General features: G+C 72.9%; 52 protein-coding genes and 1 tRNA gene (2 of these 53 only partly in view). 41 read left to right on the forward strand and 12 right to left on the reverse strand.

Annotated elements, in window-relative coordinates; translation table 11 throughout:
- The 10 genes from FZC61_RS03900 to FZC61_RS03940 all read left to right on the forward strand — a co-directional run.
- On the forward strand, positions 1-599 hold the 3' portion of the coding sequence (locus tag FZC61_RS03900; RefSeq protein WP_148612755.1) for a CDP-alcohol phosphatidyltransferase family protein. The gene continues 25 nt to the left of window position 1, outside the view; only the last 599 of its 624 coding nucleotides appear in the window; the start codon falls outside the window, past its left edge; it ends in the stop codon at positions 597-599.
- 6 nt (positions 600-605) lie between these two features.
- Complete coding sequence (locus FZC61_RS03905) at positions 606-1,070, forward strand: VTT domain-containing protein (protein ID WP_148612757.1); 465 nt, start codon at positions 606-608, stop codon at positions 1,068-1,070.
- A 51-nt stretch (positions 1,071-1,121) separates the two neighbouring features.
- A complete protein-coding gene (locus FZC61_RS22940) occupies positions 1,122-1,289 on the forward strand; it encodes a hypothetical protein (RefSeq protein ID WP_170285969.1) in 168 nt (55 codons plus the stop codon).
- A gap of 52 nt (positions 1,290-1,341) precedes the next feature.
- On the forward strand, positions 1,342-1,953 hold the full coding sequence (gene nadD, locus FZC61_RS03910; protein ID WP_148612759.1) for a nicotinate-nucleotide adenylyltransferase: 612 nt from the start codon (positions 1,342-1,344) through the stop codon (positions 1,951-1,953).
- Positions 1,954-1,962: 9 nt separating this feature from the next.
- Positions 1,963-2,340: a ribosome silencing factor gene (gene rsfS, locus FZC61_RS03915; RefSeq protein ID WP_148612760.1), complete on the forward strand. Its 378-nt coding sequence runs from the start codon at positions 1,963-1,965 to the stop codon at positions 2,338-2,340.
- Positions 2,337-2,954 (forward strand): histidine phosphatase family protein, encoded by a 618-nt coding sequence (locus FZC61_RS03920; RefSeq protein ID WP_170285970.1) that lies wholly within the window; start codon positions 2,337-2,339, stop codon positions 2,952-2,954. The genes rsfS and FZC61_RS03920 overlap by 4 nt, the downstream gene beginning before the upstream one ends.
- Positions 2,955-3,018: 64 nt before the next feature.
- A tRNA-Ala gene (locus FZC61_RS03925) sits at positions 3,019-3,091 on the forward strand.
- Between the two features lie 602 nt (positions 3,092-3,693).
- On the forward strand, positions 3,694-4,560 hold the full coding sequence (locus FZC61_RS03930) for a hypothetical protein (RefSeq protein WP_148612765.1): 867 nt from the start codon (positions 3,694-3,696) through the stop codon (positions 4,558-4,560).
- 44 nt (positions 4,561-4,604) lie between these two features.
- A complete protein-coding gene (locus FZC61_RS03935; RefSeq protein WP_148612767.1) occupies positions 4,605-5,276 on the forward strand; it encodes a hypothetical protein in 672 nt (223 codons plus the stop codon).
- A 1,223-nt stretch (positions 5,277-6,499) separates the two neighbouring features.
- Positions 6,500-7,894, forward strand: coding sequence for an IS1380 family transposase (locus FZC61_RS03940; protein WP_148612769.1), 1,395 nt, complete (start codon positions 6,500-6,502; stop codon positions 7,892-7,894).
- 249 nt (positions 7,895-8,143) lie between these two features.
- Here the strand turns inward: FZC61_RS03940 and FZC61_RS03945 are convergent, their stop codons facing one another.
- Positions 8,144-8,476, reverse strand: coding sequence for an antibiotic biosynthesis monooxygenase family protein (locus FZC61_RS03945; RefSeq protein WP_148612771.1), 333 nt, complete (start codon positions 8,474-8,476; stop codon positions 8,144-8,146).
- A 36-nt stretch (positions 8,477-8,512) separates the two neighbouring features.
- On the opposite strand from FZC61_RS03945, the gene FZC61_RS03950 reads away from it, so the two are divergent.
- Both FZC61_RS03950 and FZC61_RS03955 read left to right on the forward strand, forming a co-directional pair.
- The gene (locus FZC61_RS03950; protein WP_148612773.1) at positions 8,513-10,177 is read left to right on the forward strand and encodes a bifunctional 3'-5' exonuclease/DNA polymerase; all 1,665 of its coding nucleotides are present in this window, start codon (positions 8,513-8,515) and stop codon (positions 10,175-10,177) included.
- Positions 10,178-10,195: 18 nt separating this feature from the next.
- Positions 10,196-13,177, forward strand: coding sequence for a galactose oxidase family protein (locus tag FZC61_RS03955; RefSeq protein WP_211357079.1), 2,982 nt, complete (start codon positions 10,196-10,198; stop codon positions 13,175-13,177).
- Between the two features lie 18 nt (positions 13,178-13,195).
- On the opposite strand, the gene FZC61_RS03960 is transcribed toward FZC61_RS03955, so the two are convergent.
- Positions 13,196-14,695 (reverse strand): flavin-containing monooxygenase, encoded by a 1,500-nt coding sequence (locus FZC61_RS03960; RefSeq protein WP_148612775.1) that lies wholly within the window; start codon positions 14,693-14,695, stop codon positions 13,196-13,198.
- Positions 14,696-14,765: 70 nt separating this feature from the next.
- Here FZC61_RS03960 and FZC61_RS03965 point away from each other — a divergent pair, with 70 nt between their 5' ends.
- The 3 genes from FZC61_RS03965 (at position 14,766) to FZC61_RS03975 (ending at position 17,894) form a co-directional block, all read left to right on the forward strand.
- A complete protein-coding gene (locus FZC61_RS03965) occupies positions 14,766-15,713 on the forward strand; it encodes an AraC family transcriptional regulator ligand-binding domain-containing protein (RefSeq protein WP_148612777.1) in 948 nt (315 codons plus the stop codon).
- A 151-nt stretch (positions 15,714-15,864) separates the two neighbouring features.
- Entirely contained in the window at positions 15,865-17,364 is a 1,500-nt protein-coding gene (locus FZC61_RS03970) for an alkaline phosphatase (protein ID WP_148612779.1), read from the forward strand.
- On the forward strand, positions 17,361-17,894 hold the full coding sequence (locus tag FZC61_RS03975) for a hypothetical protein (protein ID WP_148612781.1): 534 nt from the start codon (positions 17,361-17,363) through the stop codon (positions 17,892-17,894). Before FZC61_RS03970 ends, FZC61_RS03975 begins: the two co-directional genes overlap by 4 nt.
- A gap of 70 nt (positions 17,895-17,964) precedes the next feature.
- Here FZC61_RS03975 and FZC61_RS03980 read toward each other — a convergent pair whose 3' ends face one another.
- Positions 17,965-18,738, reverse strand: a complete 774-nt coding sequence (locus FZC61_RS03980) for an SDR family NAD(P)-dependent oxidoreductase (protein WP_148612783.1) — start codon at positions 18,736-18,738, stop codon at positions 17,965-17,967.
- Between the two features lie 14 nt (positions 18,739-18,752).
- Here FZC61_RS03980 and FZC61_RS03985 point away from each other — a divergent pair, with 14 nt between their 5' ends.
- The 11 genes from FZC61_RS03985 to holA all read left to right on the forward strand — a co-directional run bounded on the left by FZC61_RS03985 (position 18,753) and on the right by holA (position 34,058).
- Positions 18,753-19,661 carry an alpha/beta hydrolase gene (locus FZC61_RS03985; protein ID WP_148612785.1) on the forward strand — a complete coding sequence of 303 codons (909 nt, stop codon included), beginning with the start codon at positions 18,753-18,755 and terminating at the stop codon, positions 19,659-19,661.
- A 2-nt stretch (positions 19,662-19,663) separates the two neighbouring features.
- Complete coding sequence (locus tag FZC61_RS03990; RefSeq protein WP_148612787.1) at positions 19,664-20,308, forward strand: TetR/AcrR family transcriptional regulator; 645 nt, start codon at positions 19,664-19,666, stop codon at positions 20,306-20,308.
- Positions 20,309-20,460: 152 nt separating this feature from the next.
- Positions 20,461-22,959 (forward strand): leucine--tRNA ligase, encoded by a 2,499-nt coding sequence (gene leuS / locus FZC61_RS03995; protein WP_148612789.1) that lies wholly within the window; start codon positions 20,461-20,463, stop codon positions 22,957-22,959.
- Positions 22,952-23,281, forward strand: a complete 330-nt coding sequence (locus tag FZC61_RS04000) for a hypothetical protein (protein WP_148612791.1) — start codon at positions 22,952-22,954, stop codon at positions 23,279-23,281. The genes leuS and FZC61_RS04000 overlap by 8 nt, the downstream gene beginning before the upstream one ends.
- A 10-nt stretch (positions 23,282-23,291) precedes the next feature.
- Positions 23,292-24,182 (forward strand): DegV family protein, encoded by an 891-nt coding sequence (locus tag FZC61_RS04005; protein ID WP_148612793.1) that lies wholly within the window; start codon positions 23,292-23,294, stop codon positions 24,180-24,182.
- Between the two features lie 69 nt (positions 24,183-24,251).
- Positions 24,252-24,623 (forward strand): globin family protein, encoded by a 372-nt coding sequence (locus FZC61_RS22945; protein WP_170285971.1) that lies wholly within the window; start codon positions 24,252-24,254, stop codon positions 24,621-24,623.
- A gap of 34 nt (positions 24,624-24,657) precedes the next feature.
- Positions 24,658-27,699 (forward strand): ATP-binding protein, encoded by a 3,042-nt coding sequence (locus FZC61_RS04010; protein ID WP_170285972.1) that lies wholly within the window; start codon positions 24,658-24,660, stop codon positions 27,697-27,699.
- Between the two features lie 81 nt (positions 27,700-27,780).
- Complete coding sequence (locus FZC61_RS04015; RefSeq protein WP_148612796.1) at positions 27,781-29,481, forward strand: hypothetical protein; 1,701 nt, start codon at positions 27,781-27,783, stop codon at positions 29,479-29,481.
- Between the two features lie 127 nt (positions 29,482-29,608).
- Positions 29,609-30,646 carry a ComEA family DNA-binding protein gene (locus FZC61_RS23355; protein WP_211357080.1) on the forward strand — a complete coding sequence of 346 codons (1,038 nt, stop codon included), beginning with the start codon at positions 29,609-29,611 and terminating at the stop codon, positions 30,644-30,646.
- A 10-nt stretch (positions 30,647-30,656) separates the two neighbouring features.
- A complete protein-coding gene (locus tag FZC61_RS04025; protein WP_246142511.1) occupies positions 30,657-33,020 on the forward strand; it encodes a ComEC/Rec2 family competence protein in 2,364 nt (787 codons plus the stop codon).
- Positions 33,021-33,089: 69 nt separating this feature from the next.
- Complete coding sequence (gene holA / locus FZC61_RS04030) at positions 33,090-34,058, forward strand: DNA polymerase III subunit delta (RefSeq protein WP_148612798.1); 969 nt, start codon at positions 33,090-33,092, stop codon at positions 34,056-34,058.
- Between the two features lie 71 nt (positions 34,059-34,129).
- Here holA and rpsT read toward each other — a convergent pair whose 3' ends face one another.
- The 3 genes from rpsT to FZC61_RS04045 all read right to left on the reverse strand — a co-directional run bounded on the left by rpsT (position 34,130) and on the right by FZC61_RS04045 (position 36,502).
- Entirely contained in the window at positions 34,130-34,390 is a 261-nt protein-coding gene (gene rpsT / locus FZC61_RS04035) for a 30S ribosomal protein S20 (protein WP_148612800.1), read from the reverse strand.
- Positions 34,391-34,507: 117 nt separating this feature from the next.
- On the reverse strand, positions 34,508-35,494 hold the full coding sequence (locus tag FZC61_RS04040) for a phosphotransferase family protein (RefSeq protein ID WP_148612802.1): 987 nt from the start codon (positions 35,492-35,494) through the stop codon (positions 34,508-34,510).
- Between the two features lie 18 nt (positions 35,495-35,512).
- Complete coding sequence (locus FZC61_RS04045; RefSeq protein WP_148612804.1) at positions 35,513-36,502, reverse strand: phosphotransferase family protein; 990 nt, start codon at positions 36,500-36,502, stop codon at positions 35,513-35,515.
- A 104-nt stretch (positions 36,503-36,606) separates the two neighbouring features.
- Between FZC61_RS04045 and lepA the strand changes: the two genes are divergently transcribed.
- The 4 genes from lepA to FZC61_RS04065 all read left to right on the forward strand — a co-directional run bounded on the left by lepA (position 36,607) and on the right by FZC61_RS04065 (position 41,905).
- Entirely contained in the window at positions 36,607-38,487 is a 1,881-nt protein-coding gene (gene lepA, locus FZC61_RS04050) for a translation elongation factor 4 (protein ID WP_148612806.1), read from the forward strand.
- 12 nt (positions 38,488-38,499) lie between these two features.
- Positions 38,500-39,384 carry an aminoglycoside phosphotransferase family protein gene (locus FZC61_RS04055; RefSeq protein WP_246142567.1) on the forward strand — a complete coding sequence of 295 codons (885 nt, stop codon included), beginning with the start codon at positions 38,500-38,502 and terminating at the stop codon, positions 39,382-39,384.
- A 23-nt stretch (positions 39,385-39,407) separates the two neighbouring features.
- Positions 39,408-39,995: an MOSC domain-containing protein gene (locus FZC61_RS04060; protein WP_211357083.1), complete on the forward strand. Its 588-nt coding sequence runs from the start codon at positions 39,408-39,410 to the stop codon at positions 39,993-39,995.
- Positions 39,996-40,081: 86 nt separating this feature from the next.
- Complete coding sequence (locus FZC61_RS04065; RefSeq protein ID WP_148612812.1) at positions 40,082-41,905, forward strand: AMP-dependent synthetase/ligase; 1,824 nt, start codon at positions 40,082-40,084, stop codon at positions 41,903-41,905.
- A gap of 152 nt (positions 41,906-42,057) precedes the next feature.
- On the opposite strand, the gene FZC61_RS04070 is transcribed toward FZC61_RS04065, so the two are convergent.
- Entirely contained in the window at positions 42,058-42,999 is a 942-nt protein-coding gene (locus tag FZC61_RS04070) for a PDDEXK family nuclease (protein ID WP_148612813.1), read from the reverse strand.
- 309 nt (positions 43,000-43,308) lie between these two features.
- Here FZC61_RS04070 and hemW point away from each other — a divergent pair, with 309 nt between their 5' ends.
- Positions 43,309-44,517: a radical SAM family heme chaperone HemW gene (gene hemW, locus FZC61_RS04075; protein WP_148612815.1), complete on the forward strand. Its 1,209-nt coding sequence runs from the start codon at positions 43,309-43,311 to the stop codon at positions 44,515-44,517.
- On the opposite strand, the gene FZC61_RS04080 is transcribed toward hemW, so the two are convergent.
- The 3 genes from FZC61_RS04080 to FZC61_RS04090 are packed head-to-tail and all read right to left on the reverse strand — an operon-like array spanning position 44,501 to position 46,486.
- Positions 44,501-45,334: a DUF3097 domain-containing protein gene (locus FZC61_RS04080; protein WP_148612817.1), complete on the reverse strand. Its 834-nt coding sequence runs from the start codon at positions 45,332-45,334 to the stop codon at positions 44,501-44,503. The genes hemW and FZC61_RS04080 overlap by 17 nt on opposite strands.
- Before the next feature lie 35 nt (positions 45,335-45,369).
- Entirely contained in the window at positions 45,370-45,573 is a 204-nt protein-coding gene (locus FZC61_RS04085) for a hypothetical protein (protein WP_148612819.1), read from the reverse strand.
- Positions 45,574-45,628: 55 nt separating this feature from the next.
- On the reverse strand, positions 45,629-46,486 hold the full coding sequence (locus tag FZC61_RS04090; RefSeq protein WP_148612821.1) for an MBL fold metallo-hydrolase: 858 nt from the start codon (positions 46,484-46,486) through the stop codon (positions 45,629-45,631).
- A 221-nt stretch (positions 46,487-46,707) separates the two neighbouring features.
- Here FZC61_RS04090 and hrcA point away from each other — a divergent pair, with 221 nt between their 5' ends.
- From hrcA to FZC61_RS04105, 3 genes are read left to right on the forward strand one after another with little or no spacing between them, the layout of a single operon-like run.
- Positions 46,708-47,742 (forward strand): heat-inducible transcriptional repressor HrcA, encoded by a 1,035-nt coding sequence (hrcA, locus tag FZC61_RS04095; RefSeq protein WP_148612823.1) that lies wholly within the window; start codon positions 46,708-46,710, stop codon positions 47,740-47,742.
- Between the two features lie 58 nt (positions 47,743-47,800).
- On the forward strand, positions 47,801-48,952 hold the full coding sequence (gene dnaJ, locus FZC61_RS04100; protein WP_148612825.1) for a molecular chaperone DnaJ: 1,152 nt from the start codon (positions 47,801-47,803) through the stop codon (positions 48,950-48,952).
- Between the two features lie 12 nt (positions 48,953-48,964).
- Complete coding sequence (locus FZC61_RS04105) at positions 48,965-49,705, forward strand: 16S rRNA (uracil(1498)-N(3))-methyltransferase (RefSeq protein WP_148612827.1); 741 nt, start codon at positions 48,965-48,967, stop codon at positions 49,703-49,705.
- Positions 49,706-49,712: 7 nt separating this feature from the next.
- Here FZC61_RS04105 and FZC61_RS04110 read toward each other — a convergent pair whose 3' ends face one another.
- The gene (locus tag FZC61_RS04110; protein WP_170285974.1) at positions 49,713-50,642 is read right to left on the reverse strand and encodes a Gmad2 immunoglobulin-like domain-containing protein; all 930 of its coding nucleotides are present in this window, start codon (positions 50,640-50,642) and stop codon (positions 49,713-49,715) included.
- Positions 50,643-50,775: 133 nt separating this feature from the next.
- Between FZC61_RS04110 and FZC61_RS04115 the strand changes: the two genes are divergently transcribed.
- Complete coding sequence (locus tag FZC61_RS04115; protein ID WP_148612830.1) at positions 50,776-51,117, forward strand: histidine triad nucleotide-binding protein; 342 nt, start codon at positions 50,776-50,778, stop codon at positions 51,115-51,117.
- A gap of 43 nt (positions 51,118-51,160) precedes the next feature.
- On the opposite strand, the gene FZC61_RS04120 is transcribed toward FZC61_RS04115, so the two are convergent.
- Positions 51,161-51,445 carry a hypothetical protein gene (locus FZC61_RS04120; protein ID WP_148612832.1) on the reverse strand — a complete coding sequence of 95 codons (285 nt, stop codon included), beginning with the start codon at positions 51,443-51,445 and terminating at the stop codon, positions 51,161-51,163.
- A gap of 173 nt (positions 51,446-51,618) precedes the next feature.
- Between FZC61_RS04120 and FZC61_RS04125 the strand changes: the two genes are divergently transcribed.
- From FZC61_RS04125 to FZC61_RS04150, 6 genes are all read left to right on the forward strand, one after another.
- A complete protein-coding gene (locus FZC61_RS04125; RefSeq protein WP_148612834.1) occupies positions 51,619-52,632 on the forward strand; it encodes a PhoH family protein in 1,014 nt (337 codons plus the stop codon).
- 7 nt (positions 52,633-52,639) lie between these two features.
- Complete coding sequence (gene ybeY, locus FZC61_RS04130) at positions 52,640-53,089, forward strand: rRNA maturation RNase YbeY (RefSeq protein WP_148612836.1); 450 nt, start codon at positions 52,640-52,642, stop codon at positions 53,087-53,089.
- A gap of 10 nt (positions 53,090-53,099) precedes the next feature.
- Positions 53,100-54,425, forward strand: coding sequence for a hemolysin family protein (locus FZC61_RS04135; protein WP_148612838.1), 1,326 nt, complete (start codon positions 53,100-53,102; stop codon positions 54,423-54,425).
- A gap of 44 nt (positions 54,426-54,469) precedes the next feature.
- Positions 54,470-56,173 carry a signal peptide peptidase SppA gene (gene sppA, locus FZC61_RS04140; protein WP_148612840.1) on the forward strand — a complete coding sequence of 568 codons (1,704 nt, stop codon included), beginning with the start codon at positions 54,470-54,472 and terminating at the stop codon, positions 56,171-56,173.
- Between the two features lie 4 nt (positions 56,174-56,177).
- Positions 56,178-56,546: a cytidine/deoxycytidylate deaminase family protein gene (locus FZC61_RS04145; RefSeq protein ID WP_148612842.1), complete on the forward strand. Its 369-nt coding sequence runs from the start codon at positions 56,178-56,180 to the stop codon at positions 56,544-56,546.
- A 117-nt stretch (positions 56,547-56,663) separates the two neighbouring features.
- Positions 56,664-57,313, forward strand: the beginning of a protein-coding gene (locus tag FZC61_RS04150) for an FAD-binding oxidoreductase (RefSeq protein WP_211357084.1). The gene runs 736 nt beyond the window's last position; the window shows 650 of its 1,386 coding nt (coding positions 1-650); its start codon is at positions 56,664-56,666; the stop codon falls past the right edge of the window.

Genomic DNA, 57,313 nt, shown 5'->3' on the forward strand with positions numbered 1-57,313 from the left:
ACGCCGACCCAGCCGTCGAGCGGTTCTGGACCGGGGCCACCGTGATCACCCTCGTGCGCACGGTGGCGTCCTTCGTGCTCTGCCTGGTCGGTCTGTGGCAGCAGGAGCTGGCGTGGCTCGTCGTCGGCCTCGGGGTCTACTGGCTCGGCGACATGGCCGACGGCGCCTACGCCCGGCTGCGCGACTGCGAGACCCGCATCGGCGGTGTCGTCGACATGCTGTGCGACCGCATCAACTGCGCGGCGTTCTACCTCTGCTTCGCCTCGCTGCAGCACGAGATGATCCTGCCGGTCGCGGTCTACCTCTTCGAGTTCATGGTCATCGACTTCTTCTTGTCGCTGGCATTCCTCGCCTGGCCCATCCGCAGCCCCAACTACTTCTACGAGATCGACCAGCGCATCTACACCTGGAACTGGTCCAAGCCCGCCAAGGCCGTCAACTCCTCGCTGTTCGCCGTGCTGCTGCTCGTGACCGGCTGGTGGTGGCTCGGTCTGGCGATCGCCACTGGACTGCTCGTCCTCAAGTGCGTCTCGCTGCGCTGGCTCCTCCAGCTCGGGCTGCCCGTGCCCGAGCGGATGACCCAGCCCGTGGTGGCCTAGCCCGCCGTGGTCCTGCTCTGGCTGAGCATGTTCGGTCTCAGCATCGCCTCGGCGCTGCTGCCGTTCCTGCCCATGGAGGCGATCATCGTGGGCGGGGCCGCGGCCCAGCCCGGCGTGCCCGCCGCGATCTCGCTCGGCATCGCCGCGGGCGCAGGGGCCACGATCGGCAAGCTCGTCTGGTACCACCTGGCCCTGCGGGGGGCGAACTCGGCGTGGGCGCAACGCAAGCTGAGCTCGCCCAAGGTCAAGGCCGGTTTCGAGCGCTGGACCGCGCGCATGGAGGGACGACCGGCGTACGCCGGGGGCGTGATGTTCATCGCCGCCTCGGCCGGTGTCCCGCCGCTGCTCGCGATGGCGGCCGTGGCCGGGGCGCTGCGGATGCCGTTGTGGGTGTTCGTGCCGACGGTGCTGGTCGGGCGCTCGCTGCGCTTCGGGCTGCTCTTCCTCGGCGCCGACCTGGCGCTGCACTGATGGGTGGGTCCCGTGGCGGTCGTCGGGCGCACGGGGCGATAGGCTGCGGTCATGTCGCTGAGCACCCTTCCGGCCCTGCTGTCGGCCGCCGCCGCCGAGTCCGAGCAGCTCTCCGACCCGGCCGTCCCAGCCTGGGCCATCGGCCTGCTGGCCTTCGGCATCCTGCTGTCGCTGCTGATCGGGCTGGTCGCGTTCGGCGGAGGACGCGAGCACTCCTGACGTGCGCCGGATGAGGGTGGCCGGATGAGGGTGGCCGCGTGAGGGTGGCCCGATGACCGAGCCGACCGGTCGGCGCCGCATCGGCGTCATGGGCGGCACGTTCGACCCCATCCACCACGGCCACCTGGTGGCGGCGTCCGAGGTGCAGTCGTGGTTCGACCTCGACGAGGTCGTCTTCGTGCCGACGGGTCGACCGTGGCAGAAGTCCGACCGCACCGTGTCGCCCGCCGAGCACCGCTACCTGATGACGGTCGTCGCGACCGCCGCCAACCCGCGGTTCCAGGTCTCGCGCGTCGACATCGACCGGCAGGGGCCGACGTACACGATCGACACCCTGCAGGACCTCGCCGAGCAGTACCCCGACGCCGACCTGTTCTTCATCACCGGCGCCGACGCCCTGTCGGAGATCTTCAGCTGGCGCGACGCCGGTCGGCTCTTCGAACTGGCCCACTTCGTCGGCTGCACCCGACCTGGGGCCGACCTGCCGTCGGCCACCGTCGAGGCCATCCCGCGCGACCGCGTCACCCTGCTCGAGGTGCCGGCCCTGGCCATCAGCTCGACCGACTGCCGCGAGCGGCAGCGCGCCGGCCGTCCCGTCTGGTACCTCGTGCCCGACGGTGTGGTCCAGTACATCCACAAGCACCACCTCTATTCGGAAGCCTGAGTCCCCTTCATGACAGCCACCGACCACGCCCTCGAGCTCGTCGTCGCCGCCGCCCGTGCGTGCAGCGACAAGCTTGCGCAGCAGATCATCGCCTTCGACGTCAGCGAGCAGCTCGCCATCACCGACGCGTTCGTGCTCGCCTCGGCGACCAACGACCGCCAGGTCAAGGCCATCGTCGACGAGGTCGAGGACAAGCTGCGCGAGATCGGCGCCAAGCCGATCCGCCGCGAGGGCGAGCGCGACGGCCGCTGGGTGCTCATCGACTACGGCGAGATCGTCGTGCACGTCCAGCACGAGGAGGAGCGGCAGTTCTACGCCCTCGAGCGGCTGTGGCGCGACTGCCCGATGATCAAGCTGCCCGCCGACGTGGTCTCCCACGAGCGGTGAGCGACGGCGTCCGCACGCTCGTCCTGCTTCGCCACGGCCGCACGCCGTGGAACCACGAGGGCCGCATCCAGGGCCACCAGGACGTCGGTCTCGACGACGAGGGCCAGGCCCAGGCCCGTCGTACGGCGCCCGCGATCGCGGCGCTCGAACCGACCCTGATCTGGTCCTCCGACCTCGAGCGCACCCGCCAGACGGTCGCGCCGATCGTCGAGGCGTGCCGGGTCGAGGCCGACTTCGACCCCCGGCTGCGTGAGTTCGGGTTCGGGCCCTACGAGGGCCTCAGCCACGCCGACCTCGAGGCGCGCGACCCCGCGAGCCACGCCGCCCTGCGCCGCGGCGACTACGAGTCCGTCACGCACGCCGAGGACACCGCCGCCGTGCGCGACCGGATGGTCGCGGTGCTCTCCGACCTCCTGTCCGCGCTCGAGCCCGGCCAGACCGGTCTCGCCGTCAGCCACGGCGCCGCCCTGCGCCTGGCCACCGGCGCCCTGCTCGGATGGCCCGAGCACCAGTTCCGCACGCTGCAGGGCCTGCACAACTGCGGCTGGGTCGTCCTGCGCCAGCACGCGCACGACGGCCTGCTGCGCCTCGAGGCCTACAACCGCACCGCCTGACCCGCCGTGAGGGGACCCGATTTCACATCGTCGGGAGAGGTTGGCTAAAGTACGACGAGTTCGCGGGGGTGTGGCGCAGCTGGTAGCGCACCTGCATGGCATGCAGGGGGTCAGGGGTTCGAGTCCCCTCACCTCCACCCGAACACGAGGCCCGGTCCGTCAGGACCGGGCCTTCGTCGTTGTCCACGGTGGCTGAGGTGCGAGCGCAGCGAGCCTCGAAGCCCAGGTGCGGTCGGCGTGTGGGGCGCAGCTGGTAGCGGCTGTGCTGGAGGGGCATGCAGGGGGTCAGGGGTTCGATTCCCCTCACCTCTGTCGTTCTCAGCACCGCGTTGGGCATGTCGGGTGGCCACGGCCGACCGGACGGCTGCGCTGATGGGCTCACGCTCCGGCTCCACATCGGTGACCGTCATGCCGTCCTCGTCCTTGGTGATGATCAACTGCGTGAACCCGGACCGGTCCATGGACCGTCGAAGTGCTGCAGCGGCACTGCTCGATGTCGCCCAGAGCCCCTCTGTCTCGGTCGGGAACGGGGCCTGTTGCCGCTCGCGTTGACACGTACGCACGTTGGTCCGAGCATCAACCGGACGAAGCGCGAATGCAACAACCGGATCCGGTCGAACGACGTCACAACAGCGCTGGGGCCAGGCAGCCGCTTAGAGCCATTGGCCTGGTCCATGGCGGTCCGATTGAAACTCTCGGGGCCGCAGCTATAGCTCACAGAGTCAGACTGTGACATCTCGTGTCCATCCGCTGCCATAATGCGAACGAACTGGTAGGTCTCGAAGTGAGAACAAGCTGGAAAGTCCTTGCGTCCGCAGTAGCGGTCGGTCTAGTCATTGCCCTTGGTGTCTCACTCGGGAAATTATCTGCCTCCCCGGCGGGTTCGCGTCAGCAACGCGCCCCGCTGCCCGCTGCTGCCGTACCGGAGGAGGCGACGCCGCCACAGCTGTTTGCCTCCGGTCCGCTGACAGTGCTAAACCCCTTCCTCGTGGATCGGACAGATAAGCGACTGGTCCTGGATTTCTCGCGGGACGCAGCAGCGGCGGAACGCGCGCTTGCCTCCATCGGGGATGCTCTTGACGGATACACGATAGCAATCGAAGGAATGTCCGTAGCTGGATCGGATGCTCGACGTGCTCGTGATAAGTCCGACGCGAGCAACTTGGCGGTCCCCGCAATGCCACTCCGGGACTGTGCCGCGAGGTTCTTCTCCATCACGGTCGTGGCGACGCCGTTCGCTGGCTGTGAACCGGTTGCTCCGTCCACAGATCCCCTACGCCTCGGTCGGATCACGGAGGCCGTCGAATACTCGTTGTCTGGACTGGTCGGCCAGCTGTTCACCGGTGTGAGGATCACTAATGACACCACGACGCCCGGCGGCGTCATCGTTACTGCTCCCAATGATCTGCTGACGGCGACGGTTGGGGCAATGCCGCCGTCCTTGGACATCGGGGAGCTTCTGTATCTGAACGCGTTTTCGGACCGTTCAGTCACTGCCGTGAGACTTGGGTCTGGCAGTGACTGTCTCAGGATGGCGTACGCAACCGGAGGTGATTCATGCCCAGGGGTTGTGACTCGAAGCGAATTTGCGGAGGTATGGAAGTGAACGTACGTCGGCTTGGACGGCTAGCATTGAGCTTCATGGTAGCGGTGTGTGCGCTCATCACATTGAGCGTCGCCCCAAGTCAAGCGGACGAGCAGTATGACCCGCCGAGCGGCACCTGGAACGGCAAGGTCGTATACATGTCTCGTGCGTGTCACGACCGCGGCAGTGGTGCGTGTATCACGAACTACGGGTGTGATGGGGCGGCGGGCCTGACCTATAGCGAGAACCTCGGCTCGAGGAACATCATTCGCAAGGCGACCTACGGCGGTGGCGGTCAGTTCAACCTTCTCGAGCGCGGTTATCGCGTTGTGATTGGCAACGGGTTACTGCAGGAGAACATCAACAATTCTAACGCTCGGAATATCGCAGTCCACATGCCAGTCCATAGCGATGCTCCGGGAGATGGCCAACTGCATTGTCCGGGTAACGATCCCAGCATTTTCGGGACGCTTGGCCTCTATCGATACACGGGACAGCGCAACTGCGCAAACATGATCGTTAGCCACCTTGGGCCGATGGGTCCCGGTCCCAACGACGTGATGCTCTCTAAGACGGATCTCGGCGAACTGAATTACGTAGACGCGGTAACCTGTTATGTCGAAGCGGAGGCCCACACTTGGGCTCGTGGCGTCAACTGGCTCCGTGAAGGTGCAGAGGACGGAGGGTGGTCGTGGGCGCTCGGGTATGTCATCGACGACTATTTGAACTGTCCGTAGGTTTCATCGCTGTTCTGGCCGTCGTGGTCGGTTGTTCCACACCAAAGCAGAGCGCGCCGTCGGCTGACAGCAGTAGCGTCCCAACGGCGACTGTGACAGACGGAGTCACGGTTGAACTGCCGGAAACTGTGGGTGTTGACGAGCAGGCTCCAGTCAAGGTCACAGCGCTTGCGCCGAATGCTTACTACTACGTCGCACAGTGTGTGGCGTCGTCACAACCAATTACGAGTCTCCTGAGTCGGTGTGATGTCAGTAAGTCCCGGATCGTTCAGGCCGAGGAGTCGGGTCAACTGAACACCGACATCCGGCTGCACGGTGCGATCCTGCTGGCCGTGGATGGAGGGAGGAGAGAGTTCGATTGTCTCGAATCGAGCTGCGTCGTCGCCGTCGGCGAGGCAGACAACGGTCCGGCGCTCGTGACCACTGAAGCAATTCAGTGGGATGGTTCGCAAGCTACGCCGCGGCCGACGCTGCAGGCGACCAATGCGACGACCGGAGAGTCACGTGACACTTTCGAGGTCACCGGATCCGGGTTCATGCCCGGTGAGCGTGTGTCTTTGGTGCAGTGTCCCGTGGCCATCGACTTCGTGGAGACTAGCGCTTGCCGATATGACGGTCCCGCTTATCAGGTCCGTGCGACTTCGTTCGGGTCAGTCACTCTACGAGCGACAGCAGTGCGCTATCTCCGTGGCTCCGGAGGGAAGAGGATTGACTGCGCCCGCCAAAGGTGCGGATTCGCCTTCCTGCCCGGAGACAAGACCTCTTCAAGGATGAGTTGGGCGGGTTTCGGCTTCCCCGCCTGATCCTCTGGGACCTCGAGGACGCGGCATCAGCCTGATCGACCGAAGCGCCAGTGAAGGGCCGCTCATGGCGCGTCAGTCCGAAAACTCAAAACCTGCACTCTTTCGGGACCGTCGAACGGGCTTGCTGATCTGGCCAATCTCTCGCCGGCTTCGTAGGCCGCGATCACTGCCCTGGTCTGGCCCCTCATTGAAGCGGAACGCTCGAGTCGAAGTCTGGCGTGACGGCTTTGCAGGAGTAATCGGAACGGAGGCCACTCCTTTGACAACGTCCCAAAGTCGTTTCGAAGTTGGTCCCGTTAGCCCGGATCGTTCACGGCTCGGCGGCCTGATCGGCGTGTAGAAGCACGGAAGTGCCCGTCCTGCTTGGGATTCTTGTTCTTGCGACAGTCCAAGAAGCTCGAGCTGGAGGGCACTCCGTAGGTGAAGCGTACTTCGTGGTCTACAGGCTTGTCCGTGTCCGCTGATGGTGGCGGCGTGGTGGCCCACGCGGGCAGCGTTGCGACTCGGCTCCTGGCCGACCGGACCGGGCTGACGGACGAGTTGTCCAAGGCGATGACCCGCCGCAACTTCAACCCCGGTCACGACCGCGGGCGGGTGCTGAGCGATGTTGCGGTGATGCTCGCCGACGGCGGTGAGGCGATCGCCGACATCGACGTGCTGCGCCACCAGAGCAGCGTGCTCGGCCCGGTCGCGTCGCCGCCGACGGTGTGGCGGACTCTGGACGAGGTCACGCCTGGAGGGTTGAAGAAGATCCAGAACGCGCGGGCCCGGGTCTGCCGGCACGTCTGTGCCCAACTGTCTGGTGGTGTCCCGGCCAGCCGGGTGGCGGGGACGGCCCTCGATGACGACCTGATCGTGCTCGATACCGACGCCACGATCGTGGTCAGCCATAGTGAGAAGGAGAACGCAGCGCCCACGTTCAAGCGGACCTTCGGGTTCCACCCGCTCGGGGTGTGGTGCGACAACACCAGCGAGTTCCTCGCTGCGAAGCTGCGTGCTGGGAACGCCGGGTCGAACACTGCGGCTGACCACATCGAGGTCCTCACCGACGCGATCGCCCAGATTCCCGGCACCCACCGCCGCAAGGTGCTGATCCGTTCCGACGGTGCCGGCGCGTCCCACAAGCTGCTGGACTGGCTCACCGAGCAGAACCAGGTCCGTGGCCGCAGGGTGGAGTACAGCGTCGGCTTTGCGATCACCGAGAAGATCCGTGACGCGATCGACCTGGTCCCCAAGAAGGTCTGGGCACCGGCACTCGATGCCGACGGGGGCGTGCGTGAGGGCGGTGACGTCGCCGAGCTCACCGGCCTGCTCGACCTGACCAAGTGGCCGGATGGGATGCGCGTCATCGTGCGCCGCGAACGCCCGCATCCCGGTGCGCAGTTGTCGCTGTTCGAGGAACGCGACGGGTGGCGCTACCAGGTCTTCGTCACCAACACCAAGGTCGGCCAGCTCGCCTTCCTCGAAGCGCGCCATCGTGCCCACGCTCGGGTCGAGGACCGCATCCGGCACGCCAAGGACTCCGGCCTGGGCCGGTTCCCCTCGCGAGAATTCGACATCAACCAGGTCTGGCTTCTGCTGGTCCAGATCGCCGCCGACCTGACCGCCTGGACCCGGCTCCTCGCGCTGGTCGGCGACGCCAAGATCCTCGCTACCTGTGAGCCCAAGGCGCTGCGCTACCGCTTCCTTCACGTCCCCGCCCGCCTCATCCACAGCGGCCGGCGACGACGGTTGCGGATCCCCGAATCGTGGCCATGGGCGGCCGCGATCGTCGCGGTCTTCGCGAACATCACTGCGATCCCGCAACCAGCCTGACTCGACCCGCCCGCCAAACACATCACGACCCGGAGAACCGCAGCCCGGCAGCGCCAGCCGGTCCAACGTCGTACCTGTGGACCATCACCGACTCACCTCACGCAGCGATGCCGTCGTCGACGACGTCATGAAAGACCGGGGTTAGGACCACCAGAACACGCTGGGCCCGGTCCGTCAGGACCGGGCCTTCGTCGTTGCGGCTGCACGGTGGCTGAGGTGCGAGCGCAGCGAGCCTCGAAGCCCAGATGCTCAGGCCCCCGGCGTCGAGCCGCCGGCCACCTCGTAGTTCCAGACCTCGCTGTGGGTCGACACCGGGCGCGGGGCGTCGCCGCCGGCACGCTCGGCGGCCGAGCGGTGACCCTCGGCGAAGCCGGGGGAGGACAGCCACGCCTGGAACGACTCCTCGTCGCGCCAGCGGGTGATGACGAGCCACTGGTCACGGTCGTCGGTGGGCTTGAGCAGCTCGAAGCCCTCGAACCCGTCGGCGCCGTCGACGGCACCCGCGCGGGCGGCGAAGCGGTGGGCGAGCTCGTCGCCGGAGCCGGCGGGGACGGTGATGGCGTTGATCTTGATCGTGGTCACGGACCCCAGCCTGCCAGGGCCTGCCAGGGTGTCCCCATGACCCGGGTCCGTCTCTCGCGCCGGCCCGGCGAGCGGGTGCTGGTGATCGACGACGACCGGCCCGGCGAGCCGCACGAGCTGGCCCTGGCCGACCTCGCGGCGTACGTCGCCGGGCGCGAGCCCGACGGGCCGCGCTGGGTCTGGGACGACACCGCGCGGTGGTACCCGTCGCTGCTGGCGGCCGGGGTACGGGTCGCGCGCTGCCACGACCTGCGCCTGGGCCACCACCTGCTGCGGCGCGCGCCCGCGGTCGACGCCGCGCTGCTGAGCGGGGAGGAGTCGGAGCACTGGGACCGTCTCGGCCCGGCCCAACCCTCGCACCCGACGCTCTTCTCGGTCGACGACGCCGCCGAGCACCTGCGCGCCGACCTCGAGGACGACCGGCAGCTCGCGGCGGTGGCGGCCTCCGGCGAGGCCACCCGGCTGGGGCTGCTGCTGGCCGCGGAGTCGTCGGGCGCCCTGGTCGCCGTCGAGATGACCCACGCCGGCCTGCCGTGGCGCGTCGACGTGCACGAGCGCCTGCTCATCGACCTGCTGGGCCCGCGACCGCCGCGCGGGGCCCGCCCGCAGCGGCTCGAGGCCCTGGTCGAGGAGGTGCGCACGGCGTTCGTCGCCCCCGGTCTCAACCCCGACTCGCGCCACGAGCTGCTGGGCGCCCTGCGGCGCGCCGGGCTCGAGGTCGCCGACACCCGGGCCTCGTCACTGCGGGCGCTCGACCACCCGGGCATCGAGCCGCTGCTGCGCTACAAGCACCTCGCGCACCTGTTCTCGACCAACGGCTGGGCGTGGATCGACCAGTGGGTCAGCGGCGGCCGGTTCCGGCCGTCGTACCAGCCGGCCGGGTCGACCACCGGCCGCTGGTCCTCCAACGGGGGCGGCGCACTGTCGATCCCCGTGCAGGTCCGGCCCGCGGCCGTGGCCGACGACGGCTGGGTGCTCGTGGTCGCCGACGTCGCCCAGCTCGAGCCGCGCGTGCTCGCCGGGATGAGCGGCGACCGGGCGCTGGCCCGCTCGGCGCGCGGCAACGACCTCTACCAGGGCATGGTCGACGACGGCGCGGTCGCGACCCGCAGCGACGCCAAGCTCGGCCTGCTCGGGGCGATGTACGGCGCCACGAGCGGCGAGAGCGGACGGATGGTCGCCGGGCTCACCCGGCGCTACCCGGCGGCGTTCGGGCTCGTCGAGGACGCTGCGCGGGCCGGCGAGCGCGGCCAGGTGGTGCGCACGCTGCTGGGCCGCGGGTCGCCGGGGCTGGGGGAGGCCTGGGACCGCGACCCCGACGCGGTGCCGCTCGACCCCGACAGCCAGGCCCGCTACCGGCGCGCCTACGGCCGCTTCACCCGCAACTTCGTGGTGCAGGGCACCGGTGCCGAGTGGGCGCTGTGCTGGATCGCCGACCTGCGCAACCGGCTGTGGCGCCTGGGGGGCGACGGTCCGCTCACGGCCCGCCCCCACCTGGTGTTCTTCCTGCACGACGAGGTCGTCGTGCACACCCCGGCCGCGTTGGCCGACGAGGTCGTGGCCGCGACCGGCGAGGCCGCGTCGACGGCGGCGGGTCTGCTCTTCCGCGAGATCGGCATCGACTTCCCCCTCACCACCTCGGTCGTCCGGTCCTACGCCGAGGCCGGCAAGGCGGGTGTGAGCACCGACGACCCGGCCTGACCCGGGTTACGGTGGGCCATGCGCGTGGGGGGCCAGGCCGGCAGACGCGCGTCCGCGCGCCCACGCGGACGCGTCGTCGTGGCGCTCGTCGCGCTGCTGCTGGTGGTCGTGACCCTGCGGGCGCGGTCCGACGCCGGCCCCGTAGCCCAGCCCTCGGCCGGCCACACCGGCCACGACGCCATGCAGATGGTCGCGGCCAGCGCGGCGTCGTACGCCGCCTCGGCCCCCGACCTGCCCCGGCGCGGCTGGACCGCGCGGGCCGACACGGCCACCCGCGGCCACCGCCCCGCCGCCGCGGTCGACGGTCGCCGCGGCACCTCGTGGCTGACCCGCCCCGGGGCGCGTGCCCCGCACGTGCTGACCCTCGACACCCGGCGTCTGCAACCCATGTCGGGCCTGCGCTACACCCCCGAGACCCGCCGCGCCGACCGACGGATCGGGCGCTACACGGTGCAGCTGAGCCGCGACGGCCGCCGGTTCACCACCGTCACCCGCGGGCTGTGGGCCGACACCGGCGACGCCAGGACCGCGAGCTTCGCGGTCACCGAGGCCCGGTTCGTCCGGCTGTCCGTGACCAACGTCGACAGCCCCCGCCGCCCGGTCGCCGTGCCCGACCTGGTCGTGCTCGGGGCGCGGCTCGGTCCGCCGCTGACCCGCACCGGCTGGAGCGCCACCGCCGACTCGCAGGCCGGTGACCGCGCCCCCGCGCTCGTGGTCGACGGTGACCCCGACACCTACTGGAGCTCGACGACCGACGCCGGCCACGCCGGACACCCGCTCGCCCTGCCTCACGTGCTCACCCTCGACACCGGCGCCCCGCGGCTCGTCGGCGCCCTGAGCTACACCCCGCGCCAGGACGGCCGGGCGCCCGGGCGCATCGGCGCGTACGCCGTCGAGACCAGCCTCGACGGCAGCGCCTGGCGCCGGGCGGCGACGGGCACGTGGGCCGACGACGCCACCACCAAGACGGTCACGCTGGGGGCACCGAGCAGCCCGGGCCCGGTCCTGGCCCGCTACGTGCGCGTGCTGGCCCGCACCGAGGCCGGGTCGCGCGGGCCCTGGTCGACCGCGGCCGAGGTCAACCTCTACGGCCCCCCCACCGGCCCGTCGCTCGACCCGGCCGGCTGGGGGGTCACCGCCGACGCCGCGGCTTCGGGCCACGACGCTGCCCTGGCCCTCGACGGCGACCCGCGCACGACCTGGCAGACGCCCGCCGGCGGCCAGCGACTGCCGCACACCCTGACCATCGACACGCGCGCCCGCCACCGCATCTCGGGCCTGACCTACCTCCCGCGCCAGGACGTCTCGCCCGACGGCACCATGGGCCGCTATCGCGTGCAGGTCAGCGACGACGGCCGGTCGTGGTCGCCGCCCGTCGCGAGCGGCACCTGGGCCGACGACCGCCTGGTCAAGACCGTGCGCTTCGCCCCCGTCGCCGCGCGCTACGTGCGGCTGGTCGCGCTCTCGGAGGCCGGGGGCCGCGGGTCGTGGTCGAGCGCCGCCGAGGTCGGGCTGGTCGGCACGGTCGTCGACCCCGGCACCCAGGGGGTCTGGAGCCCGACCATCGGGCTGCCGATCGTGCCCACCTCGGCGACCCTGCTGCGCCACGACAAGGTGCTCACCTTCTCGGCGGCGTTCGACGACGACTACGACATCGACACGACCCACCTGACCCAGGTCTCCATCGTCGACCTCGCGCAGGCCGACGGCGGCCGGCCGGCCCGGCGTACGGTCAGCGACACCGGGCACCAGATGTTCTGCACCGGCCTGTCGGTGCTGGCCGACGGCCGGGTCCTGATCACCGGCGGGTCGAGCCCCTCCAACGCCACGATCTACGACCCCGCGACCGACGAGTTCACCGTCGCGCCCCAGATGGAGGTGCCGCGCGGCTACCAGTCGTCGGTCACGCTCTCCGACGGCGGGGTCTTCACCATCGGCGGCTCCTGGAGCGGGCCCGTCGAGGGCGTCGACGGCGCGGTCAAGAACGGTGAGGTGCTGCGCGCCGGCGCCGACGAGTGGCGCTCGCTCCCGGGCACGAGCAACCAGGCCCTCCTCACCGACGACGGCGAGGCCTATCGGCGCGACAACCACACCTGGCTCTTCGCCACCACCGGCGGACGCGTGTTCCAGGCAGGCCCCAGCCGGGCGATGAACTGGTTCACCACGACGGGCGCGGGCACGACCACGTCGGCCGGGCAGCGCGCCGACGCGCCCGACCAGATGAACGGCAACGCCGTGATGTACGACGCCGGCAAGGTCCTCACCCTCGGCGGGTCGCCGGCCTACGGCTACTCCGAGGCGACCGCCAGGGCCTACACGATCGACCTGACCGCCGGCTTCCCCGCCGCCCCGGTGGTGACCCGGCAGCCCGACCTGGCGCAGCGCAGGGCCTTCGCCAACAGCGTCGTGCTGCCCGACGGGTCGGTGCTGGTCACCGGGGGCCAGTCCTACGCGGTGCCCTTCACCGACACCACCGCCCAGCTCAGCGCCGAGCTCTGGTCGCCGCGGACCGGCCGGTTCGAGACCCTGGCGCCCGAGGCGGTCCCGCGGACCTACCACTCGTTCTCGCTGCTGCTCGCCGACGGGCGGGTGCTCAGCGGCGGCGGTGGTCTGGAGCCCAACGCGACGATCAACCACCCCGACGTGCAGGTGTTCACCCCGCCGTACCTCCTCGAGCCCGACGGCAGCCCGCGCGAGCGCCCCGCCATCACCTCGGCGGTGCCCGGGGGCGAGATGGCGGCCGGGTCGACCGTGCGGGTCACCACCGACGGTCCGGTCGCGTCGTGGGCGATGGTGCGCACCAGCGCCGTCACCCACTCGATCAACACCGACCAGCGGCGCTTCACGCTGCCCGCGACACCGGTCGCGGGGCAGCCCGACACCTACGACCTGACCGTCCCGGCCGACCGCGGCACGTCGGTGCCCGGCACCTACCTGCTCTTCGCCCTCGACGCGGCCGGCACCCCCAGCCGGGGGCAATGGGTGGCCGTCCCGCTGTGACGCGGGTCGGGCCCGGGCTCAGCCGACGACGAGCTCGTCCCAGTCGACGTGCGCGGTCCGGTCCTGGTACTCCGTGACCTTGCCCGGCCAGTTGGTCGTGATCCGGGAGCCATCGACGTACCAGCTGTCGCAGCCGTTCCAGGCCGAGTCGCGCAGCCGGGTCTGCATCTCGCGGTCGTAGGCCTCCGCGACCTCGGGCAGCACCTCGACGGTGCGCACCCCCGCACGCAGCCGGGCGACCGCCTCCGCGACGTAGCCCGCCTGGGCCTCCATCATCGCGATGATGGAGCTGCCCCCGAGGTTGGTGTTGGGGCCGTAGATGCAGAAGAAGTTGGGGAAGCCCGGCACGCTCAGCCCGAGGTAGGCGTGCGCGCCGTCGCTCCACTGCTGGTGCAGGTCGGCGCCGTCGACGCCGGTGACCGTGACCCCGGCGAGGAAGCCGGTCGCGGCGAAGCCGGTGCCCCAGATGATGACGTCGGCCTCGTGCAGGGTGCCGTCGTCGGTGCGGACGCCACCGGGCTCGACACCGGTCACAGCGTGGGTCACGACGTCGACGTGCTCGCGCGCCAGGGCGGGGTACCACTCGTTGGAGAACAGGATCCGCTTGCAGCCGATCTGGTAGTCGGGCACGAGCTTGGCGCGCAGCTCGGGGTCGCGCACCTGACGACGCAGGTGCAGCTTCCACACCTGCCGCAGGCTGCCGAGCAGGGCCTTGGACCACGCGACCTCGCCGCCGAGCGCGGCGTTGAGCTTCTCGCTGACCCAGAACCACGAGCGTCGCTCGCCCCGCAGCAGGCCGGGCCACCGCTCGAACGCGGTGTGGTGGCGCGGCCGGTACTCCTGGTCGGGCTTGGGCACGACGTACGGCGCGGAGCGCTGGAACACCGTCATCGCGCCGACTCGGTCGACGATGCCGGGCACGAACTGGATCGCGCTCGCGCCGGTGCCGACGACCGCGACCCGCTTGCCGGTCAGGTCGACGTCATGGCGCCACCTCGCGGAGTGGAAGGCCGGCCCGGCGAAGTCCTCCACGCCCGGGACCCGCGGCACCACCGGGTTGGAGAGCTGGCCGAGCGCCGGGACCACGACCTCGGCCTCGTACGCCGTGCCGTCGGTGCACAGCACCTGCCACGTCGCGCTCGCGTCGTCCCAGGTGCAGGAGGCGACCTCGGCGCCCGTGACGACGAGGTCGGTCAGGCCCTCACGCTCGGCAGCGGCGCGCAGGTAGGCGAGGATCTCGGGCTGCTGGGAGTAGCGCCGGCCCCACGCGGGGTTGACCGCCCAGGACCAGGAGTAGAGCGGGGAGGGTACGTCGCACGCGGCGTTGGGGTAGGTGTTGTCGCGCCACACGCCGCCGACCGAGTCGGCGCGCTCGAGGATCGTGACGTCGGTGATGCCGTGCTCGCGCAGGGCCCGCGCGGCGCCGAGGCCGCCGAAGCCCGCTCCGATGACGATGACCCGGGGACCCGTGCTGCCTGCCTTGTTGCCAACCTTGCTGCGCGCGCTGCTGTCTGCCATGACCCGAACGTAGGGCGTCGTGCGGGGTGGGGGACAGGTCGTCCGAGGAGTGTGGTTGATAATTCCGGACATGACCGTGCTGGTGCTGCGCCTCGAGCCCGCTGCCACCGACTGGACCTTCCCGCGCGCCGTCGCCGGCGTCGTCGTCCTGTGCCGGTACGCCGGCGCGCACGGCCTGGGGGCCCGGCGCTGCCTGGCCGGCACCGGGCTGCGGGCCGAGGACCTGGCCGAGCCCGAGCGCGAGGTGACCGCGGCCCAGGAGCTGCGGGTGGTCCGCACGCTGCGTCGCGAGCTCGGCGAGGTCGGCCTCGCCGTCGGTGCCACCTACCGGGCGAGCACCTTCGGCGCCTTCGGATACGCCGTGCAGTCCTCGCGCACGGTGCTCGACGCGATGACGACCGCCGCGCACTTCATCGACCTCTCCTTCGCCTTCGCGCTCCCACGGGCCGAGGTCGTGGGTGACCGCGTCGTGGTCGAGCACGACGCGACGCCGCTGCCGCGCGACGTGCGCCGCTTCCTGCTCGAGCGCGACGCCGAGGCCGTGCGCCAGGTGATCGACGGGCTCGTGCCCGGCGGTGTCGGGGCGCGGCTGGAGGTCGACGGCGACCGGGCCCGCGTCACGTTCGACGCCGACCAGCTCGAGCGACCACTGCCCGACCGCAGCGCCGAGGGGCTGCGCACCGCCGAGGCCGTGTGCCGCGACGTCGTCGACCGGCGCCGCGCCCGTACCGGCCTGGCTGCCGACGTCCGGGTGCTGGTGACCCAGCGGCTGCGCGACGGCGCGCCCATGGGGGAGGTGGCCGCCGCCCTCGGCTGGACCGAGCGGACGCTGCGCCGGCGCCTGGCCGCCGAGGGTGTCGGCTACCGCGAGCTGGTCGACGAGGTGCGCTCCTCGATGGCGGCCGCCCTGGGGGCCGGGCGCGCGACCCTCCCGCTGGCCGAGCTCGCCGCCCGGCTGGGCTACGCGAGCGCGCCGGCGTACCTGCACGCGCGGGCGCGCTGGGCCGCCCCTACCTGAGCGTGTGCGGCCCCCGAGCCGATGTCACCGGGAGTTCACCTCACGGTCCCTGCCCGGACGCGCCCACGGGCCGTCGCATTCCCCTGCGGTTCCTAGCGTGCGAGGGTCGCCATCGGGGCGACGCATCTCGAAAGGGACACGACACATGCGCATGCCCGCACGCGGAACGACCGCGCTGCTCACCCTTGCCCTCGCCGCCAGCCTCGCCGGGACGGCCGGGATCGCCGGCGCCGAGAGCAGCCGGCACGGCGACCAGGCCGACCACGGCAAGAACGGCAAGATCAAGAACGTCATCTACCTGCTCGGCGACGGCATGGGCCGCACCCACGTCACCGCGGCCCGCACCCGCTACTACGGCGCCGACGGCCACCTGGTGATGGAGTCGCTGCCCGCGGTCGGGCAGGTCAGCACCTACGCCGTGCAGCAGGGGTCGGGTCAGCCCGGGTCCTCCGACTTCGCGCCCAACTACGTCACCGACTCGGCCTCCGCGGCGACCGCCTGGTCCTCAGGCGTCAAGACCTACAACGCGGCCCTGGGCGTCGACGCCAAGGGCAACGTGGTGCCGACCCTGATGGAGTACGCCAAGCAGGCCGGCCTGCGGACCGGCAACGTCTCCACCGCCGAGATCACCGACGCCACCCCGGCGGGCCAGATGAGCCACGTGCTGCTGCGCGGCTGCCAGGGCCCCACCTACTCCGCCTCAGCCTGCCAGAACCCCACCCTCACCGGCGGGGCGCTGCCGACCAGCGACGTCCGGGTCACCCCGGTCGCCGACCAGATCGCCCGCAACGGCACCGCCGACGTGATCCTGGGTGGCGGCCTGTCCCGCTTCGACGCCGCCGACGAGAGCGCTCTGGAGGCGCAGGGCTACGACGTGCTCGGCTCGCCCGCGACCCAGACCGTGGCGACCAAGACCGACCTCGCCGGCACCAGCGCGCCGAAGGTGTTCGGGCTGTTCAACAAGGGCAACCTCACCATCGAGAAGTACAAGCGTGAGAACCCCTCCTCGGTGCAGGCCCAGGAGCCGACCGTCGCCGACATGACGGCCAAGGCCATCTCGCTGCTGTCGTCGGGCAAGAAGGGCTTCTACCTGCAGGTCGAGGGGGCCCTGATCGACAAGCGCTCGCACGCCAACGACGCCGCCCAGACGCTCGAGGAGATCAAGGCGTTCGACGAGGCCGTGCGCGTCGCCCGCGACTTCGCGCGCCGCGACGGCCACACCCTGGTCATCGTCACCGCCGACCACGAGTGCGCCGGCTTCAACATCATCGAGAAGGGCACCTTCACCAACGCCGAGGCGACCACCCCGCCGGCCAACACCGACGGCGGCAACACCGCCAACAACTCGACCCCGTCGCGCCCGAGCGGTGGGGCCAAGGACCCGGTCCGGTCCACCGGCCCGGTCAACGGCTCGGGTGCCGGCGACCCGAAGAACTTCGCGCCGGCCACCTTCCGCACCGCCGACGACCCCGCGGGCGTCGTCGACGGCTCGCCCGACGCCAGCCTGTGGCTGACCTACCTGTCGGGCAACCACACCGGCGCGGACGTCCCGGTCTTCGCCTACGGCCCCGGCAGTGACGAGCTCGAGGGCAGCATCGACAACACCGACCTGTTCGACATCGTCGGTGGCGCGCTGGGCCTGACGGATTGAGGTCGATCCTGCTGGCGCTGGCCCTGGCCCTCGTGGCCGGGGCCGGCGTCGCCTGCTCCGACCGGTCCGGCACCGACGACTCCGGCACGCGGCCGGTCGCAGCGGTCGACCCCCTCACCGCCGCGAAGACGTCGTTCCCGGGCCTGGAGCCGGCCCGACCCGGTGACCTCCCGCTGGGCCTCGACACCGCGAGCCCGGCCCCGGGCACGGTCGCGGTGGTGCCCGGGCCCTTCGACGACCGGTTCGTGCTGCGCGGCGTGCGGCTCGCCGACGGTGTGGTGTCCGGCCGTCTGACGGTCACCTCCGACGTCAGCGACCTCCTCGAGCTCGAGGTCGTCGCCGGCTTCTACGACGCCGACGGTCGGCTGCTCACGACCGCGAAGGCGGTGCACCACCTCGACGAGGCGGTCGCCAGCCACGAGGAGGGTCCGCCCGACGAGACAGCGCCCTTCCGGATCGCAGTCCCACGGCGCCTGCTCGACCGGGTCGCCTCGGCCGCGATCACGGTGCCGGTGCTCGTCAACGAGTGACCTCGCACGACGACGGCCCCACCCCGACACCGGGGTGGGGCCGTCGTCGCGTCCCGGAGCGCCGGCGCGCTCAGGTGATGGTCATGCCGCCGTCGACGGCAAGGGTCTGACCGGTGATGTAGCCGCCGGCGGCCGAGGCCAGGAACACCACGGTCGCGGCGAGCTCGGCGGGGTCGCCCTTGCGGCCGGCGGGGATGCGGGGCATCTGGGAGTCGAGGTAGCCCTCGGGGTACTGGTCGGTCATCTCGGAGACGAAGAACCCGGGCGCGATCGCGTTGACGCGGATGCCCTTGCGGCCGGTCCACTGCTGGGCCAGGTCGCGGGTCAGGCCGATCAGGCCGGCCTTCGACGCGGCGTACGCCGCCTGGGGCAGGCCGGCGGTGGTCAGGCCCAGGACCGACGAGATGTTGATGATGCTCGAGCCCGGCTGCATCACCCGGCCGCACGCCTGGGCCATCCAGTAGCAGCCGTTGAGGTTGACGTCGATGACGGCGCGGAACTCCTCGGGCTTCTCGCGGGTGGCCGGTGCGGCGGTGCCGATGCCGGCGTTGTTGACCAGGACGTCGACCCGACCGAACTCCTCCATGGCCAGGGTGACGAGGTTGGTGCACGAGTCGGGGTCGGCGACGTCGGTCGCGACCGTCAGGGCCCGGCGGCCCGTGGCCTGCACCAGGGCGGCGGTCTCGGCCAGCCGGTCGACGCGCCGCGCGCCGAGCACGAGGTCGGCCCCCGCCTCGGCCAGGCCCTGGGCGAACGCGACGCCGAGGCCGCTGGAGGCACCGGTGACGACGGCGACCTTGCCGTCGAGTCGGAAGAGGTCGGGAACGGTCTCGTTGACAGCCATGATCGGATCGTAGGGTGCGCACCGACCTCGACCTCACCGCCTCCGACGGCACCCGCCTCTCCGCCTGGCACTACCGCGCGGCCTCCGACGCCTGGACGACGCCTGCCGGCCGGCCGGTGGTCGTGATGGCCCACGGCTTCGGTGCGACCAAGGACGCGGGCCTGACGCCGTTCGCCGAGCGGTTCGCGGCCGCGGGGGCCGACGTCGTCGTCTTCGACTACCGCGGCTTCGGCACCTCCGACGGCACGCCACGCCAGGTGGTCGACCACCGGCGCCACCGCGACGACTACCGCAGCGTCGTGGCCCACGTGCGCACGATGGACGGTCTCGACCCCGACCGCGTGGTGCTGTGGGGGTCGTCGTACTCCGGGGGTCACGTCGTCGCCGTCGCGGCCGGCGACCCGCGGGTCGCCGCGGTGGTCTCGCAGGGCGCCGCGATGGACGGCCTGGCCGCCGTGGTCGAGATCGTCAAGTACGCCGGCGTGGTCCAGCTGCTCAGGCTGACCGGGCACGCGCTGCGCGGTGTGGTCCAGCGCGGCTACACGATCCCGATCGTCGGGCCGCCCGGCTCGCTGGCCGCGATCACCTCGCACGACGGGCTGTCGGGCTACGAGATCATCATGGGCCCGACCTTCGTCAACGAGATGAGGGCGTGGGGGATCCTGCCGATCCTCGTCAACCGCCCGGTGACGTCGGCGTCCGAGCTCGCCATGCCGCTGATGCTCGTCGTCGCCGCGGCCGACACCATCGCTCCGCCGTCGGCCGTCGAGAGGGTGGCCCGCAAGGCGGCCGGCCGGGTCGAGGTGCGGCGCTTCGACGTCGGGCACTTCGAGATCTACCGCGGCGAGGTCTTCGAGAAGTCCGTCGCCGCGCAGGTCGCGTTCCTCGACTCGGTGCTCGCACCGGCGCCCGGGGCGTCGTAGCCGTGCCCGAGACCCGGCTCGCAGGCCGCACCCCCGCCGAGCAGGACGACGTCCGGCGTCACCTGCTCGCGGAGTCCGCGCTGCGCACGCTCGGCGAGGTCGGCTACGCCCGGACGAGCCTGGCGGCGGTCGCCGACGACGCGCGGCTCGATCGCGACACCGTCCGCCGGCTCTTCCCCGACGAGATCGCGCTGGTCGTCTACAGCGTCCGTCTCTACAAGGCCCGCTGCGTGACCCGCTACGACGTCGTGGTCGAGGAGTCGACCTCGCCCGACGAGCTGCTCGACGGCTTCGCCGCCACGCTCGTCGAGACCCTGTGCGACGAGGCGCCGATGCACCGCCTCTGGTACGACCTGCGGGCCCAGACCATGTTCGAGGAGCGGCTGCGAGAGCCTGCCACCCAGGTCGACGCCACCCTGCAGGACATGGTCTGGCGGGTCGTGGCCCGCTACGCCGAGCTGTCCGACCGCCCACCCGCCCTGTCGCCGCGGGCGGCGTACGCCGTGCTCGACGGCGTCTTCCAGCAGGCGCTGCTGGCCCACCAGGCCGGCGACGGCGCCGCGGCGCAGGAGGTGCTCGACGTGCTCGCCGTCCAGGTCCACGACCTGATGCCGATGATGCTGGCGCCTGCGCGCGACCCGGGGTGAGCACGCGGTAGGATGGGTCCATGAGCACCGACACCCTGCTTCTTGGACAGCCGCGCTGATCGATCGTTGATCGCGCGGCCACCCCTCCATGCGAGGGGTTTTTTCATGTCCGGACCCGGCAGAGCAGCAGCAGACGAGCAGGAGCACAGACGATGAGCGAGCAGAGCACCCAGGGCGCGCCCGACGGCGCGGGCGACGCGGCGACCTTCGACGTGAAGGCGGTCGAGCACAAGTGGCTGCCCGTGTGGGAGCGGCTCGACCCCTTCCGGGCCGACGACGCCTCGCCCAAGGAGCGCAAGTACGCGCTGACGATGTTCCCCTACCCCAGCGGCGACCTGCACATGGGCCACGCCGAGGTGCTCGCGCTGCACGACGTGATCGCGCGCTACTGGCGCTTCCGCGGCTTCGAGGTGCTCAACCCGATGGGCTGGGACTCCTTCGGCCTGCCGGCCGAGAACGCCGCCATCCGCAACGACGAGCACCCGTCGACCTACACCTACGCCAACATCGAGACGCAGGCCGCGTCGATGAGGAAGTACGGCCTGGCCTTCGACTGGTCGCGCCGGCTGCACACCTCCGACCCGGAGTACTACCGGTGGACCCAGTGGCTGTTCCTGAAGTTCCGCGAGCAGGGGCTGGCCTACCGCAAGAACAGCCCGGTCAACTGGTGCCCGCAGGACCAGACCGTGCTGGCCAACGAGCAGGTGCTGGCCGACGGCACCTGTGAGCGCTGCGGCGCCGAGGTCACCAAGCGCGAGCTGACCCAGTGGTACTTCCGCACCACCGCCTACGCCCAGGAGCTGTACGACTGCCTGGACGAGCTGCAGGACACCTGGATCGGCAAGGTCGTCAACGCCCAGCGCAACTGGATCGGTCGCTCCGAGGGCGCGCACGTGCGCTTCCGGGTCGCCGGGCGCGACGAGCCGGTCACCGTCTACACGACCCGTCCCGACACGCTGTACGGCGCCACCTTCATGGTCGTGGCCGCCGACGCGCCCCTGGCCGCCGAGATCGTCGCGCCCGAGCGGCGCGAGGCGCTGGCGGCGTACGTCGAGGAGATCCGCAAGGCCTCCGACATCGACCGGCTGGCCACCGACCGCACCAAGACCGGCGTCGACCTGGGCGTCACCGCGACCAACCCGGTCACCGGTGAGCAGGTGCCGGTGTGGGCCTCCGACTACGTCCTGGCCGACTACGGCACCGGCGCGATCATGGCCGTGCCCGCCCACGACCAGCGCGACCTGGACTTCGCCCGGGTGTTCGGCCTGCCCGTGCGCCGCGTCGTCGACACCGGGGAGGCCAACCCCGAGGAGACCTACGAGGCGACCACCGGCAACGGCACCTACGTCAACAGCGGGCCGCTGGACGGCCTGACCGACAAGGCCCAGGGCATCTCGACGATCATCGCGCGTCTGGAGGCCGACGGCACCGGCGAGGGCACGGTCAACTTCCGGCTGCGCGACTGGCTGCTGAGCCGTCAGCGCTACTGGGGCGCGCCGATCCCGATCATCCACTGCCCCGTCGACGGCGAGGTGCCGGTCCCCGAGGACCAGCTGCCGGTGGAGCTGCCCGCGCTGCGCGGCGCCGACCTGAAGCCCAAGGGCACCTCGCCCCTGGGCGCGGCCACCGACTGGGTCGAGGTGTCGTGCCCGACGTGCGGCGGACCGGCCCGGCGCGACAGCGACACGATGGACACCTTCGTCGACTCGTCGTGGTACTTCCTGCGCTTCCTGTCACCCCACGACGACACCCAGGCGTTCAGCAGCGAGCTGGCCGAAGCCTGGGGCCCCATCGACCTGTACATCGGTGGTGACGAGCACGCGGTGCTGCACCTGCTGTACGCGCGCTTCTTCACCAAGGTGCTGCGCGACATGGGCCTGCTGACCTGGCAGGAGCCCTTCTCGGCCTACCTGTCGCAGGGCAAGGTCATCAACGCCGGGCGCAAGATGAGCAAGTCGCTGGGCAACGGCGTCGACCTGGGCAAGCAGCTGGACGAGTTCGGCGTCGACGCCGTGCGGCTGACCCTGGTGTTCGCCAGCCCGCCGGAGGACAACATCGACTGGGCCGACATGAGCCCGGCCGGGTCGCTGAAGTTCCTGCAGCGGGCGTGGCGTCTGAGCGGCGACGTCACCTCGCCCGCCGGGGTCGACGTGTCCGGCGGCGACCGGGTCCTGCGCTCGGTCACGCACCGCACCGTCCGCGACGCCGAGGAGCTGGTGGAGAGCCACCGGTTCAACGTGATGATCGCCCGCACCATGGAGCTGGTCAACGCGACCCGCAAGGCGATCGACTCGGGCTGCGGCCCGGCCGACCCCGCCGTCAGGGAGGCGGTCGAGGCCGTCGCGATCCTGCTGTCGATGGTGACGCCGTACGTCGCCGAGGAGATGTGGGAGCGGCTGGGCCACGCCCCGTCGGTCGCCCAGGCGACCTGGCCGGTCGTCGACGAGGCGCTGCTGGTGCAGGACTCGGTGGTGGCCGTCGTCCAGATCCAGGGCAAGGTCAGGGCGCGTCTCGACGTCTCGCCCGGCATCTCGGCCACCGACCTGGAGGCGCTGGCCCTGGCCGACGCCGCCGTGATCGCCGCCATCGACGGGCGCGAGGTGCGCAAGGTGGTCGTGCGCGAGCCCAAGCTGGTCAACGTCGTTGTCTGAGGGCGCTGCCGGGAGCGCGCAGGGCGAGCAGGGCGCGCGGGTCCTCGTCGGGGTCCACTTCCGCCGACACCTCGGCGGGCCCGGGCACCTCACGGTGGCGCCGGGCGCGCTGGTCCTCACCGACCGGCGCGGCCGACGCTCCGTGCGCCACGCGGGCGACGTCGTACGGCTCGAGCGCAAGCGGTGGGAGCCCCCGGGCACCGACCGCTGGCTCGAGGTCAGCGACGGCACGACGACCGCCTGGGCGACCATGGGACGGCGCCGCGCCGCGCGGGTGACCACGCTCCTGGACGCCGCCGGCTTCACCGTCGAGCCCCGTTAGGCTCCGCCGCATGTCAGCACCCCCGGCGGCGCCCCGCGTGGCGGTCGTCACCGACTCCACCGCCAGCCTCCCGGCCGACCTCGTCGCCGCGCACGACCTCACCGTCGTCCCGCTGCAGGTCGTCGTCGGGGCCGACGCCTACGACGAGGGCTCGCCCGAGGCGACGCCGGAGGCGATCGCCGCCGCCCTGCGCGACTTCCGCCCGGTCAGCACGTCGAGGCCCGCGCCCGAGGTGCTGCGGGAGGTCTACCGGCGCCTCGCGGCCCAGGGGGCCGACCAGATCGTCTCGGTGCACCTGTCGGGCGACATGAGCGGCACCTTCGAGTCCGCACAGGTCGCGGCGCGCGACGCCGCCGTGCCGGTCGTCTGCGTCGACAGCCGTCAGGTCGGGGTCGCCACCGGTTACGCCGCCCTGGCCGCCGCCCGGGCCGTTGCCGCCGGCGCCACCGCCGAGGAGGCCGGGGCGGCCGCGCGGCACCAGGCGGACGCCTGCGCGTCGTTCTTCTACGTCGACACGCTCGAGTACCTCCGCCGCGGCGGCCGCATCGGCGCAGCCGCCGCGCTGCTCGGCGGTGCGCTCGCGGTCAAGCCGCTGCTGACGATCGACGCCGGTGTCGTGTCGTCCCTGGAGCGCGTGCGGACCTCCGGCCGGGCCCTCGCCCGGCTCGCCGAGCTCGCGGTCGCCGCGGCGGGCGAGGCGAAGGTCGACGTGTGCGTCGCGCACCTGGCCAGCCCCGAGCGCGCCGCGACGCTGGCCGCGTCGCTCGCCGACCGGCTGGCCGAGCAGCTCGACGGCCGCGAGGTCTGGTGCGCCGAGGTGGGCGCGGTCCTGGGCGCCCACGTGGGTCCCGGCATGATCGCGGTCTGCGTCGCCTCGCGGCTGATGATCGACGTCGACTGAGGCGGCCGCCCTCCGCGCAAGGTTCGTGCAAGCGAGGGGGTCCAGCCTGCCCCCACGGGCACCCCTCTCGTGGCTCAGATCGGCGGGGCCGGCGCCCTGGTCGTGCTGGTCGACCGGTGCGTGCGCAGGCTGGTCACCGATCCGCGGCTGGCCCCGGTCCTCCACGAGATCGACCTCGACACCGTGCACAGCTCCGCACGCGACCTCGTCGCGTCCGCGCTGGCCGACACCGAGTCCGCAGGACCGCAGTCACGCACCTGGGACAGCCTCCGCGCCCTGGCCCTCCCGCCCTCGGTGCTCGACGACCTGTTCGACCTCGCGGTCAGCCTCGCCGTCGATACTCTGTGGCTGCTGGAGGTGGACGCCGACGTGGTCGACGCCGTCGCCTGGCGCCTCGCCGGTCTGCGCGTCCGGCTCACGACGGCGTACCGGGACGGCTAGCCGCTCGGCTCGGGCGAGCGGGAGGGGGTACTGCGTGGCTGAGACGACCCCCGGCCTGCGGATCGGCGTCCTCGGCGCGGTCGAGGCCTCGCGCGGTGCGGCCACGTGCGACGTCGGGTCACCCAAGCAGCGTGCCGTGCTCGCCCTGCTCGCCCTGGAGCACCGGCGCGTCGTCTCCGCCGACCGCCTCGTGCAGGAGCTGTGGGGCGACCGGGCGAGCCCCACGGCCCTGTCGACGTTGCAGGTCTACGTGTCGCGCCTGCGGCGCGCCCTCGAGGTGCGTGCCGTCGACGGATCACGCGGCGAGCCCGTCGTGGTGCGCCGGGCACCGGGCTACCTGCTCGACGTCGCAGGCGACAGCGTCGACGCCGAGGTGTTCCGTCGCCTCTACGCCGCTGCCGTGGAGCGCGCCCGCCACGACCCGGCTGCGGCCGCGAGCCTCGTCGACGAGGCGCTCGGACTGGTCCGTGGCGAGACGATGGAGGACGTCGTCGACCGTCTCGACGCCGAGGGGCGCGCGGTCGCCGGGCAGCTCGACGAGCTCGTCCTGGGTGCTCGCGAGCTGCGCACGCACCTGCTGCTCCGCCGTGGCGACGCCGCGGCTGCGCTCGCGGAGTCGGCCGCGCTGGCGACTCGTCACCCGTTGCGCGAGAGCGCGCACGCCCTGGTCGTCCACTCGCTGTACGTCTCCGGTCGGGAGTCCGAGGCGCTCGCGGCCTACGAGCAGGTACGACTGCGGCTCGCCGAGGAGCTGGGTGTCGACCCGGGACCCGCCCTGCGACGCCTGCACGGGCAGGTCCTGCGCCACGATCGCGCCCTGCTGCCCGACGCGACGGGCACCCCACGTCCGGTGACGGCGCCCGGCCAGGCCATGGACACCTCCCCGGACCTGCCGATGGTGGGGCGCTCGGTCGAGCTCGACCAGCTGAACCACGCGCTCGAGCAGGCGCGTGCCGGCCGCGGCAGCGTCGTCCTGGTCACCGGTGCGGCGGGCCTGGGCAAGACCCGCCTGGTGGCCGAGCTCGTCCGGGACGCGCGCGCGTCCGGCGCCCGGGTGGCGTGGGGGAGCGCACGCGAGGACCGCTGCGCGACCGTCATGAGCCCGTGGCTCGAGATCCTCACGGCGCTGCCCGACTCGCCGGCACGACGCGCACTTCGGGAGCTGCAGACCGGATCGGCCTCCGACCTCGACGGCGGTGCTGCGGCGCGTCAGCGTCTCGTCGCCGCGTGGGCCCACGAGGTCACCGGCCTGACGGCCGAGGCCCCCCTGGTCCTGGTCCTCGACGACGTCCAGTGGGCCGACCCCGTCTCGGTCGCGGTGCTCACCGCGCTGGCGCGCCAGGCGGCGCGGTGGCCACTGCTCCTGGTCGTGACCACCCGCGGGCCCGTCGGGTCGGACCCCGGCGGGTCCGAGCGAGCCCGCCGGTGGCTGGCGGACGTCCCCGCGCTGGTCGACCTCGCGCTCACCCCACTCGACGAGACAGCGTCGACGACCCTGGTGGCGCACGGAACGCCGGCGCCGCTGACCACCGAGCAGGTCGCGTCGGTCCTCGCCCAGGCCGAGGGGCACCCGTACTTCCTCCTCGAGCTCGCCCGCTTCGTCGGCCGTGGCGACGACGCGGTGGGCGGGGTGCCGGCCACGGTGCGTGACCTCATCGCGACCCGCCTCGACCCGCTGGGCACCACGGCACGGCTCCTCGTCGAGCTCGCCGCGACCATCGGGCGCGAGGCCTCCCTGACCCTCGCGACGGGCGTGCTCGTCGACCAGGGGCACGACGTCGCCGCGGTGGACGCCGCGGTCGACGAGGTCGTCGCCGCCGGGCTGGTCGAGGTCGTCGAGAGCCTGTCGCTCGTGCGCTTCCCCCACGACCTGGTCCACGCAGCCGTGCTCGACCACACGCCGCGGGCCGTCCGCTCGCGCTGGCACGCCGACCTCGCTCGTCGCCTCACCGGTGCCGCCCGGGCGCAGGACGTCGCGCTCCACCTGGTGGCCGCCGGTGACGTCGTACCCCCCGAGGAGGCGCTGCCCGGACTCCTCCTCGGCATCGACAGCGTCGTGGCGCAGCCACGCTCACCCGTCGTCGAGGTGTGGCTGGCCAGGGCTCGTGAGCTGGCCGGGAGACTGCCGGCGGGGCCCGAGGCGGACCTTGCGCTGATGGGCGTCGTACGCCGGGAGGCGGCGCGGGCCGCGGTGGCGCACGGCTGGTTCTCCGCAGAGCTGGGCGACCGGGTCGCCGCCCTGGTGGCGCTGGCGCGACGCCAGCGGCTCGACCAGGAGGCCGTCGACCTGCTGTGCCGCAGGGTGGCGACCCTGCTCGCCCTGGCCGAGCTCGACCAGATCGAGGCCGAGGCGACACCGCTGCTCCGTGGGCGCGCCGGCATCGGGCACGAGGCCGAGCTCGTCGGGCGGCTCGCGCTCGGGCTGGTCGCCTCGGCCGACGGACGGCCCGAGGAGACCTGTCGACACCTCGGCCGGGTGGTCGAGCTGCTCGACGGCGCGCTGGCCGACGGCCCGTCGTGGGCTGACCTGACGGTCGTCGCCGAGGGCGCCCTCGCTCACGCGTACCTGCAGCTGGGACAGGAGGACAGAGCCCTGCGGGTCGCCGACGACGCACTCAACCGCGCCGAGCGCGTCCCGGCCCCGGAGGCCCTCGTCGCCGTCCTCAACATCGCGCTCCTCCACGTCGCCCGCGGCGACCACCAGGTGGCCCACCCGCTCGCGGAGTCGTGTCGGGTGCGTGCCGCCGAACGCGGCCTCGTCGTCGCCGAGGAGATGGCCCGCCTGGTCGCCGCCTGGGCCGCGGTCCGCCGACCCGAGGGCCCCGGGCGCACCGGGGCCCGCGACCGGGCCCTGGCCGACCTGCGCGACGTCCTCGCACGCTGGCGCGGCCTCGGGGTGAAGGTGATGGACCCGGTCGTGACGCTCCTGGCCGCCGAGGCGGAGCTCGAGACCGGCTACCCCGTCCGCGCCCTGGGGCTGGTGGACGCCGTCGAGCCCGGGACTCCTGACTTCAGCTGGGGCGGGCGCCTGCGCGACGTACGACTGCGGGCCGCGCGTGCGGCCTCCGGGAGGTGAGCCGCGTCCGGTTCAAGTGCCCTGCAAGGCCCCCGAGGGCAGGCTCGGACACCGCAGCTCTGACCAAGGACGTGGAACCGCATGCCCGCTCGACCTCTCGCCGCCTCGGTGGCGCTCACCCTCGCCGCCACGCTCTGCCCCGCCGCGGCGCCGGCGACCGGCGTCGTCGACTCCCGTGCCGCCGCGGCGCCGCCGCTCGTGCGGGGCTTCACCGGCTACGGCGCCGGCGACGTCTACGACATGGTGTCCGGCCCGGCGGGGACGGCCTACGTCATCGGGTACTCCTACAACGACGGGTCCCTCGAGATCGACGGCGCCGGTGCCGGCTACGACGCGACGATCCTGCGCCTGAGCGCCTCTGGTGCGGTGCTCGACTCGCGGTTCCTCGGCGGTGCCGAGGGCGACGTGCCGGTGGCGGCGACGCTGCTGGGGTCCGGCGACCTCGTGGTGGTGGGCGAGACCAGCTCCGCCGACTTCCCGGTCACGCCCGGGAACGCGGGGACGGCACCGGCCGGCCAGGGTGATGCGTTCGTCACCGTCCTCAGCGCCGACCTCGCCACGGTCAAGGACTCCGTCGTCCTCGGGGGGACCGGCCGCGACAAGGCCGACGCCGTCGCCGTCGATCGCGACGGGAGCCTGTGGGTCGCCGGCTCGACGACCTCCGCGGCCTTCCCGGTGACGTCGGGCTACTCCGCTGCCCAGGGTGAGGAGGTGTGGACGGCCCGCTTCTCCGCCGACCTGGCGACGCGCCCCGTCAGCGTGCTCTCGGGGGGCTCCAACGTCGATCGCGTCAGCGCTCTGGCCGCCGCGCCCGGCGGTGGCGCGGTGGTCGTGGGCTACACGGGCTCGTCGGACTTCACGACCGTCGGCGCGACCCTGCCCGGTGGCACGGTGCTCCGGGGTGGCCGCGACGGCTTCGTCAGCCGCTTCGCTCCCGACGGGACGCTGTCGTGGAGCGAGCTCGTCGGCGGAGACGACCTCGACGACCTCTTCGGTGTGGCCGCGGTCGGCAACCGGTTCGTCCTGGTCGGTGCGACCTTCAGCAGCGACTTCCCGGGCGGCACGGGTCTGCCGAGGGCGTCGACCACGCAGCGCCAGGGCCTGGTGGTGAGCCTGTCCGGTGACGGCAGCACCCTGTCGGGGGCGGCGACCCTGGGCGGCACCGACGGCCCCTCCGACCTGCAGACGGTGCGCGCCGACTCCTTCGGTGACCTCTACGTCGTCGGTTCGTCGGCGGCCACCGACGCGCCACGGGTGGCGGCCCTCCCCGGCAGGCCGACGGCAGCCGGCCCCACTCACCTGTACGCCGCCAAGCTCGACGGCGCGGCCCGGCACCTGCGGTGGTCGACCTACGTGCTCCCCGACCGCGACGTCTCGGGCTACCGGTTGGCGCTCCTGCCCGGCAGCCGGGTCCTGCTCGGCGGGTCGACCACCGCCACCGACCTGCCGGTGACCGACGGCTCGACGCCCCCCATCACCGGCGTGTCGGGCGCGCTCAGCGTTCTCGACCCCACCCCGCACGTCCTGGGGCTGGCCGGCCCGCGCCGGACCCAGGACCGCACCCCGACGTGGCGCTTCCGGGTCGACCTCGTCGGTTCGCGCACGCAGTGCCGGGTGGATGCGAGGGCGTGGGGGAGATGCGGCAGGTCCCTGACGGCCACCCGCTTCACCAGCACCAAGCTGCGCCCCGGTCGCCACACGCTCCGGGTCCGGGCCCAGGACGGCCCGGGCAACCTGGGACCCGCGGTGTCACGCACGATCCGCATCCTGCGCCGACGCTAGTCGTCCGGTCGCGCGCACGACCCCGGATCGCCACGAGTCCTCCACAAGCAGAACGGCGCACGCGGTCCTCCACAGGTCCGCCCCTGGTCCGCGATCTCGAACGCCGTGGCGGCCTACGGTCCTCGGCATGCGCAGTCGACGCCCCAGCCCCGAGCACCAGGAAGCCGTCTCGCGACGTCTCGCGCTGCTCTCCGAGCAGCTCGCGGCAGCCCGTGACGAGGCGCCCGCGGTCGGCGACGAGTGGTGGGGCGAGCACACGCGGATCGCCCCGCTGCGCCCCGCGCTGCACGTGGTGTCCGAGCCGCGGGGCGAGCCGGGCCTCGAGCCCGAGCCCGACACGTGGGACGTGCCGACGCCTGCCGGGCCGCCGGCCGTCTCGCCGCAGCCGGTCGTGGTGCGCGAGCCCGGCCGCCACGCCCATCGTCGGGGGCTCGCGTGGTCCTCGCTGCTGCCCGAGACCCTGCGGGGGCGGGTGGGCCTCGCGCCGGGGCCGGTCGCGGTGGTGGCGCTGCTGGTCGCCGTGGCCCTGGCCTGGACCTGCTGGCAGGTCGTGCGCGACGACCCCGAGCCGGCCGTGCCGGTCGCGGCGCCGGTCGCGGCCGGCGCCGCGACCGCGGGCGACCTGGTGCCCGTCGACGGGGTGCCGACGACGGTCGCGACCGTGCCCGGTGGCCCGGCAGCACCGGCCGGTGGGGGCACGGTGACGGTCGACGTCGCCGGCCGCGTACGCCGCCCCGGCATCGTGGTGCTCGAGGCCGGTTCCCGGGTGGTCGACGCCCTGGCCGAGGCCGGCGGGGCCCGACCCACGGTCGACCTGACCACGCTCAACCTGGCGCGACCGCTGGTCGACGGCGAGCAGATCCTCGTCGGGGTCCCGGGGGCCGCAGCCCCACCGCCCGCCGTCGCGGGCACGAGCGGGTCGGCCGGTGGCGACCGGGGCTCCTCGGCCCCGGCGGCCCCGGCGGCCCCGGCGGCCCTGGTCGACCTCAACCTCGCCGACCAGACCCAGCTGGAGGGCCTGCCCGAGGTCGGACCGGTCACCGCGGCAGCGATCGTGAGCTGGCGCGAGGAGCACGGCGGGTTCACCGCGATCACCGAGCTGCTCGAGGTCGACGGCATCGGCGAGGCGACCCTCGCCAGGTTGACCCCGCTGGTGACGGTGTGAGGCCGCGAGGGTGCCGCGGCTCACCGACGTGCCGGCCCTCGGCCCGGCTCCCGGGCAGGCCCCCGGTCCGGGCGCCGCCGACCTGCGGATGCCGCTGCTCGCGGTCGCCTCCTGGGTCGGCGGCCTGGCCGCGCAGTTCCTGCCGTCCGCGGTCGCCGTGCCCGCGGTGCTGGGCATCGGCGGGGCCCTGCTGGCGGTCACCCGCGTGCGGCGCCGTCCCGGAGAGCTCGCGACGGTGCTGGCCGGTCTCCTGGTGGCGGCCGGGGTCCTGACCTCGGCGCTCGTGCGGGCCGAGGCCGTGGCTCACAACCCGGTGGCCGACCTGGCCGGCGAGCGGGCCGTGGTCGAGGTCGTCGCGGTGGTCGTCTCCGACCCCCAGCCGGTCTCCAGCCCCTTCGGCGACCAGGTGGCGGTGCGCCTCGAGGTCCGTGAGGTCGTCGGGCGCGGGCTCGTGCACCGGGTGGCGGTGCCGGTGCTCGTGCTGGGCGACCCGGCCTGGGCCGACGAACCATGGGGGGCGACCGTGCGCACCCACGGGCGCCTCGTCGTGCCGGACGGCGACCGCAGCGGCCTGTCCGCCCTGCTGACCGGGGCCGCGGCACCCCAGCGACTGCGCGAGCCGGACCTGTGGTGGCGGGGCGCGGGAGCCATGCGGGCCTCGATCCGGGCGTCGGTCGCGCACCGGCCCGACGACCAGCGGGCGCTGGTCCCCGCGCTCGTCGACGGTGACGACGCGGCGCTCGACCCCGGGCTGGTCAACGACTTCAAGGCGACCGGCCTGACCCACCTGACCGCGGTGAGCGGCACCAACCTCACGCTGGTCGTGGGGTTTCTGCTGGTCCTCGCGCGCTGGTGCCGGGTGCGAGGCCGGTGGCTGGCGCTGGTGGCGGTGCTCGGCATCGGGGGTTTCGTGCTGCTGGCCCGCACCGAGCCGAGCGTGGTGCGAGCCGCCGCGATGGGCACGGTCGGCCTGCTGGCGATGGGGTCCAACGGGCGTCGCCGCGCGACCCGGGGCCTGGCCGTGGCCGTGGTGGTCCTGCTGCTGGTGCAGCCGGCCCTCGCGGTCGCCGCGGGGTTCGTGCTGTCCGTGCTCGCGACCGCCGGGATCGTCCTGCTCGCCCCCGGGTGGCGCGACGCGCTGGCCCGCTGGCTGCCGCGCTGGCTCGCCGAGGCGGTGGCGGTGCCGTTCGCCGCGCAGGTCGCCTGCACCCCGGTCGTCGCGGCCCTCTCCGGGCAGGTCAGCCTCGTCGCGGTCCTGGCCAACCTGGTGGTGGCACCGGTGGTCGGCCCCGCCACGGTGCTCGGCCTGACCGGGGGACTGACGGGACTGGTGGTCCCGGCCCTCGGCCGGCTCCTGGGGACCGGCGCGGCCTGGTGCGTGGGGTGGATCGCCACCGTCGCCCGCGCCGGTGCCGACCTGCCGCTGCCGACCCTCGACTGGGGGACCGACGCCTGGTCGCTGGCCGCGCTCACCGTGGGGTGCCTCGCGCTCACCGTGCTCGCCCCGGTGGTGCTGCGCTCGCCCAGGCTCACCGTGCCGCTGGTGGCCACCGCGGTGGTGGCGACGACCGTCCCGCTCCCGACCCCGGGATGGCCCGACACGGGCTGGGTGATGGCGATGTGCGACGTCGGCCAGGGCGACGCCCTGGTGCTGCACGCGGGGCCGCGGTCCGGGGTCGTGGTCGACGCCGGGCCCGACCCGGCCGCCGTCGACCGGTGCCTCGACGACCTGGGGATCGACCAGGTCCCGCTGCTGGTCCTGACCCACTTCCACGCCGACCACGTCGCCGGGCTCCCCGGCGTCCTGGAGGGCCGCACCGTGGGCGCGGTGTGGACGACCTCGCTGCTGGACCCGCCCGCGGCGGTGGGCGACGTCGTCTCGGCCACCAGGGCGGCCGGCGTCGTCCCGACCCTGCCCGCGATCGGTGCCCGCCGCGTCGGCGACGTCGTGCTGCAGGCCGTCTGGCCCCGTCCCGGGCCCCCGGTGGCCGGGCCCGGCGACGGCAGCACCGCCAACAACGCCAGCGTGGTCCTCGTCGCCGACGTCGGGTCGACCCGGATCCTGCTGACCGGCGACGTCGAGCCGCCCGGTCAGGCCGCCCTGGCCGTCGAGGTCGCCGGTCTCGACGTCGACGTGCTCAAGGTGCCCCACCACGGCAGCCGCTACCAGGACCTGCCCTGGCTGCTGTCGCTGCACGCCGAGGTCGCCCTGGTCTCCGTCGGCGCCGACAACGACTACGGCCACCCCTCCCGCGACCTCGTCGCGGCCCTCGCCGACGCCGGCGCCGACGTACGCCGCACCGACCAGGACGGTGACGTGCTGGTGCTGCCGACCGACGGCGGCGGGGTCGAGGTGCGCAGCCGCGGGGGGTGACCCGACCTGATCTGACCTGGCCGGGCAGGGTGCTCCGGTCCTGTCGGCGGCATGTGCCAGGGTGTCGGCATGCGAGCGGGCGACGTGCTGGGCCGGGTCATCCTGGTCACGGGCAAGGAGGAGTTCCTCAACCAGCGCACGGTCGACCTCGCCCGCGAGGTCGTGCTGGCCCACGACCCCGAGGCCGAGGTCGCCGAGAGCCCCGCCGCCGACCTGAGCGCCGCGACACTGGGCGAGCTCACCGCGCCGTCGCTGTTCTCCTCGACCCGCTTCGTCGTGGTCCGCGCCCTCGAGCACCTCACCGACGACGCCGCGCCCGGCCTGCTCGACTACGCCGCGCACCCGGTCGACGACATCGCCCTGGTGCTGGTGCACGGCGGCGGCCCCAAGGGCTCGGGCCACCTCACCAAGCTGCGCAAGATGGCGACCGTCACCGAGCACAAGTCCGAGGAGCCCAAGGCCTCGGAGTTCCCGGGCTTCGTCACCTCCGAGGTGCGTCGCCACGGCTCGACCATCGACAACGAGGCCGCACGCACCCTCGTCGACGCCGTCGGCCAGGACCTCCGCTCGCTCTCGGCCGCCGCGCACCAGCTCACCAACGACTTCCCCGGCGAGAAGCTCACCGCCGACAAGGTGGCCCGCTACTTCGGCGGCCGCGCCGAGGCCAAGTCGTTCGTCGTGGCCGACCACGCCTTCTCGGGGCGCCGCGAGCAGGCCCTCGAGGAGCTGCGCTGGGCCCTCGACAACGGCACCGCGGCGGTGCTCATCACCTCCGCGTTCGCCGGCAGCGCCCGGGGCCTGGCCCGCTACAAGGGTGCCGCGCGGGGCATGCGCGAGGCCGACCTCGCGAAGGCCGTCGGCGTCCCTCCGTGGAAGCTCAAGACCATCCGCGGCCAGGCGCAGTCCTGGTCCGACTCGGGCCTGGCCCGCGCGATCCGGGCCGTCGCCCAGGCCGACGCCGACGTCAAGGGCGCGGCCAGCGACGCGGCTTACGCGCTCGAGCGGCTGGTGCTGACGGTCGCCGGCCTGCGCGACTGACCCACCACACGACCCGCCAAGCACGACGACCCGCCACCTCGAGGTGACGGGTCGTGGCGACAGGGCTCAGCTCAGAGCGAGGCGGCCTTCTTGGAGATCGCCGACTTGCGGTTGGCGGCCTGGTTCTTGTGGATGACGCCCTTGGAGGCGGCCTTGTCGAGGGCCTTGTTGGCCTCGCGACCCAGCGTGATCGCCTGGTCCTTGTCGCCGGCCTCGGCGGCCTCGCGGAACTTGCGGATCGCGGTCTTCAGGCCGGTCTTGACGGCCTTGTTGCGCTCGTGGCGCTTCTCGTTCTGCTTGTTGCGCTTGATCTGGCTCTTGATGTTCGCCACGGTGTGCCTTCGCCTCGATGGGATCGTGCTGGACGGTGCTGCAGGTCTGGGAGCGTGGGCACGCCGAAGCGGCCTGACACGCGACGGACAAAGTTACCAGTGGGGTCGAGCCCGGGCCTAATCCGGCGGGATCCCCAGGCGGCGTGCCGCGGCACCCAGGAACCGGGCCGACTCCCGGCGCCGGAACGCCGCCAGGGTGGGCAGGTTGACGTCGACCGCGGTGTGGGCCCGGTAGGCCAGGAAGGCACCCAGCCCGAGGAGGGCCGCGGTGACGAGGTCGTCGCCGGCGCGGGCCAGCGCCGGCGAGGTCTCCAGCGAGTCGTCGAACCACGGCAGGTGCACCCGTTCGAGCCGCGCGAGCATCGGGTCGAGCCAGTCGGGGCCGATCCCGCACCCGCCCCAGTCGAGGAACACCAACGAGCCGTCGGGACGCACGAGCAGGTTGTCGTTGCGGATGTCGTAGTGCACCAGGTGCTCGGTGCCGACCCGGGCGAGGTCGTCGAGGCCGGCGCGCAGGTCGTCCGCGCGCTCCACGACCCAGCGGGGCATCAGGTCACCCGGGACCTCGCCGGCGTGGTCGAGGCCCGCCGACCAGCCCCGGAACACGGCCCCGAGGTCGGTCAGCCCCGGCCGGTAGAGGGGGTTGCCGTCGGCCTCGGGCGGGCGGGGCGGCTGCGGGACGCGCTCGTGCATCACCCGCACGAGCTCGTCGGTGGCCTCCAGCAGCCGGGCCATCGTCGTGTCGTCGGTCAGGTCGGGGTGGTGGCCCTCGACGTCCTCGAGCAGCAGCGCGACCCACGACCCGTCGTCGTACGACGCCAGCAGGTCGGCCCACAGCGGGTGCGAGCCGAGCAGCCCCAGGGCCACCACCTCGCGCCGGTGCAGCGTGGGGGAGTCGGGGTTGAGGTCGGCCCCGACGGCCTTGACGAACGCCCGGGTGCCGTCGGCGCAGACCAGCCGGGTCGCGCACCCCGGCGACATCCCGCCGGTCTGCTCGGCCGTGCGCACGACCGGTGAGCCCAGGGTGTCGTCGACCCACGCCCGCAGCGGTGCCGGGACCTCGGCGTACGGCAGGTGCGTCCCGACCGCCCGTGGCCCGCTCACGGCTCGCTCACGGCTCGCTCACGGCTCCTGCCCGGCTTCGTCCCCGGTCGCCCACCCCCGCCGCTCGCACAGCCAGTCCCAGACCACGTCGGCCTGCCAGCGCTGGTGCTCACGGATGTACGGCGACGACGACGGCACCGGGTCGTCACCGGTCTTGAGGAAGTAACCGGCCACGAGCGCGAGCACGACGTCGACCGCCTCGGGGTCGACCCCCGCGAACGTCGGGTGGTCGGCGAGCACCGCCTCGACGTCGAGGCCGTCGCCGCGCGGGCCGATGAGCAGCAGCAGCGAGTCGAGCCAGGCCGCGCCGACGACCGGCCAGTTCCAGTCGCACAGCAGCGCGGTCCCGTCGGGGCGCAGCAGGATGTTGTCGTCACGCACGTCGGTGTGGACCACGGTCGAGCCGCCGACGACCTCGGTGTAGCGGGCCGCGAGCGCGGCCGCCTCCTCGCCGTGCGGCAGCACGAAGGCCGCGCGGGCGTAGTCCCAGTGCGCCGGCCAGCCGGCGAGCTCAGCGGCGAACGTGTCGAGGGCCAGGTCCGCCGGCGGCGGCGTGAGCACCCGGGCGGTCGTGGCCAGCATCGCGAGCGAGGCGTCGAGGTCGTCCCGGGTCCACGGCCGCGACGGCGCCCGGCCCTCGACGTGCTCGATGCCGAGCACCACCCAGTCGCGGTCGCCGTCGAGCCCGTGCCCCCACCGCAGCCGCGGGGCCGGTACGCCGTCGGGCAGGGCCGCGAGCTTGCGCGCCTCCTCGCGGTAGGAGTCGGCGAACACGCGCTGGGCCCTCACCGAGGCCGCCTTCACGAAGTGCCGGGAGCCGTCCTCGCCGACGAGCACCGAGGCGAAGCCGGGGGTGAAGCCCGCGGTCTGCGAGACGGCCTGGGCGACCGGCGTCCCGAGGTGCCCCTCGACGACCGCGCGCAGCTCGGGCGGCAGGTGCTGCCACTCCAGCCGCCTGGCGGTCCGCCCCACCGGCGCCGGGTAGGGCCGCCCCACGCTCTCGCTCACGCCCCCATCCTGTCGTCCCCGTCCTCGTCGTCGCGATCGCCTCACCGTGCTGGTGGCCAGGGAATGTGGCGGGCGAGGGGGAGCCTGGAAGAATGCCAGGCATCATGTCCACGCCTGCCGCCGCGCCGAAGCCGGGTCACACCGACCCCGCGATCATCCGCAACTTCTGCATCATCGCCCACATCGACCACGGCAAGTCCACGCTGGCCGACCGGATGCTGCAGCTGACCGGCGTCGTCGACGCCCGCGCGGCCCGCGCGCAGTACCTCGACCGGATGGACATCGAGCGCGAGCGCGGCATCACGATCAAGAGCCAGGCCGTCCGCATGCCGTGGACGGTGCCCGCCGACAACGGCGAGGCCGCCGAGCCCGGCACCTACGTGCTCAACATGATCGACACCCCCGGGCACGTCGACTTCACCTACGAGGTCTCGCGCTCGCTGGAGGCCTGCGAGGCCGCCGTCCTGCTGGTCGACGCGGCCCAGGGCATCGAGGCCCAGACGCTGGCCAACCTCTACCTCGCGATGGGCGCCGACCTCCACATCATCCCGGTGCTCAACAAGATCGACCTGCCGAGCGCCAACCCCGACAAGTACGCCGCCGAGATCGCCGGCCTGGTCGGCTGCGACCCCGACGACGTGCTGCGGGTCAGCGCCAAGACCGGCCTGGGCGTGGCCGAGCTGCTCAACCACATCGTGGCCGAGACTCCGCCGCCGGTCGGCGACGCCGACAAGCCGGCCCGCGCGCTGATCTTCGACTCCGTCTACGACACCTACCGCGGCGTGGTCACCTACGTGCGCGTGGTCGACGGCAAGCTCAGCCACCGCGACCGGATCAAGATGATGTCCAACGGCGTCGTGCACGAGATGCTCGAGGTCGGCGTGATCAGCCCCGAGCCGGTCAAGGCCGGCGACCTGGGGGTCGGCGAGGTCGGCTACCTCATCACCGGCGTCAAGGACGTGCGCCAGTCGCGGGTCGGTGACACCGTCACCACCCAGCACCACGGCGCCACCGAGCCGCTGGGCGGCTACAAGCACCCCAACCCCATGGTCTACGCCGGGCTCTACCCCATCGACGGCGACCAGTACGGCGACCTGCGCGAGGCCCTCGAGAAGCTCCAGCTCAACGACGCGGCCCTGGTCTACGAGCCCGAGACGTCCGGCGCGCTGGGCTTCGGCTTCCGCGTCGGGTTCCTCGGCCTGCTCCACATGGAGATCACGCGCGAGCGGCTCGAGCGCGAGTTCGACCTCGACCTCATCTCGACCGCCCCCAACGTGGTCTACGAGGTGGTCCTCGAGGACGGCACCTCGGTCGAGGTGACCAACCCCAGCGAGTTCCCCGAGATGAAGATCGCCGAGGTCCGCGAGCCCGTCGTCAAGGCCACGATCCTCAGCCCCAGCGACTACATCGGCACGATCATGGAGCTCTGCCAGACCAAGCGCGGCAACCTCGGCGGCATGGACTACCTCTCCGAGGACCGCGTCGAGATGCGCTACACGCTGCCGATGGGCGAGATCGTCTTCGACTTCTTCGACCAGCTCAAGTCGCGCACCAAGGGCTACGCCTCCCTCGACTACGAGCGCTCGGGCGAGCAGGCCGCCGACCTGGTCAAGGTCGACATCCTGCTGCAGGGCGAGCCCGTCGACGCCTTCAGCGCGATCGTGCACAAGGACGCCGCCTACGGCTACGGCGTGATGATGGCCAGCAAGCTCAAGGAGCTCATCCCGCGCCAGCAGTTCGAGGTGCCGATCCAGGCCGCCATCGGCGCGCGCGTGATCGCCCGCGAGAACATCCGCGCCATCCGCAAGGACGTCCTGGCCAAGTGCTACGGCGGCGACATCACCCGCAAGCGCAAGCTGCTGGAGAAGCAGAAGGAGGGCAAGAAGCGGATGAAGATGGTCGGCCGCGTCGAGGTCCCCCAGGAGGCCTTCGTGGCCGCGCTCTCCAACGACGGTGCCGGCTCCTCCGAGAAGGGCAAGAAGTAGCCGTTGCCCGTCGTGCTCCCCGCCGGCGTGCTCGCGATGGCCGCCCGCGGACCCGACTGGGCGGCCTGGGTCGACCGGCTCCCGCGCCTGCTGCGCGACCTGCTCGACGAGTGGTCGCTCACGCCCGAGGGTGACCCGGTCCACGGTCACTGCGCACTCGTGCTGCCGGTGCGCGACGGCGACGCGACGGCCGCCGTCCTCAAGGTCGGCTGGCCGCACGACGAGGCCGAGCACGAGCACCTCGCTCTGCAGCACTGGCACGGTGACGGTGCCGTGCTGCTGCTGCGGGCCGACCCGCGCCGCTTCGCGATGCTGCTCGAGCGGCTCCACCCGACCGACCTCACCGACCACTGGGACCTCGAGGCGTGCGAGGTCGTCGCGGGCCTCTACGCCCGCCTCCACGTGCCCGCACCGCCCCAGCTGCGCCGCCTGTCGTCGTACGTCGAGCGCTGGACCGATCGCCTGGGGCGGCTGCCCCGCAGCGCACCCGTTCCGCACCGGCTCGTCGAGCAGGCGGTCTCGCTGGGGCGGTCGTTCGTCGCCGACGAGGCGACCGACGGCACGATGGTCCACACCGACCTGCACTACGAGAACGTCCTGGCCGCCGACCGGGAGCCCTGGCTGGTCATCGACCCCAAGCCGGTCAGCGGCGACCCCCACTACGAGGTCGCGCCGCTGCTGTGGAACCGCTGGGACGAGCTCGAGGGCGACGTGCGCGGCGGCGTACGACGTCGCTTCCACGCCACCGTCGACGCCGCGGGGCTCGACGAGGACCGCGCCCGCGACTGGGTCGTGGTGCGGATGCTCCACAACGCCCTGTGGGAGCTCGAGGAGGCCGAGCCCGACACGGCGTGGATCACCCGGTGCGTGACGGTGGCCAAGGCCGTGCAGGACTGACCACGGGGTGAGAGGATCGGGCCGTGTCGCAGCTGCACTCGGTCAACGTCGGTCGCCCCCGTCGCGTCGACTGGACCACGATAGGCCGTACCTCGATCGACAAGACCTCGGTGACCGGTCCCGTCGCGGTCGCGCCGCTGGGCCTCGACGGCGACGAGGTCTCCAACCGCCGACACCACGGCGGGCCCGACAAGGCCGTCTACGCCTTCGCCCGCGAGGACCTCGACCGGTGGGCCGATATGCTGGGGCTGCCGGTGCCCGACGGGATGTTCGGCGAGAACCTCACCACCGTGGGCCTCGACGTCAACGGTGCCGAGATCGGCGAGCGGTGGCGGATCGGTGACCCGGTCGGCGACCACGCGGTCGTCGAGGTGACGATGTTCCGCACCCCGTGCCAGACCTTCAAGGCCTGGCTGGCCCGCAACGGCTACGACGACCGCGCCTGGGTCAAGCGGTTCTCGCAGGACCTGCGACCGGGGGCCTACCTGCGCGTCGTCGTCCCCGGCACGATCTGCGCGGGGGACCCGATCGAGGTGGTCCACCGACCCGGGACCGGGGTCACCGTGACGTCGACGTTCGCCGAGGTCGTGGCCCCTCCCGTCTCGGGGTGACGGGATCCCCTGTCGCGCCCGGCCGGCCGTGATCTAGGTTACTCACCAGAAACCCCACCCGTCTCGGACGTCACCCGGAGATCGACATGCCTGTCAACCACGATGCCTCGTTCGTCGACACCCTCGCGCAGAACGTCGCGGTGCAGTTCCTCGACCGGGTCGAGCGCTCACCCGACGCGGAGGCGTTCCGCTTCCCGCGGGGCGAGGCCTGGGAGTCGGTGACGTGGAAGCAGGCCGGCGACCACGTGGCGCGCCTCGCCGCGGGCCTGCTGTCGCTCGGCCTCGAGCCCGAGCAGCGCGTCGGCATCGCCTCCGGCACCCGCTACGAGTGGATCCTCGCCGACCTGGCCGTGATGTGCGCGGGCGGCGCGACCACGACGGTCTACCCCAGCACCAACGCCGACGACACGGCGTACATCCTCAGCGACTCCGAGTCGCGCATCGTCTTCGCCGAGGACGACAGCCAGCTGGCCAAGCTGACCGAGCAGGCGGCCAAGCTCGGCGACATCGTCAAGGTCGTCACCTTCGACGGCACCGCCGACGGCGACCACGTCATCACCATGGACCAGCTCGCCGAGCTCGGCGACGCCTACCTCGCCGAGCACCCCGACGTCATCGCGCAGACCGCCGAGAAGATCCCGGCCGACCAGCTCGCGACCCTGATCTACACCTCCGGCACCACCGGTCGCCCCAAGGGCGTCCGGCTGACCCACCGGGCCTGGGTCTACGAGGGCGCGGCGATCAAGGCGCAGAACATCCTCGACGAGACCGACCTGCAGTTCCTGTGGCTGCCGATGGCCCACTCCTTCGGCAAGGTGCTGCTCTCGACCCAGCTCGCCTGCGGCTTCGCGACCGCCATCGACGGACGCGTCGACAAGATCGTCGACAACCTCGGCGTGGTCAAGCCGACCTTCATGGGCGCCGCCCCGCGCATCTTCGAGAAGGCGCACGCCCGCATCGTCACCATGACCGCCAGCGAGGGGGGGCTGAAGGAGAAGATCTTCACGCAGGCCTTCGCCGTCGGCACCAAGGTCGACGAGCTCAAGCGCACCGGCGCGTCCGTGCCGCTGCCGCTCAAGGTGCAGCACCTGCTCTTCGACAAGCTGGTCTTCAGCAAGGTGCGCGACCGCTTCGGCGGCCGGGTGCGCTTCTTCATCTCCGGCTCCGCCGCGCTCAACGCCGAGATCGCCCAGTGGTTCCACGCCGCGGGCATCCTCATCCTCGAGGGCTACGGCATGACCGAGAACGCCGCCGGCGCGACGGTCAACCACCCCGACGCCTACAAGATGGGCACCGTCGGGCAGGCCATGCCCGGCAGCGAGGTCAAGATCGGCGAGGGCGACGAGGTGCTGCTCCGTGGGCCGCACATCATGGCCGGCTACCACAACAACCCCGAGGAGACCGCGAAGGCGCTCGACGCCGACGGGTGGCTCCACACCGGCGACAAGGGCTCGCTGGACGCCGACGGCTTCCTCACGATCACCGGTCGGATCAAGGACCTCTTCAAGACCTCGGGCGGCAAGTACATCGCCCCGTCGGCGATCGAGGCCAAGTTCAAGGCGATCTGCCCCTACGCCAGCCAGTTCATGGTCTTCGGCAACGACCGCAACTTCGTCGTGGCCCTGGTGACCCTCGACCCCGACGCGATGGCGGGCTGGGCCGAGGAGAACGGCATGGCCGGCAAGCCCTACGGCGAGGTCGTCTCCTCCGAGGCGGCGCACGCGATGGTCGCCGACTACGTCGAGCAGCTCAACGCCCGCCTCAACCGGTGGGAGACCATCAAGAAGTGGGAGATCCTCGGCGACGACCTCACCATCGAGTCCGGTGAGCTGACCCCGTCGCTCAAGGTCAAGCGCAACGTCGTCGAGAGCAACAACAAGGAGCTGATCGACAGCTTCTACGGCGCCTGACGGACACCCGCGCAGGGGCCCCCCGGGGGGCGGCCGCGGTCGTCGCTGGACGTCAGCGGCTCGGCCCCGCGGTACCGGTCGGGTCGTCCGCCGCAGGGGGAGTCCTGGCGCACCCTCGGGCGGACGACCCGAGCGGACGCCCCGGGGGCATGTCAGGCCGCGAGCGGTAGGACGCCGAGGAGCTGCAGGCTGCGGGCGACCGCGTCCGGGGTCTCGCGCAGGTCGTAGCCCGAGCACCGGATGACCGTGGGGCCTGTCGTCACGATGTCGCGCTCGCGCTGCATGTCGTCGATCCAGGTGTCGGCGTCGAGGTGGAAGGCTCCGTCGACCTCGAGCGCCACGACCCGGCCCAGCGAGGTGACCCACTCGCAGTCGGTGTAGCGCCAGCGACCACTGGCGTCCTTGCGTCGGGTCTGGCGCTGGGGCAGGGGAAGACGGGCGCGGCGGCACATCGTGGCGACGTCACGCTCCGCGGTCGACTCGACACCACCGGCGAAGTCGACCAGGTAGCCGCGGAACGCCTTGGCCCGCCGCAGCGGTTGGAGCCGCTTGATCGCCCGCTCGAGGTCGGTGATCGCGACCACCTGCTGCTGCACGGTGGCGGCGAGCAGGCCGAAGGCAGGTCGCGGCTCGAGGTCGTAGCCGGCGACCAGGAGCGCTGCCGGTGCGGGCTTCCACACCGGGAGGCCGCGCAGACGAGTGCTGCGGGTGACGAAGGTGTCGATCGGGCGCCGGGTCTGGCGGAAGCTCACCCCCGGCAGCGGCTCGAGGTCGTGGCTCTTGGCGAGGGACACGTGGACGTCGTCCTCACGCCAGCCGCTCAGGTCGGCGAGCTCGAGCGCACTGCGGCCGGCGACCGCGCTGCCCGGACCGGCGTGCAGGACGCCCGCCCACATCAGCTGGTCGCGGCTGAGCGCGCCGGTCACGGTCGCGACCACGACGTCGGCGACCAGCCGCCACCGTCCGGCCCGCACCTGGGCGGCCACGTAGAACCGGTCGTAGCCGAGCTCGTTGAGCTGGCGGCGGGCGACCAGGTCGAGCTGTTGCGCGGCGAGGGCCCGCCAGGCCGCGTCCTTGGACCTCACGATGAACATGCCCCCGATCATCAGCATCTCGCCCGCTTCGCGCGCCAGTCATCCACAGGCCCGGTCCGTGGTCCGCGGAGGGCCACCTCCCGCCCTGGCCGGCCAGGGCGGGGTCGTCCGCCTGAGCGTGAGCCACAGGTCACTGCTGGGCGGACGACCGGGCCCGCGGCCGGGTCCGGACCGCCCGGGGCAACCGGGCCACGCCGGCCCCGGCCGCAGCTCGCTCCCCGCCGGGCCGGGCCGTCGCGCGGGTCGTCCGCCCGAGCGTGACCCGGGGCTCACCGTGAGGCGGACGACCCGGTGGTCCAGACTGGAGGAGTGCCGTCAGCCCTGCCCGTCGGAGACCCGGCGCCCGAGGACGGCTCGCTGCCGGAAGCGTCGCTCGAGCGGCTCGGTGCGCAGTCGTTCTCGTTCTACGTCCACGTGCCCTACTGCTCGGTGCGGTGCGGCTACTGCGACTTCAACACCTACACCGCCGACGAACTCGGCCCCGGTGCCTCGCGCGCGACGTACGCCGCCCAGGCGGTCGACGAGGTGCGGCTGGCCCGGCGGGTGCTGGGGCAGCGCGACCTGCCCGTCGAGACGGTCTTCCTCGGCGGCGGCACCCCGACCCTGCTCCCGCCGGGCGACCTCGCGTCGGTGCTGACCGCGATCGACGCGGAGTTCGGGCTGGCGCCCGGCGCCGAGGTCACGACCGAGTCCAACCCTGACTCCGTGACCCGCGCCGACCTCGAGGCGCTGCGCGAGGCGGGCTTCACGCGGATCTCCTTCGGCGTGCAGTCGGCGGTCACCCACGTGCTGCGGGTGCTCGACCGCACCCACGACCCCGAGCGGGTGCCGCGCGTGGTCGACGACGCGCGCGCCGCGGGGTTCGAGCAGGTCAGCCTCGACCTGATCTACGGCACGCCGGGGGAGTCCCTGGCCGACTGGGACGCCACGCTTGGCGCGGCCCTCGGTTGCGCGCCCGACCACGTGTCGGCCTACGCGCTGATCGTCGAGGACGGCACCGCCCTGGCCCGGCAGGTACGCCGGGGGGTCGTGCCGATGCCCGACGACGACGACCTCGCCGACAAGTACGTCGCGGCCGACGAACGGTTGTCGGCGGCCGGGCTGGGCTGGTACGAGGTGTCCAACTGGGCCCGCGACGACCAGGCCCGCTGCCGGCACAACATGGCCTACTGGCGCGGCGCCGACTGGTGGGGCGTCGGGCCGGGCGCGCACTCCCACGTCGGCGGTACCCGCTGGTGGAACGTCAAGCACCCCACCGCGTACGCCGCCCGCCTGGGTGCCGGGCACAGCCCGGTGCACGCCCGCGAGGTCCTCGACGACGCCACGCGGCGCGTCGAGCGCGTGCTGCTCGAGGTGCGGCTGCGCGAAGGGCTGGCGCTCGGCGTCCTCGACGACGACGGACGGGCGGCGGTCGAGGGCGTCGTGGCCGACGGCCTCGCCACCGTGGCCGACGGGCGGGTGGTGCTGACGCTGCGGGGCCGGCTGCTGGCCGACGCGGTCGTCAGACGTCTGCTGTGACGAAGTCGATGAGCTCCTCGACCCGCCCGAGCAGGGCCGGGTCGCAGTCGGCGTAGGAGTCGACGCGGCCCAGGATGTGCTTCCAGGCGCGGGCGATGTCGGCCTGCTCGGCGTGCGGCCAGCCGAGCGCGGCGCACACACCCTTCTTCCACTCGACGTCGCGGGGGACGTCGGGCCAGCGCTCCAGGCCGATCCGGTCGGGCTTGACCGCGGCCCAGATGTCGACGAAGGGGTGGCCCACGACCAGGACGTGCGGGCCCTCGACCCGGCCGGCGATGCGCTGCTCCTTGGAGCCCCGCACGAGGTGGTCGACCAGCACCCCGACCTTGCGGTCGGGCCCGGGACCGAAGCGCGCGAGGACCTCCTCGAGGTGGTCGACGCCGTCGAGCAGCTCGACCACGACACCCTCCAGCCGCAGGTCGTCGCCCCACACCTTCTCGACGAGCTCGGCGTCGTGACGGCCCTCCACGAAGATCCGGCTGGCCCGCGCGACCCGCGCGGTCGCGCCGTGCACGGCGACCGAGCCGGACGCCGTCCGGGTCGCCTTGACCGGCGCCTTGCGGTGCACCGGCGCGGCCAGCACCACCGGCTTTCCCTCCAGCATGAAGCCGGGGCCGAGCGGGAAGGTGCGGCGCTTGGCGCGGCGGTCCTCGAGGGTGAGGGTGCCGAGGTCGCGGTCGACGGCGACGATCTCGCCGACGAAGTCGGTCATGACCTCCTCGACGACCAGGCCGAGGTCGGCCGTGGCCTCGGTGGCGCGCCCCCGCTTGGGCACGCGCCAGTCACCGGCCAGGACGTCGGAGCCATAGCGATCCACCCGGACACGCTAGGCGCGCCCGGGCCCGACGACGGTCAGGACGCGCCGTCGGCGTCCTGTGACCCGTCCGACGCGCCGTCCTCGGTGTCCTCCGCGCCCTTGCCGTCGGTCAGCAGGCCTTCGACGGTCTCGCCGGGCTCGAGCCCCGCGGCCAGCGGGTTGTCGTCGGGCCGCAGGTCCTCGGGCAGCTGGTCGTCGTCGATGGCCTCGGGGGTCGGGTCGGTCTCGGACTCGCTCATGGGCCGAACCTACGCCGGGCCGCGGGCGGCGGGCCCACCTGTGCGGGCGGCCGGCTCAGAGCAGCGGCAGGCGCTTCTGGGCGCGCGGCAGGTGCTCGTAGCCACGGCGTACGGCGTCGACGAGGTGGTGGGCGGGGAAGGGCCACTCGCCGGCGGCGAGGGCCTCACCGACGGGCACCCCGCGACCGGCGAGGTCGCGCAGGGTCTCGGCCATGATGCCGATGTCGTTGCGCTGCACCTCGACGAACTCGCGGTCGACGACGGCGCCGTGCCCCGGCACCACGACGCTCGCCGAGGTCGTCAGGCCGAGCACCACGTCGAGGGACAGGGGCCACTCCAACGGCCAGCAGTCGGGCCCGAAGCCGGGCGTGGCGTCGCGCGCGGCGGACTCCTCGACCAGGTCGCCGGCCAGGAGCACGTCGGCGTCGGGCACCCGGACGACGAGGTCGCCCGCGGTGTGGGCGCGACCGGGGTGGAGCAGCTCGACCCACCGGTCGCCGAGGTCGACGACGCGCGCCGAGGAGAACGTGTGGTCGGCGGGCACCAGCGTCGTCGCGCGGACCTCGGCGGCGCGCGGGTCGCGGTCGTCGGGGTCGAAGCCGCCCTCCTGCCCGACGAACGCCTCCTGGGCGGCGGCGGCCGCCTCGTGGGCGTGGATCGGCACCGCGCCGTACGCCGCGCGCAGCGTGCCGTTGCCGAAGCAGTGGTCGACGTGCTCGTGGGTGTTGGCCACCGCGACGACCTCGCCCGCGCCGAGCGCGCGGACGTCGTCGACCACCTCGCGCGCCGCGACCTCGGAGGCGTGCGTGTCGACGACGAGCAGGCCGCGCTCGCCGCCCACGACGGTCACGTTGACGTCGAACCACGCGTAGCGCGCGACCCAGACCCGGTCGGCGACCTCGGTGAACGGCATGTCTCTCACCCTAGGAGGGGGCCGGTCCGCGGCTGGCAGAGCCCGGCGTCCAGCACGCTGCGCAGCAGGTCGCCCAGCTCGTCGGCGGTCGTCGCGCGCCGGGTCACCCGGACGTCGTCCGGGCCGGTTCGCCGGAGCGGTAGGCTTGGCACTCGATACGGGGGAGTGCCAGCACCCCCGGTGCAGGTCCACGCGACGGACGCAGCAGCGAGGAGGTCACGGTGCAGGAGGAACGACGGCTCGCCGTGCTGCGGGCGATCGTCCAGGACTACGTCGCGACCGAGGAGCCGGTGGGCTCCAAGGCGCTGGTCGAGCGCCACGGCCTCAACGTGTCGCCGGCCACGGTGCGCAACGACATGGCCGCCCTCGAGGACGAGGGCTACCTCACCCAGCCCCACACCAGCGCCGGGCGGGTCCCCACCGACAAGGGCTACCGGCTCTTCGTCGACCGGCTCGGGTCGGTCAAGCCCCTCAGCGCCGCCGAGAAGCGCGCCATCGCCAGCTTTCTCGACGGGGCCGTCGACCTCGACGACGTGGTCTCGCGCAGCGTCCGGCTGCTCTCGCAGCTGACCCGCCAGGTCGCCGTCGTCCAGTACCCCACGCTCTCCCGCTCGACGGTGCGTCACCTCGAGCTGGTCGCCCTGACCCCCGAGCGCCTGCTCGCGGTCGCGATCCTCAGCACCGGCCGCGTCGAGCAGCGCGTGGTCGAGCTCGCGTCCCCGATCAGCGACGACGACCTCGCCCGCCTGCGCAGCCGCGTCAACCTCGCCGCCACCGGCGAGGTGATCGCCGAGGCGGTCACCGCGCTCAAGGCCCTCCAGGACGAGCCTGTGGGCGAGACCCCCGGTGAGCCCGTCGACCACACGGCACGGGTCGTCAAGGTGCTCGTCGAGGCGATGAGCGACCACCGCTCCGACGAGCGCGTCGCCGTCGGCGGGGCCGCCAACCTCGCCCGCTACGGCGACAGCTTCGAGTCGGCCGTGCGCCCCGTGCTCGAGGCGCTCGAGGAGCACGTCGTGCTGCTCAAGCTGCTCGGCGAGGCCAGCCCGTCGGGCACCGTCACCGTCCGGATCGGCGCCGAGGGTCCCATGCAGGACTTCGCCGCCACCAGCGTCGTGGCCACCGGCTACGGCCCCCACGACGACGCCCTGGCCACCCTGGGCATCGTCGGCCCGACCCGGATGGACTACCCCGGCACCATGGCCGCCGTCCGCGCCGTCGCCCGCTACGTCTCGCGGATCCTCGACGAGTCCTGACCGACCCTCAGCCCGTCGTACCGCCGTCACACACCCACCCACGCACGAAGGAAAGCCGTTGAGCCAGGACCCGTACGCCCTCCTCGGGGTCGCCCGCGACGCGGACGCCGACACCATCAAGAAGGCCTACCGCAAGCTCGCGCGTCAGCTGCACCCCGACGTCAACCCCGACCCCACGACGCAGGAGAAGTTCAAGGAGGTCACGGCCGCCTACGAGGTGTTGTCGGACCCCCAGAAGCGCGCGGCGTTCGACCGCGGCGGCGACCCGTTCGGCGGCGCCGGCTTCGGCCAGGGCGCCGGCTTCTCGTTCACCGACATCATGGACGCCTTCTTCGGCGGCCAGGGCGGTGCGGGCGGCGGCCGCGGCCCGCGCTCGCGCGTACGCCGGGGCCAGGACGCCCTGATCCGCATCGAGGTCGAGCTCGCCGAGGCCGCGTTCGGGGTCTCGCGCGAGCTCAAGGTCGACACCGCGGTGCTGTGCGAGACCTGCCACGGCGACGGGGCCGCCCCGGGCAGCAGTCCGGTCCCGTGCGACACCTGCCGCGGCCAGGGCGAGGTCGCCCACGTGCAGCGCTCGTTCCTCGGCGAGGTCCGCACCCTGCGGCCCTGCGCGGCGTGCCGCGGCTTCGGCACGATCATCCCCGAGCCGTGCCGCGAGTGCTCCGGCGACGGTCGGGTGCGCTCGCGCCGCACCCTGACGGTCAAGATCCCCGCCGGCGTCGACACCGGCACCCGCGTCCAGCTGGGCGAGCAGGGCGAGGTCGGCCCCGGCGGTGGCCCGCCCGGCGACCTCTACGTCGAGATCCACGTCGCGCCGCACCCGACGTTCGTGCGCCAGGGCAACGACCTGCACTGCACCGTCACCCTGCCGATGAGCGCCGCGGCCCTCGGCACGACCCTGACGCTGCCCACCCTCGAGGCCGACGTCGAGGACGGCGCGGGCTCGGGCGTCGAGACCTCCTTCGAGCTCGAGATCGCCGCGGGCACCCAGTCGGGCACCGAGCAGGTCCTGCGCGGGCGCGGCGTGCCCGGCCTGCGCGGCGGTCGCGGCGACCTGGTCGTCACGACCATCGTCGAGACCCCCACGCGTCTCGACGCCCGCCAGGAGGAGCTGCTGCGCGAGCTCGCGGCCCTGCGCGGCGAGGAGCAGCCCACCGGTCAGGTCAAGGCGCACCAGAAGGGCGTCTTCGGGCGCCTCTTCGGCCACTGACCGGGCCCTGACGTGTCGCTGCCGGTCCACCTGGTCCCCACGCTCGACGGGGTCGCCGCGGGCGACACCGTGGCGGTCGAGGGCGACGAGGCCCACCACGCCGTCGCCGTACGCCGCCTGCGCACGGGCGAGCAGGTCGTGCTCACCGACGGCGCGGGCACGTCGGTGCTCGGCACGGTCGTGGCGACCGGCAAGCGCCTGCTCGAGGTAGTGGCCGACGAGGTGACCCGGCAGCCCGAGCCGTCGCCGCAGGTCGTGGTGGTCCAGGCCCTGCCCAAGGGCGAGCGGGGCGAGCTCGCCGTCGAGGTGCTGACCGAGGTCGGTGTCGCCACCGTGGTGCCGTGGGCCGCCGCGCGCTCGGTCGCGGTGTGGAAGAGCGAGCGCGCCGACAAGTCCCTGGCCCGCTGGCGCTCGACCGCCCGTGAGGCCGCCAAGCAGGCCCGCCGACCCTGGCACCCGACGGTCACACCGCTGGCGACGACCCCCGACGCCGTCGCGCTCGTGGCCGGTGCCGAGCTCGCCGTGGTGCTCCACGAGGAGGCCTCGGTGCCGCTGGCCTCCCTCGACGTCCCGGCGAGCGGTCGGGTGGTCGTGGTGGTCGGGCCCGAGGGCGGCCTGACCGACGCCGAGGTCGCCGCCTTCAGCGAGGCCGGGGCCCACGTCGTACGCCTCGGCAGCGAGGTGCTGCGCACCTCGACCGCAGGCGTGGCGGCGGTCTCGGCGCTGCTGTCGCGCACCGACCGCTGGTCCTGACTGCCGGTCAGTCGACCGTGAAGGTCCTGGTGTCCTCGAACGCGCCCGGACCCTCGCCGCCGGACGGGTCGTCGGTGCGGGCCACGAGCGTGTAGGTACCGGGCGGCAGCGCGCTGATGTCGACCTGGACGCTGAAGGGGTAGAGCCTGTCGCCGAACTGCTCGGCCATCGTGGAGTCGCTGAGCACCTCGCGGCCCGTGGAGTCGAGCACGGCGTAGGGCACCGTCGCCTCGAACGACGCGGCCACGCCCTCGACGTCGAGGGTGCCGGACGCGGTGGCGCCCTCCTGCGGGGTCGTCAGGCTGACCAGGGAGAGCACCTGGAGCTCGGGGGCGGCCTCGACGCCCTCGCCGGTCGGCTGGCCGAACAGGTCGGCGGGGCTGCCGTCGGCGAGCCGGACGCGCACCGGGTCACGGGTCTGGGCGGTGCCCTGCAGCGTGTAGACCAGCGACTGGACGGCCAGGCGCGCCTCCTGCGCCGAGGTGCCCTTGCCGGCGGTCAGCGGGGAGTCCTCGCCCAGGGTGACGACGATCGCGCCGTCCTCCTGGCTGACCGAGGAGATGGTCACGCCCTGCAACAGGGTGCCGTAGTCGGGGTCGAGCGCGTCGCCGGCGACGAGCAGCGCGGCGGCCTCCTCGAGCGGGTTGTCGCCCTCGACCTGGCGGAACTCGCGGTACAGGCGCAGGCCCATCGGCGTCTCGCCGGTGAAGTAGACCGGCGCGGCGACGGTGCCGGACCCGGACTCGGTCGGCGTCGCGGACGACGGCTCGGCGCTGGAGGGCGTGCTCGGGCTGCTCGGCGCACTGGTGGCCCCGCCGGGGTCGGAGGCCGTGCCCGACGACGTCGGCTCGGTGTCGTCGTCGCCGCAGCCCACCAGGAGGCCCAGGCCGAGGGGCACCGCGAGCGTCAGCGCGGCCGTGCGTGTCCTGAGGTTCATGACGTCCATCCTCCTGTCGACGGGCGGCTATTCGACGGTGATCGTGCGCGTGTCGAGGCCCGGGCCCGCGACGTCACGCTAGTTCGACGCGCGAGGTGGCCCGGCGGTTTCCCGCGGGGTCTACGGTGGCGAGGTGGACGACTGTCTCTTCTGCAAGATCGTGGCCGGCGACATCCCCGCGGAGGTCGTGCACACGACCGAGCGCACCGTCGCCTTCCGCGACCTGGCCCCCCAGGCCCCGACCCACGTGCTCGTGGTGCCGCGTGACCACTACGCCAACGCCGCCGAGCTCGCCACCGGCGACCCCGAGGCCATGGCCGAGCTGGTCCGCACCGCCGCGGCCGTGGCCGTCGCCGAGGGGTACGCCGACGACTACCGCCTGGTCCTCAACACCGGGGCCGGTGCTGGGCAGTCGGTCTTCCACACCCACCTGCACCTGCTCGCCGGGCGTGCGCTCGGCTGGCCGCCAGGCTGAGGGTCTCGACAGGCTCGACCACCGGGTCCGACCCGGCCCACCGTCAGGTGAAGGCGTACCAGACCCGCATCAGCGCGAAGACGACCGGCAGCCCGAAGACCACCAGCAGCACCCAGGCGGTGATCCGGTGCAGGGGCTTGGTGCCGTCGAGGTTGCCGGCGAAGTCGAGCAGCGCACCGTCGGGGACGTGGTGCGTCAGGCCCATCGTGCGTGCGTCGGGCGGGAGGTGCCCGCCCGGGAACCAGTAGGGCGGGGTCTCGTCGTCGGGCCCGTAGTCCTCGTCGAACTCGTCGAACTCGTCGAACCGGTCGACGGAGTCATCCCGCATGGCCCCACCGTATGCCCCCGGGCCGTGCGGGCGCTGTGCGTTCGCCGGGACGGACACGTGTCGGGGCCCACTCCCACCCCGAGCGGTGAGGATCTCGCAGGCGCCCGCAGGCCTGGGCGACGTAGGATGAAGGATCCGACTCCACGACGAAAGGCCGCCCGCCCCGGGCACCCATGACTGACTCGAACTCCTCTGCTGACTTCCAGACGCGGCACACCGTCGTGGTCCCCAACAGCATCAACATGGTGAGCCTGCTCGGCCCGGGCGACGAGTACCTCGGGATCATCGAGGGCGGCTTCGAGGCCGAGATCCACGTGCGCGGCAACCGGATATCGATGAAGGGCGAACCCGGTGAGGTCGCCCTCGCCGAGCGGCTCCTCGACGAGCTCGTCACCATCATCCGCACCGGTCAGGGCGTCACGTCCGAGACCGTCGAGCGGGTGATCGAGATGCTGCGCACCGAGACCACCGAGCGCCCCGCCGACGTGCTGTCGCTCAACATCCTCAGCAACCGCGGTCGCTCCATCCGCCCCAAGACCCTCAACCAGAAGCGCTACGTCGACTCGATCGACAAGCACACCATTACCTTCGGCATCGGCCCCGCCGGCACCGGCAAGACCTACCTGGCGATGGCCAAGGCCGTGCAGGCGCTGCAGGCCAAGGACATCAACCGGATCATCCTCACCCGCCCGGCCGTCGAGGCCGGCGAGAGCCTCGGCTACCTGCCCGGCACCCTGAGCGAGAAGATCGACCCCTACCTGCGCCCGCTCTACGACGCCCTGCACGACATGGTCGACCCCGAGTCGATCCCCAAGCTGATGGCCGCCGGCACCATCGAGGTGGCGCCGCTGGCCTACATGCGCGGTAGGACTTTGAACGACAGCTTCATCATCCTCGACGAGGCGCAGAACACGACGCCCGAGCAGATGAAGATGTTCCTGACCCGCCTGGGCTTCGGCTCCAAGATCGTCGTCACCGGCGACATCACCCAGGTCGACCTGCCGGGCAGCGTCAAGTCGGGCCTGCGCATCATCGAGGGCATCCTCGACGACGTCGACGACATCTCGTTCCAGCGCCTGACCGCCCACGACGTCGTACGCCACCGGCTGGTCGGCAAGATCGTCGCGGCCTACGACGAGTTCGACCAGCGCGGCGGGCTGAGCACGGCCCAGGAGCAGCGACGGTGAGCCGCGCATGACCATCGAGATCCTCGACGAGTCGGGCACCGGCATCGACGTCAAGCACCTGGCCCAGCTCAGCCGGTTCGTCATGGACGCCATGCGCGTGCACCCGCTGGCCGAGCTGTGCATCAAGGCCGTCGACGAGGCCACCATCACCGAGCTCAACGAGAAGTGGATGGACAAGGAGGGCCCGACCGACGTGCTGGCCTTCCCGATGGACGAGCTGAGGCCCGGTCTGGTCGACGAGGAGCCCGAGGAGGGCGTGCTCGGCGACATCATGCTGTGCCCGCAGATCGCCGCCGCCCAGGGCGAGGCCGCCGGCCACGGCACCCTCGCCGAGATCGAGCTGCTCACGACCCACGGCATCCTGCACCTGCTCGGCTACGACCACGCCGAGCCCGAGGAGCACGCCGAGATGTTCGGGCTCCAGGACCAGCTGCTCGCGGAGTGGCGCAGCCGATGAGGGCCACGCGGTGACCGGCACCCTCACCCTGCTGGTCGCGGCGCTGCTGATCGTCCTGGCCGGCGTCTTCAGCGCCGTCGACGCCGCCCTCGGGTCGTTCTCGAAGGCCCGTGCGCAGGAGCTCGTCCACGACGAGCGCGCCGGTGCCACGCGGCTCGTGGTGCTCCTCGAGGACGCACCCCGCCACCTCAACACCGCGCTGCTGCTGCGCCTGCTCTGCGAGATCTCGGCCACCGTGCTCGTGACCCTCGAGCTCGACCGGGCCCTCGACGGCGAACGCTGGGTGAGCGTGCTCCTCGCGATCGGCGTGATGCTCGTGGTCTCGTTCGTCGTGGTCGGCGTGGGCCCGCGCACCCTCGGCCGCCAGCACTCCGAGCAGGTCGCGCTCTGGTCGGCCGGGGCGCTGGCCGCCTTCACGACCGTGCTCGGACCGCTGTCCGGACTGCTGATCCTGCTCGGCAACGCGATCACCCCGGGTAAGGGCTTTCGCGAGGGGCCGTTCGCGTCCGAGACCGAGCTGCGCGAGATGGTCGACATCGCCGAGGCCTCCGCGCTCATCGAGGCCGACGAGCGCAAGATGATCCACTCCGTCTTCGAGCTCGGCGACACGACCGTGCGCGAGGTGATGGTGCCCCGCGGCGACGTGGTCTACATCGAGCACTACAAGAACCTGCGCCAGACCATGTCGCTGTTCCTGCGCAGCGGGTTCTCGCGGCTGCCCGTGATCGGCGACAACCTCGACGACATCAGGGGTTTCGCCTACCTCAAGGACATCGTGCGCCGCGACTTCGAGGCCCCCGACGTCGAGCTGACCCAGCACGTCGAGGAGGTCATGCGACCCGTGGCCTGGGTGCCCGAGTCCAAGCCCGTCGACGACCAGCTGCGCGAGATGCAGGCCGGGCGCCAGCACATCGCCGTGGTCGTCGACGAGTACGGCGGCACCGCCGGCCTCATCACGATCGAGGACCTGCTCGAGGAGATCGTCGGCGAGATCACCGACGAGTACGACCAGGACGAGATCGAGGTCGAGGCGCTGCCGCTGGGGCCCGACGGCGGTCCCGCCGGCTACCGCGTGTCCTCGCGCTACCCCGTCGACGACCTCGACGAGCTCTTCGGCTTCGACGTCGAGGAGGAGGACGTCGACAGCGTCGGCGGCCTGATGGCCAAGCACCTCGGCCGGGTCCCGATCCCCGGCTCCTACGTCGAGGCCCACGGGCTGCGCTTCGAGGCCGAGGACACCGCCGGGCGCCGCAACAAGATCGGCACCGTGCTGATCCGCCGCGTCGTCGCCGAGCCCGTCGAGGCTTCCCCCGACCCGGCCTCGGTCGACGCCTAGGAGACAGCCCACGTGGCTGGGGCGCCTGTCTAGGCTCCTGAGGCATGAACCCCGCCACGCTGCCCGGCCTGCGCCTGCTGACCGGACTGCGGCCCGACGGCCCCCGGACCGTGCTCGAGCTCGACCTGAGCCACGGCGTCCAGGCCGGAGCGCCCCGCAACCCGCTCGAGGCGCTGCGCCAGCGCCAGGCGCCGGGCCTGCGCTCCGTCGGCGACGGGCTGCGCCGGGCCGCGGCCGACGACGACGTCCTCGGGCTGCTCGTCCACGTCGGCACCTGCCCGCTGTCGCCGGCCCTGGCCGACGAGGTCGGGGCGATGATCGCCGACTTCTCGCAGGACAAGCCGTCGATCGCGTGGACGGCGACCTTCGGCGAGCTCTCCAGCGGGCTGGTCGGCTACCGGCTCGCGGTCAACGCCCGCGAGGTGTGGGTGCAGCCGTCGGGAGCACTCGGCCTCACCGGCGTGCACCTGGGCATCACCCTGCTGCGCGGCGGGCTGGAGAGGCTCGGGGTCGACCCCGAGTTCGGTCAGCGCCACGAGTACAAGTCGGCCGCCGACCAGTTCGCCGCGACCGAGGTCAGTGCCCCCAACCGCGAGATGGTCCAGCGTTTGGCCGACGCCGTCGTCGACGACACCGTCGCCCGGGTCGCCGTACGCCGCGGGCTGACGACCGACGACGTGCGCGGGGCCATGGCGAGAGCACCGCTCTCTGCAGCGGCGGCCCTCGAGGCCGGGCTGGTCGACCGCGTCGGCTACCGCGACGAGGTCTACGCCCACGCCCGCGAGACCTGGACGCCCGCCTGGGTGCCGGTCTTCGTGCAGCGGTGGGCGCACCGGCAGCGCCCCGGCGCCGCCGACCGGCTCGGTGCGCTGACCCACCGGCACCGACCGGTGGTGGCCGTCGTCGACGTGACGGGTCCGATCGTCCTGGGCCCCGGCACGGGCGCCCAGGCCGGCGCCGACCGGGTCGGGGCCCGGCTGCGCGAGGCTGCCCGTGATGACGACGTCGAGGCGGTTGTGCTGCGCGTCGACAGCCCCGGCGGGTCCTACGTCGCCAGCGACGCCATCCGCCGCGAGGTCCTCCGGCTGCGCGAGAGCGGGCGCCCGGTCGTCGCGACCATGGGCACCGCGGCCGCGTCGGGAGGCTACTTCGTCGCCATGCCGTGCGACGAGATCGTCGCGCAGCCCACCACGCTCACCGGCTCCATCGGCGTCCTGGCCGGCAAGATGGTCGTCGCGCGACTCCTCGACCGGGCCGGGATCGTGCGCGAGCCGATCGACTCCGGGCCGCGCGCCGGGTTCCTCGCGCCGGGCCGGTCGTTCACCGATGACGAGTGGCAGGTCCTCGACGCCTGGCTCGACGCGGTCTACGCCGACTTCACCGCCAAGGCCGCCGCCGACCGCGGCCTCGAGCTCGCCGTCCTCGAGCCGTTGGCCCGGGGCCGGGTCTGGGCCGGCACCGACGCCCACGAGCGCGGCCTGGTCGACCACCTCGGCGGCACCCGCCTGGCCCTCGAGCGCGCCTGCGCCCTGGCCGGGCTCGACCCCGACGACGTGCGCCAGCCGTCGCACTCGCCGGTCGAGTGGCTGCAGCGGCTGCGGCCCGCCGAGTCCAGCGAGTCGCCGGCGGCCGCGCGTGCCGTCCTCCCCACCGGTCCCGAGGCGCTGCTCGAACGGCTGGGCGCCTCGGTCGGGATCGCGGTGCCCCACGGGGTCCTGTCGATGCCGCTGCGGCTCTCCCTAGGCTGAGCGCATGACCGAGCCCACGACCGAACCCACCAGCGAGCCCGTGGCCGAGCTGAGCGCCGAGGACGCCAAGCTGGTCACCCTGGCCCGCGCCACCCGGGCCCGCACCCAGGCCGCCGAGGGCGCGGCCGTGCGCGACCACGACGGTCGCACCTACGCGGCGGCGACCGTCGACCTCGCCGCGCTGCAGCTGACCGCGGTCCAGGTGTGCGTCGCGATGGCCGTCGCGTCCGGCTCGCGGGGCCTGGCCGCCGTCGTGGTGCTGGGCGACGCCACCGAGCTCACCCTGCCCGACCGTGCCGTCCTCGAGGAGTACGCCGGACCCGACGTCGTCGTGCACCTCGCCGACGCGCGCGGCAACCTCGTCGGCCCCTGACCCCGCGCCGGCGGCGCGTGGTCGGCACGGACCACCGGAGTGGCCAACCTCTCGTCGTCCGACCCGCCCCCGATACCCACGGTGCATCGGCCCGGCCGCGGGAGTAAGTTGCGAGGAGTGAGGGATCGGGACCACGCAGACATCTGGCGACAGCACGACGAGGCGGTCGCACGGCTCGCCGCGTCGTACGACGCGATCCCGGTCGGGCAGCCGGTGCGCCTGGCCAAGACGACGACCAACCTGTTCCGGGTGCGGTCCACCACGACGGCCCCGGGCCTCGACGTCTCGGGCCTGACCGGCGTCCTCGAGGTCGACCCGGTGGCGCGCACCGCCGAGGTCCAGGGCATGTGCACCTACGAGGACCTCGTCGACGCCACGCTCCCGCACGGCCTGATCCCGCTGGTCGTGCCGCAGCTGCGCACGATCACCCTGGGCGGCGCGGTCACGGGCCTGGGCATCGAGTCGACGAGCTTCCGCAACGGCCTCCCGCACGAGTCGGTCCTCGAGATGGACGTCTTCACCGGTGCCGGCGAGGTCGTGACGACCCGGCCCGGCGACGAGCTGTTCGACGCGTTCCCCAACTCCTACGGCTCCCTGGGCTACGCCACCCGCCTGCGCATCGAGCTCGAGCCCGTCGCGGCCTACGTCGCCCTGCGCCACGTCCGCTTCGACGACGCGGCCCTGCTCACCAAGACCATCGAGGCCATCGTGGCCAGCGGCGAGCACGAGGGCGAGCCGGTCGACGGCCTCGACGGTGTCGCCTTCTC

Source organism: Nocardioides rubriscoriae, from assembly GCF_008087085.1.
In the GTDB taxonomy this organism is placed as follows: Bacteria; Actinomycetota; Actinomycetes; order Propionibacteriales; family Nocardioidaceae; genus Nocardioides; species Nocardioides rubriscoriae.

What these genes read in the sequence shown, in the direction of transcription:
- FZC61_RS04145 (WP_148612842.1), top strand. Translation starts at nt 56,178, where the DNA reads ATGACCGAGCCCACGACCGAACCCACCAGCGAGCCCGTGGCCGAGCTG.
- FZC61_RS04015 (WP_148612796.1), top strand. Translation starts at nt 27,781, where the DNA reads ATGCCCGCTCGACCTCTCGCCGCCTCGGTGGCGCTCACCCTCGCCGCC.
- sppA (WP_148612840.1), top strand. Translation starts at nt 54,470, where the DNA reads ATGAACCCCGCCACGCTGCCCGGCCTGCGCCTGCTGACCGGACTGCGG.
- holA (WP_148612798.1), top strand. Translation starts at nt 33,090, where the DNA reads ATGCGAGCGGGCGACGTGCTGGGCCGGGTCATCCTGGTCACGGGCAAG.
- leuS (WP_148612789.1), top strand. Translation starts at nt 20,461, where the DNA reads ATGAGCGAGCAGAGCACCCAGGGCGCGCCCGACGGCGCGGGCGACGCG.
- FZC61_RS03965 (WP_148612777.1), top strand. Translation starts at nt 14,766, where the DNA reads ATGACCGTGCTGGTGCTGCGCCTCGAGCCCGCTGCCACCGACTGGACC.
- FZC61_RS03980 (WP_148612783.1), bottom strand. Translation starts at nt 18,738, where the DNA reads ATGGCTGTCAACGAGACCGTTCCCGACCTCTTCCGACTCGACGGCAAG.
- FZC61_RS04090 (WP_148612821.1), bottom strand. Translation starts at nt 46,486, where the DNA reads ATGCCGTTCACCGAGGTCGCCGACCGGGTCTGGGTCGCGCGCTACGCG.
- FZC61_RS04085 (WP_148612819.1), bottom strand. Translation starts at nt 45,573, where the DNA reads ATGAGCGAGTCCGAGACCGACCCGACCCCCGAGGCCATCGACGACGAC.
- FZC61_RS03955 (WP_211357079.1), top strand. Translation starts at nt 10,196, where the DNA reads ATGCGCGTGGGGGGCCAGGCCGGCAGACGCGCGTCCGCGCGCCCACGC.
- FZC61_RS03950 (WP_148612773.1), top strand. Translation starts at nt 8,513, where the DNA reads ATGACCCGGGTCCGTCTCTCGCGCCGGCCCGGCGAGCGGGTGCTGGTG.
- FZC61_RS03960 (WP_148612775.1), bottom strand. Translation starts at nt 14,695, where the DNA reads ATGGCAGACAGCAGCGCGCGCAGCAAGGTTGGCAACAAGGCAGGCAGC.
- FZC61_RS23355 (WP_211357080.1), top strand. Translation starts at nt 29,609, where the DNA reads ATGCGCAGTCGACGCCCCAGCCCCGAGCACCAGGAAGCCGTCTCGCGA.
- FZC61_RS04070 (WP_148612813.1), bottom strand. Translation starts at nt 42,999, where the DNA reads ATGTTCATCGTGAGGTCCAAGGACGCGGCCTGGCGGGCCCTCGCCGCG.
- FZC61_RS04065 (WP_148612812.1), top strand. Translation starts at nt 40,082, where the DNA reads ATGCCTGTCAACCACGATGCCTCGTTCGTCGACACCCTCGCGCAGAAC.
- rsfS (WP_148612760.1), top strand. Translation starts at nt 1,963, where the DNA reads ATGACAGCCACCGACCACGCCCTCGAGCTCGTCGTCGCCGCCGCCCGT.
- ybeY (WP_148612836.1), top strand. Translation starts at nt 52,640, where the DNA reads ATGACCATCGAGATCCTCGACGAGTCGGGCACCGGCATCGACGTCAAG.
- FZC61_RS22940 (WP_170285969.1), top strand. Translation starts at nt 1,122, where the DNA reads ATGTCGCTGAGCACCCTTCCGGCCCTGCTGTCGGCCGCCGCCGCCGAG.
- FZC61_RS04110 (WP_170285974.1), bottom strand. Translation starts at nt 50,642, where the DNA reads ATGAACCTCAGGACACGCACGGCCGCGCTGACGCTCGCGGTGCCCCTC.
- lepA (WP_148612806.1), top strand. Translation starts at nt 36,607, where the DNA reads ATGTCCACGCCTGCCGCCGCGCCGAAGCCGGGTCACACCGACCCCGCG.
- FZC61_RS04005 (WP_148612793.1), top strand. Translation starts at nt 23,292, where the DNA reads ATGTCAGCACCCCCGGCGGCGCCCCGCGTGGCGGTCGTCACCGACTCC.
- FZC61_RS04125 (WP_148612834.1), top strand. Translation starts at nt 51,619, where the DNA reads ATGACTGACTCGAACTCCTCTGCTGACTTCCAGACGCGGCACACCGTC.
- FZC61_RS04120 (WP_148612832.1), bottom strand. Translation starts at nt 51,445, where the DNA reads ATGCGGGATGACTCCGTCGACCGGTTCGACGAGTTCGACGAGTTCGAC.
- nadD (WP_148612759.1), top strand. Translation starts at nt 1,342, where the DNA reads ATGACCGAGCCGACCGGTCGGCGCCGCATCGGCGTCATGGGCGGCACG.
- FZC61_RS03970 (WP_148612779.1), top strand. Translation starts at nt 15,865, where the DNA reads ATGCCCGCACGCGGAACGACCGCGCTGCTCACCCTTGCCCTCGCCGCC.